This is a genomic window from Fictibacillus iocasae, from assembly GCF_042665465.1.
Lineage (GTDB): Bacteria > Bacillota > Bacilli > Bacillales > Fictibacillaceae > Fictibacillus > Fictibacillus iocasae.
Map to the genome: position 1 here is coordinate 57,672 of NZ_JBHTCP010000015.1, position 56,625 is coordinate 114,296.

The 56,625-nt window shown below is 47.0% G+C and carries 58 protein-coding genes (1 of these 58 cut by a window edge); 21 read left to right on the plus strand and 37 right to left on the minus strand.

Annotation, left to right across the window (positions count from 1 at the left end; translation table 11 throughout):
* Window positions 1-3 precede the first annotated feature (3 nt).
* The 6 genes from ACFQPF_RS09420 to ACFQPF_RS09445 form a co-directional block, all read right to left on the minus strand.
* The gene (locus ACFQPF_RS09420; RefSeq protein ID WP_379748936.1) at window positions 4-573 is read right to left on the minus strand and encodes a TetR/AcrR family transcriptional regulator; all 570 of its coding nucleotides are present in this window, start codon (window positions 571-573) and stop codon (window positions 4-6) included.
* An 18-nt stretch (window positions 574-591) separates the two neighbouring features.
* Window positions 592-1,305: an MBL fold metallo-hydrolase gene (locus ACFQPF_RS09425; protein ID WP_379748938.1), complete on the minus strand. Its 714-nt coding sequence runs from the start codon at window positions 1,303-1,305 to the stop codon at window positions 592-594.
* Between the two features lie 104 nt (window positions 1,306-1,409).
* Window positions 1,410-2,117, minus strand: a complete 708-nt coding sequence (locus ACFQPF_RS09430) for a pseudouridine synthase (protein WP_379748940.1) — start codon at window positions 2,115-2,117, stop codon at window positions 1,410-1,412.
* Window positions 2,118-2,123: 6 nt separating this feature from the next.
* Window positions 2,124-3,089 carry a quinone oxidoreductase family protein gene (locus ACFQPF_RS09435; RefSeq protein ID WP_379748942.1) on the minus strand — a complete coding sequence of 322 codons (966 nt, stop codon included), beginning with the start codon at window positions 3,087-3,089 and terminating at the stop codon, window positions 2,124-2,126.
* On the minus strand, window positions 3,037-3,297 hold the full coding sequence (locus tag ACFQPF_RS09440; protein WP_379748944.1) for a hypothetical protein: 261 nt from the start codon (window positions 3,295-3,297) through the stop codon (window positions 3,037-3,039). The genes ACFQPF_RS09435 and ACFQPF_RS09440 overlap by 53 nt, the downstream gene beginning before the upstream one ends.
* A gap of 311 nt (window positions 3,298-3,608) precedes the next feature.
* Window positions 3,609-5,162 carry an MFS transporter gene (locus tag ACFQPF_RS09445; RefSeq protein ID WP_379748946.1) on the minus strand — a complete coding sequence of 518 codons (1,554 nt, stop codon included), beginning with the start codon at window positions 5,160-5,162 and terminating at the stop codon, window positions 3,609-3,611.
* A gap of 271 nt (window positions 5,163-5,433) precedes the next feature.
* Between ACFQPF_RS09445 and ACFQPF_RS09450 the strand changes: the two genes are divergently transcribed.
* From ACFQPF_RS09450 to pepT, 3 genes are read left to right on the plus strand one after another with little or no spacing between them, the layout of a single operon-like run.
* Window positions 5,434-6,333, plus strand: coding sequence for a DMT family transporter (locus ACFQPF_RS09450; protein ID WP_379748948.1), 900 nt, complete (start codon window positions 5,434-5,436; stop codon window positions 6,331-6,333).
* A gap of 18 nt (window positions 6,334-6,351) precedes the next feature.
* Window positions 6,352-6,912 carry an AAA family ATPase gene (locus ACFQPF_RS09455; RefSeq protein ID WP_379748950.1) on the plus strand — a complete coding sequence of 187 codons (561 nt, stop codon included), beginning with the start codon at window positions 6,352-6,354 and terminating at the stop codon, window positions 6,910-6,912.
* 40 nt (window positions 6,913-6,952) lie between these two features.
* Window positions 6,953-8,185, plus strand: a complete 1,233-nt coding sequence (gene pepT, locus ACFQPF_RS09460; RefSeq protein ID WP_379748953.1) for a peptidase T — start codon at window positions 6,953-6,955, stop codon at window positions 8,183-8,185.
* Window positions 8,186-8,453: 268 nt separating this feature from the next.
* Here pepT and ACFQPF_RS09465 read toward each other — a convergent pair whose 3' ends face one another.
* The 5 genes from ACFQPF_RS09465 to ACFQPF_RS09485 all read right to left on the minus strand — a co-directional run bounded on the left by ACFQPF_RS09465 (window position 8,454) and on the right by ACFQPF_RS09485 (window position 13,461).
* The gene (locus ACFQPF_RS09465; protein ID WP_379748955.1) at window positions 8,454-8,606 is read right to left on the minus strand and encodes a hypothetical protein; all 153 of its coding nucleotides are present in this window, start codon (window positions 8,604-8,606) and stop codon (window positions 8,454-8,456) included.
* Window positions 8,607-8,994: 388 nt separating this feature from the next.
* On the minus strand, window positions 8,995-9,711 hold the full coding sequence (locus ACFQPF_RS09470; RefSeq protein WP_379748957.1) for a DsbA family oxidoreductase: 717 nt from the start codon (window positions 9,709-9,711) through the stop codon (window positions 8,995-8,997).
* Between the two features lie 87 nt (window positions 9,712-9,798).
* On the minus strand, window positions 9,799-10,200 hold the full coding sequence (locus tag ACFQPF_RS09475) for a DUF1761 domain-containing protein (protein ID WP_379748959.1): 402 nt from the start codon (window positions 10,198-10,200) through the stop codon (window positions 9,799-9,801).
* Window positions 10,201-10,219: 19 nt separating this feature from the next.
* Window positions 10,220-11,152, minus strand: coding sequence for an AraC family transcriptional regulator (locus ACFQPF_RS09480; RefSeq protein WP_379748961.1), 933 nt, complete (start codon window positions 11,150-11,152; stop codon window positions 10,220-10,222).
* A 254-nt stretch (window positions 11,153-11,406) separates the two neighbouring features.
* On the minus strand, window positions 11,407-13,461 hold the full coding sequence (locus tag ACFQPF_RS09485) for a catalase (protein ID WP_379748963.1): 2,055 nt from the start codon (window positions 13,459-13,461) through the stop codon (window positions 11,407-11,409).
* A gap of 182 nt (window positions 13,462-13,643) precedes the next feature.
* On the opposite strand from ACFQPF_RS09485, the gene ACFQPF_RS09490 reads away from it, so the two are divergent.
* Together ACFQPF_RS09490 and ACFQPF_RS09495 are read left to right on the plus strand one after the other, a co-directional pair.
* Complete coding sequence (locus ACFQPF_RS09490; RefSeq protein WP_379748965.1) at window positions 13,644-15,164, plus strand: UDP-N-acetylmuramoyl-L-alanyl-D-glutamate--2,6-diaminopimelate ligase; 1,521 nt, start codon at window positions 13,644-13,646, stop codon at window positions 15,162-15,164.
* Between the two features lie 78 nt (window positions 15,165-15,242).
* On the plus strand, window positions 15,243-16,832 hold the full coding sequence (locus ACFQPF_RS09495) for a glycoside hydrolase family 55 protein (RefSeq protein WP_379748967.1): 1,590 nt from the start codon (window positions 15,243-15,245) through the stop codon (window positions 16,830-16,832).
* A 34-nt stretch (window positions 16,833-16,866) separates the two neighbouring features.
* On the opposite strand, the gene ACFQPF_RS09500 is transcribed toward ACFQPF_RS09495, so the two are convergent.
* Together ACFQPF_RS09500 and ACFQPF_RS09505 are read right to left on the minus strand one after the other, a co-directional pair.
* A complete protein-coding gene (locus ACFQPF_RS09500; protein WP_379748969.1) occupies window positions 16,867-17,085 on the minus strand; it encodes a hypothetical protein in 219 nt (72 codons plus the stop codon).
* A gap of 362 nt (window positions 17,086-17,447) precedes the next feature.
* Complete coding sequence (locus ACFQPF_RS09505; protein WP_379748972.1) at window positions 17,448-17,690, minus strand: hypothetical protein; 243 nt, start codon at window positions 17,688-17,690, stop codon at window positions 17,448-17,450.
* A 131-nt stretch (window positions 17,691-17,821) separates the two neighbouring features.
* Between ACFQPF_RS09505 and ACFQPF_RS09510 the strand changes: the two genes are divergently transcribed.
* Together ACFQPF_RS09510 and ACFQPF_RS09515 are read left to right on the plus strand one after the other, a co-directional pair.
* Window positions 17,822-18,028, plus strand: a complete 207-nt coding sequence (locus ACFQPF_RS09510; protein ID WP_379748974.1) for a DUF5316 family protein — start codon at window positions 17,822-17,824, stop codon at window positions 18,026-18,028.
* Window positions 18,029-18,110: 82 nt separating this feature from the next.
* Entirely contained in the window at window positions 18,111-18,602 is a 492-nt protein-coding gene (locus ACFQPF_RS09515) for a cysteine hydrolase family protein (RefSeq protein WP_379748976.1), read from the plus strand.
* Window positions 18,603-18,705: 103 nt separating this feature from the next.
* Here ACFQPF_RS09515 and rlmN read toward each other — a convergent pair whose 3' ends face one another.
* Entirely contained in the window at window positions 18,706-19,773 is a 1,068-nt protein-coding gene (rlmN, locus tag ACFQPF_RS09520) for a dual-specificity RNA methyltransferase RlmN (protein WP_379748978.1), read from the minus strand.
* A 230-nt stretch (window positions 19,774-20,003) separates the two neighbouring features.
* On the opposite strand from rlmN, the gene ACFQPF_RS09525 reads away from it, so the two are divergent.
* Entirely contained in the window at window positions 20,004-21,497 is a 1,494-nt protein-coding gene (locus ACFQPF_RS09525) for a peptide MFS transporter (protein ID WP_379748980.1), read from the plus strand.
* 122 nt (window positions 21,498-21,619) lie between these two features.
* On the opposite strand, the gene ACFQPF_RS09530 is transcribed toward ACFQPF_RS09525, so the two are convergent.
* Window positions 21,620-23,047, minus strand: coding sequence for a tetratricopeptide repeat-containing diguanylate cyclase (locus ACFQPF_RS09530; protein WP_379748982.1), 1,428 nt, complete (start codon window positions 23,045-23,047; stop codon window positions 21,620-21,622).
* Between the two features lie 169 nt (window positions 23,048-23,216).
* Between ACFQPF_RS09530 and ACFQPF_RS09535 the strand changes: the two genes are divergently transcribed.
* Window positions 23,217-23,909 carry a DUF421 domain-containing protein gene (locus tag ACFQPF_RS09535; RefSeq protein WP_379748984.1) on the plus strand — a complete coding sequence of 231 codons (693 nt, stop codon included), beginning with the start codon at window positions 23,217-23,219 and terminating at the stop codon, window positions 23,907-23,909.
* Here the strand turns inward: ACFQPF_RS09535 and ypfJ are convergent.
* Complete coding sequence (gene ypfJ, locus ACFQPF_RS09540) at window positions 23,906-24,754, minus strand: KPN_02809 family neutral zinc metallopeptidase (protein WP_379748986.1); 849 nt, start codon at window positions 24,752-24,754, stop codon at window positions 23,906-23,908. The genes ACFQPF_RS09535 and ypfJ overlap by 4 nt on opposite strands.
* A gap of 104 nt (window positions 24,755-24,858) precedes the next feature.
* On the minus strand, window positions 24,859-25,404 hold the full coding sequence (locus ACFQPF_RS09545; protein WP_379748988.1) for a DUF2695 domain-containing protein: 546 nt from the start codon (window positions 25,402-25,404) through the stop codon (window positions 24,859-24,861).
* Between the two features lie 85 nt (window positions 25,405-25,489).
* On the opposite strand from ACFQPF_RS09545, the gene ACFQPF_RS09550 reads away from it, so the two are divergent.
* Window positions 25,490-26,020, plus strand: a complete 531-nt coding sequence (locus ACFQPF_RS09550) for a P-loop NTPase family protein (protein ID WP_379748990.1) — start codon at window positions 25,490-25,492, stop codon at window positions 26,018-26,020.
* Between the two features lie 111 nt (window positions 26,021-26,131).
* Here ACFQPF_RS09550 and ACFQPF_RS09555 read toward each other — a convergent pair whose 3' ends face one another.
* The 4 genes from ACFQPF_RS09555 to ACFQPF_RS09570 form a co-directional block, all read right to left on the minus strand.
* The gene (locus tag ACFQPF_RS09555) at window positions 26,132-26,998 is read right to left on the minus strand and encodes an RNA polymerase sigma-70 factor (protein ID WP_379748992.1); all 867 of its coding nucleotides are present in this window, start codon (window positions 26,996-26,998) and stop codon (window positions 26,132-26,134) included.
* Between the two features lie 19 nt (window positions 26,999-27,017).
* Window positions 27,018-28,190, minus strand: coding sequence for an NAD(P)/FAD-dependent oxidoreductase (locus tag ACFQPF_RS09560; protein WP_379748994.1), 1,173 nt, complete (start codon window positions 28,188-28,190; stop codon window positions 27,018-27,020).
* A gap of 250 nt (window positions 28,191-28,440) precedes the next feature.
* Window positions 28,441-28,776, minus strand: coding sequence for a hypothetical protein (locus ACFQPF_RS09565; RefSeq protein ID WP_379748996.1), 336 nt, complete (start codon window positions 28,774-28,776; stop codon window positions 28,441-28,443).
* A 167-nt stretch (window positions 28,777-28,943) separates the two neighbouring features.
* On the minus strand, window positions 28,944-30,065 hold the full coding sequence (locus tag ACFQPF_RS09570; protein WP_379748998.1) for an HAD family hydrolase: 1,122 nt from the start codon (window positions 30,063-30,065) through the stop codon (window positions 28,944-28,946).
* A 465-nt stretch (window positions 30,066-30,530) separates the two neighbouring features.
* Between ACFQPF_RS09570 and ACFQPF_RS09575 the strand changes: the two genes are divergently transcribed.
* From ACFQPF_RS09575 to ACFQPF_RS09585, 3 genes are all read left to right on the plus strand, one after another.
* Window positions 30,531-31,688: a pyridoxal-phosphate-dependent aminotransferase family protein gene (locus ACFQPF_RS09575; RefSeq protein ID WP_379749000.1), complete on the plus strand. Its 1,158-nt coding sequence runs from the start codon at window positions 30,531-30,533 to the stop codon at window positions 31,686-31,688.
* A complete protein-coding gene (gene serA, locus ACFQPF_RS09580; protein ID WP_379749002.1) occupies window positions 31,681-33,270 on the plus strand; it encodes a phosphoglycerate dehydrogenase in 1,590 nt (529 codons plus the stop codon). The genes ACFQPF_RS09575 and serA overlap by 8 nt, the downstream gene beginning before the upstream one ends.
* A 200-nt stretch (window positions 33,271-33,470) precedes the next feature.
* Window positions 33,471-33,632, plus strand: coding sequence for a hypothetical protein (locus tag ACFQPF_RS09585; RefSeq protein WP_379749004.1), 162 nt, complete (start codon window positions 33,471-33,473; stop codon window positions 33,630-33,632).
* Between the two features lie 152 nt (window positions 33,633-33,784).
* Here ACFQPF_RS09585 and ACFQPF_RS09590 read toward each other — a convergent pair whose 3' ends face one another.
* Window positions 33,785-34,279, minus strand: coding sequence for a GNAT family N-acetyltransferase (locus tag ACFQPF_RS09590; protein WP_379749006.1), 495 nt, complete (start codon window positions 34,277-34,279; stop codon window positions 33,785-33,787).
* 628 nt (window positions 34,280-34,907) lie between these two features.
* Between ACFQPF_RS09590 and ACFQPF_RS09595 the strand changes: the two genes are divergently transcribed.
* Entirely contained in the window at window positions 34,908-36,092 is a 1,185-nt protein-coding gene (locus tag ACFQPF_RS09595) for a GTP-binding protein (RefSeq protein ID WP_379749008.1), read from the plus strand.
* Between the two features lie 41 nt (window positions 36,093-36,133).
* On the opposite strand, the gene ACFQPF_RS09600 is transcribed toward ACFQPF_RS09595, so the two are convergent.
* The 6 genes from ACFQPF_RS09600 to ACFQPF_RS09625 form a co-directional block, all read right to left on the minus strand.
* On the minus strand, window positions 36,134-37,300 hold the full coding sequence (locus tag ACFQPF_RS09600; RefSeq protein WP_379749010.1) for an FAD/NAD(P)-binding protein: 1,167 nt from the start codon (window positions 37,298-37,300) through the stop codon (window positions 36,134-36,136).
* Window positions 37,301-37,316: 16 nt separating this feature from the next.
* Window positions 37,317-37,616 (minus strand): carboxymuconolactone decarboxylase family protein, encoded by a 300-nt coding sequence (locus tag ACFQPF_RS09605; RefSeq protein WP_379749012.1) that lies wholly within the window; start codon window positions 37,614-37,616, stop codon window positions 37,317-37,319.
* Window positions 37,617-37,856, minus strand: a complete 240-nt coding sequence (locus ACFQPF_RS09610) for a carboxymuconolactone decarboxylase family protein (protein WP_379749014.1) — start codon at window positions 37,854-37,856, stop codon at window positions 37,617-37,619.
* 532 nt (window positions 37,857-38,388) lie between these two features.
* Entirely contained in the window at window positions 38,389-38,676 is a 288-nt protein-coding gene (locus ACFQPF_RS09615; protein WP_379749016.1) for a putative quinol monooxygenase, read from the minus strand.
* Window positions 38,677-38,746: 70 nt separating this feature from the next.
* Window positions 38,747-39,412 (minus strand): type 1 glutamine amidotransferase domain-containing protein, encoded by a 666-nt coding sequence (locus tag ACFQPF_RS09620; protein WP_379749018.1) that lies wholly within the window; start codon window positions 39,410-39,412, stop codon window positions 38,747-38,749.
* A 27-nt stretch (window positions 39,413-39,439) separates the two neighbouring features.
* Window positions 39,440-40,870 carry an NAD-dependent succinate-semialdehyde dehydrogenase gene (locus tag ACFQPF_RS09625; RefSeq protein WP_379749020.1) on the minus strand — a complete coding sequence of 477 codons (1,431 nt, stop codon included), beginning with the start codon at window positions 40,868-40,870 and terminating at the stop codon, window positions 39,440-39,442.
* Between the two features lie 148 nt (window positions 40,871-41,018).
* Between ACFQPF_RS09625 and ACFQPF_RS09630 the strand changes: the two genes are divergently transcribed.
* Window positions 41,019-41,861, plus strand: a complete 843-nt coding sequence (locus ACFQPF_RS09630; protein WP_379749022.1) for a LysR family transcriptional regulator — start codon at window positions 41,019-41,021, stop codon at window positions 41,859-41,861.
* 84 nt (window positions 41,862-41,945) lie between these two features.
* Here ACFQPF_RS09630 and ACFQPF_RS09635 read toward each other — a convergent pair whose 3' ends face one another.
* On the minus strand, window positions 41,946-42,515 hold the full coding sequence (locus ACFQPF_RS09635; protein WP_379749024.1) for a cysteine dioxygenase: 570 nt from the start codon (window positions 42,513-42,515) through the stop codon (window positions 41,946-41,948).
* Window positions 42,516-42,657: 142 nt separating this feature from the next.
* Between ACFQPF_RS09635 and ACFQPF_RS09640 the strand changes: the two genes are divergently transcribed.
* Together ACFQPF_RS09640 and ACFQPF_RS09645 are read left to right on the plus strand one after the other, a co-directional pair.
* A complete protein-coding gene (locus ACFQPF_RS09640; RefSeq protein WP_379749026.1) occupies window positions 42,658-43,365 on the plus strand; it encodes a DUF421 domain-containing protein in 708 nt (235 codons plus the stop codon).
* Window positions 43,366-43,453: 88 nt separating this feature from the next.
* Window positions 43,454-44,701 (plus strand): MFS transporter, encoded by a 1,248-nt coding sequence (locus tag ACFQPF_RS09645; protein ID WP_379749028.1) that lies wholly within the window; start codon window positions 43,454-43,456, stop codon window positions 44,699-44,701.
* A gap of 334 nt (window positions 44,702-45,035) precedes the next feature.
* Here ACFQPF_RS09645 and ACFQPF_RS09650 read toward each other — a convergent pair whose 3' ends face one another.
* A complete protein-coding gene (locus tag ACFQPF_RS09650; RefSeq protein WP_379749030.1) occupies window positions 45,036-46,568 on the minus strand; it encodes a multicopper oxidase family protein in 1,533 nt (510 codons plus the stop codon).
* A 352-nt stretch (window positions 46,569-46,920) separates the two neighbouring features.
* Here ACFQPF_RS09650 and ACFQPF_RS09655 point away from each other — a divergent pair, with 352 nt between their 5' ends.
* Genes ACFQPF_RS09655 through ACFQPF_RS09665 form a run of 3 tightly spaced genes read left to right on the plus strand, consistent with a single transcriptional unit; the run spans window position 46,921 to window position 50,551 of the window.
* Window positions 46,921-47,649, plus strand: coding sequence for a GntR family transcriptional regulator (locus ACFQPF_RS09655; protein ID WP_379749032.1), 729 nt, complete (start codon window positions 46,921-46,923; stop codon window positions 47,647-47,649).
* Entirely contained in the window at window positions 47,642-49,186 is a 1,545-nt protein-coding gene (gene gntK / locus ACFQPF_RS09660; protein WP_379749034.1) for a gluconokinase, read from the plus strand. Before ACFQPF_RS09655 ends, gntK begins: the two co-directional genes overlap by 8 nt.
* Before the next feature lie 18 nt (window positions 49,187-49,204).
* Window positions 49,205-50,551, plus strand: coding sequence for a GntP family permease (locus tag ACFQPF_RS09665; RefSeq protein WP_379749036.1), 1,347 nt, complete (start codon window positions 49,205-49,207; stop codon window positions 50,549-50,551).
* A 54-nt stretch (window positions 50,552-50,605) separates the two neighbouring features.
* Here the strand turns inward: ACFQPF_RS09665 and ACFQPF_RS09670 are convergent, their stop codons facing one another.
* The 6 genes from ACFQPF_RS09670 to ACFQPF_RS09695 all read right to left on the minus strand — a co-directional run bounded on the left by ACFQPF_RS09670 (window position 50,606) and on the right by ACFQPF_RS09695 (window position 55,638).
* Window positions 50,606-51,577 (minus strand): putative periplasmic lipoprotein, encoded by a 972-nt coding sequence (locus ACFQPF_RS09670; protein ID WP_379749038.1) that lies wholly within the window; start codon window positions 51,575-51,577, stop codon window positions 50,606-50,608.
* Between the two features lie 124 nt (window positions 51,578-51,701).
* Entirely contained in the window at window positions 51,702-52,148 is a 447-nt protein-coding gene (locus ACFQPF_RS09675) for a hypothetical protein (RefSeq protein ID WP_379749040.1), read from the minus strand.
* 29 nt (window positions 52,149-52,177) lie between these two features.
* On the minus strand, window positions 52,178-52,837 hold the full coding sequence (locus ACFQPF_RS09680) for a Dph6-related ATP pyrophosphatase (RefSeq protein ID WP_379749043.1): 660 nt from the start codon (window positions 52,835-52,837) through the stop codon (window positions 52,178-52,180).
* 132 nt (window positions 52,838-52,969) lie between these two features.
* The gene (locus ACFQPF_RS09685; RefSeq protein ID WP_379749045.1) at window positions 52,970-53,983 is read right to left on the minus strand and encodes a S66 family peptidase; all 1,014 of its coding nucleotides are present in this window, start codon (window positions 53,981-53,983) and stop codon (window positions 52,970-52,972) included.
* Window positions 53,984-54,045: 62 nt separating this feature from the next.
* Window positions 54,046-54,882: a phosphotransferase family protein gene (locus tag ACFQPF_RS09690; RefSeq protein WP_379749047.1), complete on the minus strand. Its 837-nt coding sequence runs from the start codon at window positions 54,880-54,882 to the stop codon at window positions 54,046-54,048.
* Between the two features lie 291 nt (window positions 54,883-55,173).
* Entirely contained in the window at window positions 55,174-55,638 is a 465-nt protein-coding gene (locus tag ACFQPF_RS09695; RefSeq protein WP_379749049.1) for a DinB family protein, read from the minus strand.
* Window positions 55,639-55,813: 175 nt separating this feature from the next.
* Between ACFQPF_RS09695 and ACFQPF_RS09700 the strand changes: the two genes are divergently transcribed.
* The gene (locus ACFQPF_RS09700) at window positions 55,814-56,236 is read left to right on the plus strand and encodes a GNAT family N-acetyltransferase (protein ID WP_379749051.1); all 423 of its coding nucleotides are present in this window, start codon (window positions 55,814-55,816) and stop codon (window positions 56,234-56,236) included.
* A 172-nt stretch (window positions 56,237-56,408) separates the two neighbouring features.
* Here the strand turns inward: ACFQPF_RS09700 and ACFQPF_RS09705 are convergent, their stop codons facing one another.
* Window positions 56,409-56,625, minus strand: the final stretch of a protein-coding gene (locus ACFQPF_RS09705) for an endonuclease (RefSeq protein ID WP_379749146.1). It continues 965 nt past the right edge of the window; only the last 217 of its 1,182 coding nucleotides appear in the window; the start codon falls outside the window, past its right edge — the gene reads right to left on this strand; its stop codon occupies window positions 56,409-56,411.

The following is a 56,625-nucleotide window of genomic DNA, read 5'->3' on the forward strand; positions in this document are numbered from 1 at the left end:
AATTTAATTTGAACTTCTTTGTAACCCCGCCAAATACCGATCCAATATGAACTGCAAGCTTTGATCCAGATCAAGATCCAGCCCGAATCCTCCGCTCTGTTCAATCGAGACAAAACCGTGCAACAAGCTGCGCAATCCTCGGACGGCATGAAGTGCGTCTTGCTCACTCAATCCATACGGCTGCAGCAGTTTCAGCGACAGCTCCACAATTTTTCTTCCCGCTGCTACCTGTTCTTTGTCGTTATGGTCTACTGCCTTACATCCTGCCTCATATAACCCCTGATGAGATCGAACAAAATTCACATAAGACGCGCCGACACGACGGATCGCAGCATCACCAATTTCACCTTTTGACGCTTCTTCCATAACTGCAAACAATCTCTCTAGACCAAAAACCGCAAGCTTCTGCTTTAACGCGGGAAGCCCTGCCACATGGTTGTACAGCGATGGCGGACGGATGTTAAGCTTTTTCGCCAAAACCGCTAATGTTAACGAGCCAAATCCTTCGCTGTCCACGATTTCCGCCGCTTCGTTCAGTACCTTATCAAAATCCAAGCCAATTCTAGGTGACATCACTTTCTCTCCTTTGCATCAAACCTTTGCTGCTGCCGCTTCCTCAGCCGCAATCGCAGTACGGATGTATGCTACAGGCTTTTTTAACATCTCGCCATGCCCGATTGCCAGAACGGACGGCTGAAAAGAAAGCAGCTTTTCCGCACTCACTAGGGCCGTTTTTTTATCCCATGTGCCGAATGCGGGAAACGGAAACCCAACACGCACCTGCCCGGCAATCGCGAACCCTGCTCTCGTCTGGAACGCATCTCCTGCGATGAGGATGTGGTTTCGGCTATCTAGAAAAGACATCGAACCCGGTGTGTGCCCAGGTGATGAGATCGCTAGCATTGAGCCGACACGGTCTCCGTCCTCAAGCAGCACATCTGGCCTTGTGACCATTTTTTTCGGCACACCGCCTTTGATCGGCGTCTGCGCCTCATGACTGTCGAGCGACCGGTCGCCTTCCAATATGCGCGCATCTCTCCTTGAAATGAAAACCACCGCCTCCGGAAAATCTGCTTTCACACGGTCAAGCGCACCCACATGATCTACGTGTGCATGTGTCAAAACGATGCGAGTGATCGGCTTCCCGATTGCTTGCGCTGCTTTCAATATCCCCTTAGCGCTGAACGACATCGCTGCGTCCACTAGTGTGAGCTCGTTCTCTTCTTCAACTAAATAACAGTTCACAGGAAATATGCGGGGCAAAGACGTGAGCTGATAAACGGTCTGCTCCTTCACAATCCTCATATAAACAAACCCCTTCCTCAAAAACTAATGATGTTAGTTTTATTTTATACTAATACCATTAGTTTTGTGCAAAGAATCGTTCGACAAAAAAAGAGAAAGCCCTATCAGCTCTCTCCCTGCAGCATTCTTTTCAGTTCATCCAGTTCTAGCATTCTCAACTCCCGCCAATCTCCCGTCTCCAAGCCATCAAGGTTCAAATTAATGAGCCTCACTCGCTTCAATCTCGTCACCTCATAACCCAATGTTTTGCACATCCGCCGGATCTGGCGGTTCAAACCTTGTGTGAGGACGATGCGGAACACGAACGGGCTCACCTGCCACGCGCGGCACGGCAGCGTCCGAACTCCGCCTAGAATCTCAACACCACTAGCCATCTTCTCTAAAAACAGCTGTGTCACCGGCTGATCCACCGTGACCTCGTACTCTTTTTCATGGCCGAACTCTGACTTCATGATACTGTTCACGATGCTGCCGTCATTCGTCAGCAGCATCAGTCCTTCCGAATCTTTATCGAGTCGCCCGACAGGAAAAATGCGCTCTGGGTAGCCTAAAAAATCGATGATATTTCCTTCAACCGCCGGCTGGGCAGTCGTCGTGATGCCGCGCGGTTTGTTCAGCACAATATAAACACGGCGAACTTCCTGCTGCCGCTCTACAATCTCACCGTCCACACTCACCGCGTCACGCTCACCAACCACCGTATCCTTATGGCACACCTCGCCGTTCACCGTAACGCGACCAGCCGCGATCAGCCGGTCTGTTTCACGGCGCGAGTACTGCCCCGTTTCGCTCATGTATTTTTGAATACGCATAATAACTTAGGGACGCAGCAAAATCTTGCCCGTGCTTTTTCGGCTTTCTAAAAGCTCGTGCGCCTTGCTTCCTTCGCTTAACGCAAACACCGTCGGCTCTGCTACCTTCAGCTGTCCTTCTGCAATCCAGCCGAACAGCTCAGCAGAACGCTTCACCCGCTCTTCGCGGTTTGTCAGCACGTTCCACAAATCCCCGCCAGTCAGCGTTTTGGACGTGTCCATCAACATGCGCGGATCGACCGGCACCGGATCTCCGCCCGCCATGCCATAAAACACGACCGTTCCGCCGATTCTTGTTGCTTCAAAGCTCTGCATCAGCGTCGATCCGACCGATTCGTACACCACATCAACGCCTCTGCCCTCTGTCGCATCCAGCACCTTTTGTTTCCAGTCACCGTTGTACAAATACACGACATCCGCTCCGGCTTCCCTCGCCGCCGCAGCTTTTTCGTCAGACGACGTAAGACCGATCACACGTCCGCCTAAAAGCTTTGCCATCTGAACGAGCAGCTGGCCGACTCCGCCTGCCGCCGCGTGCACGAGCACCGTCGTGCCCAGTTTAACCGGATAGCTGTCGCGCGTTAAATAATGCGCCGTCAACCCTTGCAAAAAGATAGAAGAAGCCGTCTCAAACGAAATATCATCCGGCAGCGGAATCACTTTTTCAAACGGTACTGCCACAAGCTCGGCGTTCGCGAACGGCACGTCGGCAAACCCGATGCGGTCTCCCGGCCGAATGCCTTTCACATTTTCGCCTACCTGCTCGACAACACCTGCACCCTCATAACCCGGAATATACGGCGGTTTCCCAGCCAGATGATAATTGCCTTTACGGCGGTACACATCGGCAAAGTTCAAGCCGATCGCCTTCATGCGCACAAGAACCTCGTCACTTTTGATCACCGGTTCAGGCAAATCCTCATATTTCAAAACCTCTGGCCCGCCAAATGTATGAAAAACCAATGCTTTCATGATTATCCCTGCTTTCGTATGTACCTACATTAATAGTATGAACCCTAACTTCACCCTTCATTTTAGAAACTGAGGCGATTGCCGTCAATTTTGAGCTTTCTTTACAAATGAGTAAAACAATAATTTCTGAGAAATACAATGCGCGCGGTTTGAAACGAGTTTTGAGCTGTTGCGCGCCAGTACAAGCATGATTCAAGCTGGTTTTCAAATCTTTCACTCCCCATGAACTTTGAGCTTGAACATAATCAAGTCACATCTCTACCCCAAACCTCTTTCGCGCCAATTTTTTTATTTGCACGCCATATATTAAAATTTCGCGCGGCCCCACCTACTATGCGCGCCGGTTGACTCGCCATTCGCGCCGTTCGGCTGTTACGCGCCATTTCCATTAATTTGCTAGCGGGTTTCTTTACGCTTCCTAAACTTGCAAGCCACTTTATACAGTTTTCGCGCCAGCCTTCAAGCACAGTTAGCTTGCCGTAAAAAATAAGCCTGAGGACAAATGCCTCAGGCTTACAATTATGTTGTCACCAGTTCACGCTCTTTCTTTTCTTCGTGCACGCCTTCTGGTCCCGTTTTCTTGGCGAACACATACTTCGCGCCACCGACACTTAAAGCAACGACCAAACCAATCGAGCAGGCAACCAGGCCGACGTAAAATCCGTTATGTAGCGCAGATTCCACCGCATCCCGCAAGAACGACGCCACTTCTGGCGGCAGTTTGATCTCATCCTGCATCAAAATTTCCGGTTTCGCCATCTTTTCCACCTGTCCGGCAGGCATGCCGGATGTGGCCATGAACTCGTTCATCTTGTCTTTTAAATGGCTGTTCACGATCGTGGCCGTGATCGCCGCGCCCATAACTCCGCCGATGCTGCGCCAAAATCCGACGACCGATGAAGCGATTCCGATATAACGAGCGTCGACCGACTGTGCGACCGCGTTTTGCGATACGCTCATGAGCGGACCGAGCACGATAAGTCCGAGTGCAACCATAATCATCGTGACCGCCCATTGATCGGTTTTATGTGTAATCGTACCGAGCAAATACGCCACGACGATCCCTGTCCCCATCGACACCGCCATGATCGTGCGGAACCTGATTTTCGTGCAAAGAAAACCACCTAGAATGGCCCCGACCATGATCGGGAACATCATCGGTGTCAGCACGCTGTTGGAGTTCTCGTTTCCGATGACCGCAACAGACAATATCGGCAAGTACGTGATTGCCGAGAACATGATCGCCCCTTGGCAGAAGACGACAACACTCGTGCCGAGCACCATTCTGTCTTTAAAGATGGACAGTGGCAGAACAGGCTCTTCCGCACGAAGCTCCACCCACACGAACAGAGCGATTGAAATGGCCGCGCCAGCGAACAATCCGATAATTGGAACCGAATTCCAATCATAATCCTTGCCACCCCACTCTAGTCCGAGCAGCAGCATAACTGTTGATGAGATCAACAGCAGTGTCCCCATATAATCCACTTTCGGCTTTTTGTCCGATTTGGATTCCTTCAGCGCGAAGAAGAGCGTAATCATCGACAATATCCCGAACGGCAAATTCACATAGAAACACCAGCGCCAGCCGAGCCACGACGCTTCACTGATCCACGTGCCAATTTGCGGTCCGAGGACAGATGAGATGCCAAATATGCCTGCGAACACGCCAGACATTTTCGCTGCCTGCTTCGGACTGGTCGATACGGAATAAATAATCGTGAACGAAATCGGGAAAATGGCACCCGAACCGATGCCTTGAATGACGCGGTAAAAAATCAGCTGATCGATCGTTTCCGCCATGCCGCATAGCGCTGATCCGAGAAGAAACAGCCCGATGCCAATCATGTAGAACTTTTTCCGTCCGAAAAGGTCGCTCATCTTGCCGAATACGAGCATCGTGCTCGTCGCCGCCAGCATATACGCCGTAAAGATCCAGCTCATCTTTTCAAACCCGCCGATATCCTTGATGACTTCATTAATGCTCGCCGACACGATTGTGTTATCGAGCGATGACATGAACAGCCCAAGAGCCATCGCGAGCACCACATACTTCATCCGTTTATCCTGCATATGCGTCCCTTCTTTCCTAGTAAGCTACAACCAGAATACACCCCGTGCAAACATAAATAAACGAACTATGAAATAATTTTCGGTTTCACTTTATACCCTAAGCACACATAGCTTTCCCTCTTTTCATTCAAGTGCCAAACGCTGTACTCTTCTCAACTCTCCAGCCTCCATTTCCTTTTCAACGTATAAAGCGCACTATTGCACCACTTCTCCTTGTCTGTTAATATTGGTTGAAAATTAAGACAAATCCTCCTATGGAGACTAAAATTTCATGAAAAAATATTATGCGTATCTCGTTCTCGCCAACTTGTTTTGGGCCGGGAACTATGTGTTTGCCAAAAGCGTGGTGATCGAGCTGTCCCCCGTTCAGCTGACGTTTCTGCGCTGGCTGATCGCGGTCTTCCTGCTGTTTCCCGCCGCTCATTTTGTTGAAAAGCCGAACTGGCGGCTCGTCTGGCGTGAATGGAAAACACTGCTCGTTATGTCGCTTCTCGGCATTATCGGCTACAACACGATTCTTTACGAGGCGCTGCAGCACACCTCCTCCATGAACGCCGCACTCGTCAATTCGCTAAATCCGGCACTACTTGTTCTTTTTTCTTTTTTGTTGTTAAAAGAAAGAATCTCCAAAGCAAATATAGTGGGTCTGCTGATCTCCCTCGCTGGCGTTTTATTCGTGCTGACTGACGGCCATTTGCTGCGTGTTTTTAGCATTGATTACAACAAAGGCGACTTGTTCATGCTGCTCGCCATTTTAGTGTGGACGATGTATTCCATTATCGGACGGCGGTTAAGAGGCACTCCACCGATCGCTGCAACAGCAGTCTCCGTCGCGCTCGGGCTATGTACCCTGCTCCCCTTCTTCTTGGTGGACGGAGTGCCTCAAGAACTGAGCGGACAAGCGGCGGCTGGCTTGATGTATATCGCACTTTTCCCTTCTGTCGGTTCCTACCTTTTATGGAATACGGCGATTCGCCGGACAGGTCCTGGCCGGGCCGGCATCTACCTGAACCTGATCACGGTCTTTACGGCGGTCTTGAGCATCATGCTCGGTAAAAGCATCACAGCTGTCCAAGTACTCGGCGGCGTTCTCGTGTTTGCCGGTGTTTATTTAGCGAGCCGGAAAAACAAATCCAGCCCTGCCACATCGAAAAAAGTGTTTACTAGTTAAGTTGAAAGGAAGAGAAACATGAAGTTTATTCTTTTATTCGGACCACAGGCGTCAGGCAAAATGACGGTCGGACATGAGCTCGAAAAAATCACACCGCTCAAGCTTTTTCACAACCATATGACGATTGACCTCATCACTCCATTTTTTGATCACGGGACGCCATCATTTAACCGTCTCGTCAAATTGTTTCGGCAGGAAATGTTTGAAGAAGCGGCGAAAAGCGAGATGTACGGCCTCATTTTCACCTATGTGTGGGCATTTAATGAGCCTAGCGACTGGGATTTCGTGAACCGTACTGTCGCTCAGTTCGAAAAACATGGTGCAGAGGTTTATTTTGTAGAGCTAGAGACCGAGCTGAACACTAGGCTTGTACGCAACAGGACAGAGCACCGATTGCAGCATAAGCCGACTAAGCGGGACGTGGCGTGGTCCGATAAAGAATTGAAAACATCGGCTGATATGTACCGTTTAAATTCAAACGAAGGCGAAATTACACGACACAACTATATGAAAATCAACAATACAAAGCTTGCAGCCGAAGAAACCGCACAGCTCATCAAAACCAAATTCCAGTTATAATGGTAAAGGACAGAATACATATTCAATAGGAGATGAAAACATGAAGAACGAACTGATTGAACGCCTAACTTCTTATGTGAAAATCGATACGCAGTCAAACTATGAAAACGAATCGTGCCCGTCCACACCAGGACAGCTGGAGCTGGCGAACGAGCTGGTCGGCGAGCTGAAGTTTATCGGGATGGAAGAAGTCTCGATTGATGAATTCGGCTATGTGATGGCGACGCTGCCTTCGAATACAGACAAAGACGTGCCCGTGATCGGCTTTCTGGCGCATGTGGATACGGCGACCGATTTTACCGGAACAAACGTGAACCCTCAGCTGCATGAAAATTATGACGGCGGTGAAATTGTTCTGAACGAAGAGCAAGACATCGTGCTCTCACCAAGCATGTTCCCGAATCTCAAAAACTATGTCGGCCACACGCTGATCACGACAGACGGCACGACACTTTTAGGCGCTGACAACAAAGCGGGGATCGCTGAGATCATGACAGCAATGGCTTATCTGATCGCAAACCCTGACATCAAGCATGGCGAGATCCGTGTCGCGTTCACGCCCGATGAAGAGATCGGCCGCGGACCACACAAGTTCGATGTCGAAGCGTTCCGCGCAAAATACGCGTACACGATGGACGGCGGACCGCTCGGTGAGCTGCAGTACGAAAGCTTTAACGCTGCTTACGCGAAAATTTCGTTTAAAGGGAGCAACGTGCACCCGGGTTCGGCAAAGGACAAGATGGTGAACTCCGCTAAAATCGCGATGGCGTTCAACAGCCAGCTTCCAGCCGACGAAGCACCTGAGCATACGGAGAATTATGAAGGATTTTTCCACCTGACAGAAATCAACGGCGATGTCGAGAACACCACGCTGCAATACATCATCCGTGACCATGACCGCGACCAGTTCGAAGCCCGCAAGGCACTCGTTCAGGAAATCGTTGCGGAATTTCAGGAAAAGTACGGCAAAAAGAGCGTAACGCTTCAAATGGAAGATCAGTACTACAACATGAGAGAGAAGATTGAACCGGTAAAGGAGATTGTGGAAATCGCATCCGATGCGATGAAAAAGTTTAATATCGAGCCAATCATCGAGCCGATTCGCGGCGGCACTGACGGATCGCAGCTATCGTACATGGGTCTTCCAACGCCAAATATCTTCACAGGCGGCGAGAACTACCACGGCAAATACGAGTTCGTTTCCGTCGACAACATGGAAAAAGCCGTCAACGTGATGATTGAGATCATTAAGCTTTACGAAGAGAGAGCCTAACACTAGTCGGGGTCCGGTACCAGCAGCCAAAACACCGCGCTGTCGCGGGGATTTGACTGATGTGGTACCGGACCCCAATTGTTTTTTTGATAGGCTGGAAAATGCGCGCCGTTCAAACGTTTTTTCAAGAGGTTTCACGCCATTTTCGTGAGGATGCGAGCGGATTTAATGAACATTCAAGCCGTTCCCTATCCTAGCACCTTCCCGGAGTAATGCCATTAATCTTTATTTTGTTTTGCGCACCAATTTTTATGAAATGCGCGCCATATTAAATGAAATTCACTCCGGTTCCAATACTTTGCGCGCCGTTCAACCGGTTTTTCGCGCCGTAAAGAGATTGCACGCCGTTTTCTTCAGAATGCGCGCGGCTTGAACAGCGTTCTGGAGGCTTGTGCTCCGTTTTCCACTCCTTGCGCGCCATTCATAGTGCCCGCTCAACATCTAAAACAAATAACCCTTAACAGCCAGCTTCTTATAGCTAGACTATCAAGAGCTACCTCCATTTATTTTAACCGCAATAGTATTCAGTTTTAGTATTCAGTTTTAGAAATCAAGAAGAGCTCTAGAGCGGCTAATCTCCATTAGATGCATAAACATAATCTTGCACATTAAAGTCCGCTTAATGCAATCGGCACCAAAACTAGTAGAATAATAATAGCTATGATTATAAGCAGTATCTTGTCCAGTTTGCTCAAGTGTTTCCTCCAGATAATCTTTATTCGTTAATTATATCTTCTATATAAGGAAGTTCTCCTCGCTATACAAAAGCCCCCAAACCGCATCATTATGCCATTCAGGGGACTCTTTGCCTATTCTTCCTCGCCGCAGTTATCTCCGCTGCAATACTCTGTCTTGGACTGGTTGTTCATCATTTTGAAAGCCGGCTTCCCTTTTTCTTCCTCATACACTTGGTTCAGCACGTCCAGAAAATGGTCCGGATTTTGCGCGCCAGACACCGCATACTTGCGGTTGAACACGAAAAACGGAACACCTGTGATGTTCAATTCGCGTGCTTCCGCTTCATCGCGCTCGACTTCTGCTCGGTAAGAGCCATCCGACAGCATGAGTGCCGCTTCTTCCCCGTCCAATCCGGTTTCCTCCGCCAGACGGACAAGCACGTCATGATCGCCGACATCCACTCCGTCTGTGAAATACGCTTTTAACAGACGCTCCTTCATTTCCTTGCTCTTATCTTTAGCATCAGCAAAATGAATCAAGCGGTGAGCATCCCTTGTATTCGTCAGCACGGTTTTATCAAAATGAAACTCGAGACCGACTGCACTTGCCTGCAACGCAACGTTTTCGCTCGTCGCCTTCGCCTGCTCCAGACTCATGCCATATTTTTTCGCAAGCATTTCATACGTTTTCATGCTCGATCCTTTTGGCGCGTTCGGATCCAGCTCGAAGCTTTTAAACTCCACTTCCACTTCTTCACTTTGTCCAAACTGCTGCAGTGCTGTCTCGAATTTACGCTTTCCTATATAACAGAATGGACACGCAATATCTGACCATACTTCTACTTTCATCCCACAACAACTCCCCATATACAAAACTTTTATTACGGTTCAGTATATCGCCTTGGGATATTTATGGAAAGAAATTCGCTTGCGATCCTACTTCCAAACCGCATGAAGCACGGACAAAAGAATAAACATCACCACATGGTCACCTACTGCGATACTGTACGCTTTTTTCGGCATTAAGCCGAACAGCATGTTCTTCAGATAAGCAAGAGAAAGAAGCACACTAAGCATCACACCTATAGTTAGTCCTTCTGTCACTGTATCCGCTCCAGATGCTGCCATGATCACCGCGACGAGAAATGAAGTAGCAAAAGCCGTCACGGCCGACATGCCATATTTCAAAGCATCGCTGTACTCACTCATTCTAGCGCCGTTCAACACCGTCCACGTTTTGCCGAACACGACCGGTGAATAATAAAGGGCGCCAAACAGCATATATAATATGCCGCCAGCGATGACCGCAAAAACATTTAACTCTTGAAAATCAATCATGTTAACTCCTGCCTCTCATTTATTTCGGTTCGATCGGAAGCGCGATGGTTTGGACGCGGCACTCCAGATCGAGTAAACCGGGTATTTCCTGCAGCTGCACAAACTCCACCGGGTTTCCCAAGTACCGGTAGCCGCTCCTTGGCAGCCAGACACTGTACAGCTCCGCATAGCACTCAATCAAGTATGGTCTTTCGCTAAAATCCACCGGCTGTTCCAATTCATAAAACACGTATTTCCCACCCGGGATGATGACCATTTCCAGCTCCGTACGTGTATTCACGCTTGACGGAACCTCTACACAGCAGTCGTACCGGCATTTATCTGGAGGCGTAATATACGGATTATTCTGAGGCAAACCAACAGCCGTTACCCCTTCATTCAGAAGATCACGCGCTTTCGCCCAGTGGTAAACACCTTCCCACGTCTGTCTAACTTCCTCTGAATACGCACCAAACCGACTCTTGTACACAAACTTCCGCTCGGGAAGCTCTATCACCTTGACGCTTTCCAAATTGATCCTTTGAAACTGATTATAATGTTGTGATTCCGCATTTTCTTCCTCATACTTGCTAATTTGTTTAGATTTCTTGCTATGAAAGTACGGTTTGGAGAATTTTTCGAGATAGCCGCCCTCTCGCCAAGCTTTAGGACTGCTTTTAAAATACTCTTTAAACGAGGTTGTAAAATAAGATAAAGAGGTAAATCCGCACTCAAAAGCGATCTCTGTCACTGGCATATTCGGCATATAAATCAGCATGTGCGCCGCCTTTTCCATCCTCACCCTTTTGACATAATCAGCTGGCGTTTCATTCATCACCTCAACAAAAAGCCGATGAAAATGGAAAGAAGAGTAGGTAGATTGCTCTGCCAAAATGTCGAGTGACAAGTTTTCATTCAAATGGTTCTGTATGTAATCAAGCACTTTATAAATACGGCTTTGCTGATCGCTCATCTCATTAACTCCTGACGTGTGACTCGTGTTTCTTTTATTATAGTGCAGAAAATGCGGCGTGGGGTACGGTACCTTTTTTTGTGAAGTCTTGTGCTCGCCCGCAAATGTTCATTTTTCGCCCGAAAACGCTGAATTCTCGCCCGGTAATTTCAATTTCTGCCCGCAAACTCCCAAAACCCGCCCGCAAGCATCTCCTCCCCTCATCCACAAAAAAAGAAGACAACCAGATCTGGCTGTCTTCCCCTAACTATCATCTATACCGGCTGCACACGCGACCAATGCCGGTCGACGGCAATGGCTTCTACCAGCTTTTTGCCGAACGCCTCCGGATCGGAGCCACCGTCGAGCAGCACACCGGCTTCAGGCGTCAGGTTGCCTTTGCCTTCACAAAGCTTCCTCACCACTCCCGCGGCACTCTCTGTCGCGGCAAGTGTTTTAAAATGCTTAAATGTATCCGCAATAAAGTCTTCAGCTTCCGGCAGACCCTTCATGCTTTCTTCAAAGCCTTTGCCGCCGGCGATGAACACGCCGTCATACAGCACGGAATCGGTCGTTAAATACGTCTTTTGCACCTCAAGCGGCTCTCCGTCACTGCTCATAACCGGCCCGAGATAACGTCCGACCACCTCTGGCGTGATGCCCGCTCCCGTCAGCGCGTCCATCACTGCGGTCACTTCCTTCCCTTCAAATCCAGTATTCACAAGCACGGCCACTTTTCTTGTCTGAGGCAGCTTGACGGTGTTTTCCTGGCTGAGGGCAGGGGATGCTGCGGTCACATCAACCGGCTTCACGTTTTCAGGCACTTTCGCTCCAACACTTAACGCGATTTCTTCTGCGAGCGCCGTATCGACGTTGCTGAACATTTCAACAACCTGCTGCTGCACGTCCTTGGATTTTACTTTTCCGACCTCAAAACAAAACGCTTTGACGATATGCTGCTTTTCCACCGCCGACATGCTGTTCCAGAACAGCCTTGCCTGTGAATAATGATCGGCGAAGCTTTCACTGCGCTGCCTTACTTTTTTGCCGTCGATTTTTTCCTGATAATGCTCGTAGCCGCCTTCACTCGCAGAAGACGTTTCCGGATAGCCCCCCTGCAGCGAGTTTTTATGGTACGAAACCGGACCGCGGTCGATCGTCATACGGTGCATGCCGTCGCGCTGGTTATTATGGAACGGACACACCGGACGGTTGATCGGAAGCTCATGGAAGTTCGGCCCGCCAAGGCGCGTCAGCTGCGTATCTGTATACGAGAACAGCCGCCCTTGCAGCAGCGGATCGTTCGAGAAGTCGATGCCCGGCACGACATGACCCGGATGGAACGCCACCTGCTCCGCCTCAGCGAACACGTTATCCACGTTTTTGTTTAACGTCATCTTCCCGATGATTTTTACCGGCACCTCTTCCTCCGGCCACACTTTTGTCGGGTCCAGTATATCGAAATTGAAGCTGAACTCATCGGCTTCATCAATCATCTGTACGCCAAGCTCATATTCCGGGAAGCTGCCCAGTTCGATCGCCTCGTACAGATCGCGGCGGTGGAAATCCGGGTCTTTACCTGCAATTTTCTGCGCTTCGTCCCAAACAAGCGAGTGCACGCCGAGCTTCGGCTTCCAATGGAATTTCACGAAACGCGCCTTGCCTTCTTCGTTCACAAAACGAAACGTGTGCACGCCAAATCCTTCCATCATTCGGTAGCTTCGCGGAATCGCACGGTCGCTCATCGCCCACATCACCATATGTGCGGACTCCGTATTGTTGGAAACAAAGTCCCAAAACGTATCATGAGCGGTCGACGCCTGTGGCATTTCATTGTGCGGCTCCGGCTTGAACGCATGCACAAGATCCGGAAACTTTATCGCATCTTGGATGAAGAACACGGGAATATTATTACCAACTAAATCGTAATTGCCTTCTTCGGTATAAAATTTCGTCGAGAACCCGCGCACATCACGGACCGTGTCCCCTGAGCCGCGCGATCCGGCTACCGTTGAAAAACGGACAAATACAGGCGTCTGCACGCCAGGGTCTTGAAGGAATTTTGCTTTTGTGTACTCCTTCATCGATTCATACACTTCAAACATGCCGTGTGCCGCATAGCCACGGGCATGAACGACACGCTCTGGAATGCGCTCATGGTCAAAATGGGTCATCTTTTCACGAAAATGGAAATCCTCCAGTAGCGTCGGTCCGCGCTGTCCTGCTTTTAAGGAATGCTCATCATCACTAATGCGCACACCCTGGTTCGTCGTCAGTTTCTCACCGTCATTGTTCGAACGATAATGCTCAAGCTGTTCGTCTTTTTTCAATCGTTATCCCTCCCGGTCATGTGTAAAAAGCTATGTATCTATACCTGCTTATTTCCCTGTTAGCACTCGTTAAAACTAGAACTATTGATGCAAAAAAGTTAAACAAGGCATATAAATGGCGTTTAAGGGTATAGAAATATAGAACGTACTGCGAATCAGTTTAGAGTCGAAAGGGAGAAATTATGAACATTTGCCTTAGCAATCATCCTTCATTAACAATCATTCAACTAATCGGAAACCCCAATGTCCATCTTTCTTCAGTTGTTTACGATTCAAGGAAAGCATGTGCCGGATCGGCGTTTGTCTGTGTGAGCGGAGAAAACCATGACGGCCATCATTATATCGAGCAGGCTGCCGAAAACGGGGCGGTTCTTATTGCAGGGGAAAACGAACTTATGATAAGAAAATTCGCCGAATCCTACCCAGCGTTAACGTTTGTACTCGTAAAAGACGCCAGGCTGTTTCTTGCGCATCTTTCCATCGTTTTTCATGACCGCATTCATGAGAAAATGACAACGGTAGGCGTAACGGGAACGAACGGTAAAACGACCGTGACAGCGTACGTGCGCTCGCTAATGAACGTTCTTAACACGCCATCAGCATTGATTGGAACAAACGGCATTCTTGCTTCCAAAGGTAAGCTGGCGTTCGAACAGACAACCCCCACTACGCCAGAGGCGCCCGATTTGCATCACTTATTTGAGCTGCTCAAACGAGAAGGCGACCAGCTTGTCGCGATGGAGGTATCCTCAGTCGCCATTGAACAGAAACGTACCGCCGGCATCGAGTTTGATGTAGCGATTCATACGAATATTTCTCCAGAGCATCTGGAGTTTCACCATACATTTGAGAACTATAAAAAAGCGAAATTGAAGCTGTTTCAGCAAGCGAAAGCGGCAGTAGTGAACCGTGATGACGAAGGGATGGGCGCTGACATCATTCAGCACTTCTCCGGCCCGCTCATCACGTACAGTCTGGACAAGCAGTCCAACGCAGACATTATCGCTTCCAACATCAAAACACACAGCGACGGCACCTCATTTGAATTGCGGATACAGCATAAATCGTATATCGTGCGCGCACCCATTTTCGGTGATTACAATGTCGCGAACCTGCTTTCTGCGATTGGAACGGCTGTGCTGCTCGGCCATTCTCTGCCGAACATCCTTTTGGCGCTTCCTTTCATAGAAGGACCAGAAGGACGATTTGAAGTGCTGCAGCAATACGGACGCCGCAGTATTATCCTGGATTATGCGCATACACCTGTTGCGCTTTCCAATCTCATCGAGCAAGTGAAAAAGCTGCCACACAACCGGCTGATCGTCATGATCACTGGAATCGGTATTAGAGACCGTGATAAAATGCCGAAAATGGCTGAAGCGATTGAAGGGAAGGCTGATGAAGTGGTCGTATCCGTCGATCATCCTGGCTATAATGAACCGGAGGATATCGTGAACCATGTGATCTCAGGCTTTAAAAACAAGCTTTCACCGCATATTCATCCAGCACCGTCACGTCGGGAAGGTGTACTGGCCGCACTGGCTCTGAGCCGAGAAGGCGACCTTATCGTCCTGACAAGCGGCTGCATTAACGGCGCACAGATCATAAAAGGGAAAAAGGTGCCGCATTCGGACAAAGACATCATCCACGAGTATTTTGACAAGCTGCAAAGCGGGATGGAAAGGGATTATGCAGAGGCGTGACGAATACCAATTTAAATACCTTAAAAGCGCTAAGAGTCATTTTAGTGCTTTTTTTCATAGCGAAAGAGGTGCATTCAGATGATTCACTTGCCGCGTGACCATGATCCTATGAACAATGCGCAGCTGATCGGGCGTTATGGCGCCAGAAAAATGGAGCTGCCGAGCGCTGTTGAGGAAACCGAGCTGCTTTTTCAAGATATTTATAACCGCGATTATACGCCGTCTTTTCAAAACTCTCCCACTCTTTCTTTATTTAAAACGTTCAAGAAGCTCATAAAAGGAATGTTTGTGGAGGATGTTTCCAACCGTACACTTCCTCCTACTCGGACGGTGATGGACGAGAATGGGATGCCTTGTCCTGAATGGCTGCCGACATTAAACAGAGAGTACGACCGGCTTTTTTGTGAAATCACGAAGACCGTAAACGTGAAAGATTTCGGAGCGAAGGGAGACGGGGTCACGGATGATACCGCGGCTTTTGAAAAAGCGATCGGAACAGGATCGGTGCATGTCGTGGTGCCAGCAGGTGTGTATATGACCAAAGGCATCAAGCTGCCGTCTTGGACATCGTTTTCGGGTGAAGGAAAAGGCATCACTGTGATTAAACTGCATAACGAGGCACCGATTGGCAGGCGCCTTATTACGAACAGCCGCTATATAAAAGGAAACCACCATATCGCCGTCCGCTACATGACGCTTGACTGGAACGTGGAACGGCTAGGCGATATACCGAAAACGGCTGCCGGCAACAACCAGTCCAGCTGCCTCACGTTCGCTCATGTCACCTACGGCTGGGTGCAGAACGTGGAAGCCATCAATCCCGGCCTTCACTGCTTCGACGTGTCTTCCGCTTATTACACGTACTTAGGTGACGGCACTCGTGCGCGATACGGCAGCCGCTACATATGGCTGGATAACCTGAACGGCTATGGGTTCGGCGATGACGGGATCACGACTCATCACAGTGAGGATCTTTTTATCTCAAACTCTCACATGTGCGATCCGAGCGGCCGCTCGCATAAGCTTGGCTTTTCCAACTCCAACGGCATCGAGGTGGATGACGGCTCACGCAACGTTTGGCTGCTCAACAACTCAACAGCACGGTGCTTTGGCGGAATAGAGATTAAGGCCCATCACAACTCAGCGGCCGCCGCAAATGTCCACATCATCGGTCACCTCTCCGTTAACGACAACCGTGCCTATAATTTCCGACATATCGGCCACCACCAGGCAGCTGATACAGAATCGCTGACTGCTTTTAATATCAAAGCAACGAATCTTATCGCGGCGGCTCCTATTAGAACCTCATTATACGAAGGGTCACAGCAGCGCGCCCTCGTCGTCTCTGGCTATAAAAATGTGGTCATCAACCATTTTACGGCTATTGGGGACAGTGATTACGATTATAACCGGGGTCCGGTACTCGCCGTTCAATACCGCGCACGCAACGTTGTGCTGAACAATGTGCACGTGACCGGCTTTAAAACAGCAGGAGTCGATATGAAGGTGTTTGGCGGTGATAACGCAGCAGACATCGTCCGTATCGGCCAATTCACCGCCGACGCCTCGGCTGAAAAGACCTTGGTTGTCGGCAGCGGTGTAACGGATATTGAACTGCAGAACGTGTATGCAGTAAGAGGATTGACGCGGGAAAAAGTAACATTATAAGAAGGACAAAGCCCGGATGATGTCATCCGGGCTTTTATATGCCGGTAAACGATACGAGCATAAAAATGGTGATACAAACGAAATTCCAAACCACACTGACTTCCCTGTTCTTATCCTTTAAAAGATGAGCGAACAAATAATCAAGCAATGTAATCACGAAGGTCACCGCCAAAACCATCACCACGTACGCAAGCCATCCTTCCAACGGGATGAACGTGTGTAGGAGAAATAATAACAGCAGAATAACACACATACTCAATAACCTGCTCAAGCGATTTGTTCCATCATATACGAACATACTCCTCATCTGAACGTGCCCCTTTCAACCAGCTGTTATTCCTTTCATTTTATAGATTGAAGAAAGCAATCAAAAGAACGACGAATGTTAGACCTAAAATGCTCAATGTCAACGTAAGAGAACTAACTTCTCTATCTTTTTCTCCTAGGAGCTTAATACAGACTTTTTCAACCAAGGTTGCGAGGATGATGGAAGAAACTATCAAGATAAGGGAGGCCTCCCACCCTGTATTTGGAGAATAAATGTTGAAAAGTTGAAGAAGAAATACGACGATACACACACTGATCAATCCGCTCAATCGAAAGGTTTCGCGCCGTTTAAACCACTTTTTCAGCATCCGACTTATCCCCCTTATACCTTATCTTATAATCAATGGTTAAGAAATTTAGGTCGAAGCCGATATTCGTTTCGTATGTAAAAGACGATTTCTTAGGCAAATAGGTAATAGAAGAAAAACGCAAATCCCATTGCTCATGCAGCTCGGGCTGCTGCGCTGTTTTCCACACTTCTTCCACTCTCGCGCTTATGGGTATTTCTACATATATTGGTTTATTCTTCATAAAATGACCTCCCCCCATAACATATCATATTTATAGAAACAGCTTGGAGGATAAATAAGGAAAACGATTCATAGCATGTTACAAACAATGTGTTAAAATTAACCATATATAACAAAAGGAGGGCATGCGTTTTGCTTAATATATTGCTTATAATTGGTGCGGTTTCCATCGCTGTCTCTGGAATCTTTCTTGGTGCTTGGACGAACGGACAGCAGCAGCGTGCGAACTTTCACTCTGAAACGAGCGACCATCGCAACTTTCGCACAAAAATTGCACTATACAGCGGGCTTGTGGGTGTCCTCTCGTTTGGAGCGGCCGGGCTGGTCTGGTACCTATAAAATAAGCTAAGTTAAAGGATTATGTACAAGGAAGGCAATAGAATACAGCAAGACATTGGGGTGTCGTTCAGGAGGAAATATTATGCAAAACAAAGCTTTAGTAGTCATCGATATTCAAAATGACATCACAAAGAATTACAAAGAGATAATCGGTAATATCAACCAATCCATTGATTGGGCTGCCGAAAATGATATTCATGTTGTGTATATAAGACACGAGAATTTGTCACCTGGTACCAGAACGTTTAAAACCGATACACGAGGGGCCGAATTAGCTCCAGATTTGAAAATCGTATCAGACCACGTTTTTACAAAATATAAGGGAAACGCATTAACAAGCGAAGAATTCACAGCCTTTATTCAAAGAAATGAAATAGACGACTTCTACATCACTGGAGCAGATGCTATCGCTTGTGTTAAGTCAACTTGCTATAACTTACGTAAATCAAACTATGGGGTCAGCGTCCTATCAGATTGCATTACCAGTTACGATAAAAAGAAAATAGATGCTATGTTAGACTATTATGAAAGTAAAGGATGCGACATTATTTGTTTGAATGACTTATTGAATTAAGGATTTTTACGTCCAGATTAAAAAGGCTCACGACAGCATCATGCTGTCGTGAGCCTTTTTTGGTTTTGCNGAAAAAGTCCGATCTTCGCCCGGAAACTCCCGTTTACTCCCCTTGCGCCTTCTTGATCTGCTTGCTTCGCAGCTGTCCGCACGCCGCGTCGATGTCTGTGCCGTGTTCTTGGCGTATTTTACAGTTAATGCCGCGCTTTTTCAGCGTGTCGTAGAAAGCGAGTACGTCGCTTTGCTCACTGCGCTGATATTGGCTGTGCTCATCGACCGGGTTGTATGGAATCAGGTTCACGTACACGCTTTTGCCTTTATCGGCAAACAGGTCGGCAAGCTGCTCTGCCTCCTCAATATGATCGTTCACGTCGCGCAGCAAAATGTATTCGAGCGTGATCCGTTTGTTCGTCTTCTCAATATAATAGTTCACCGCATCCATCAGCTTCTCGATCGGAATGGCACGGTTAATTTTCATGATGCGAGTGCGCAGGTCGTTGTTCGGCGCGTGCAGCGATAGCGCCAGGTTCACCTGCAGACCAGTATCAGCAAACTCCTTCATCTTGTTCGCCAGCCCGCTCGTCGACACGGTGATCTTGCGTGCCCCGATGGCGAGGCCCTTATAATCCGTCACCACATGTATAAAATCGACCATATTGTCAAAGTTATCAAAAGGCTCTCCGATTCCCATGACGACGATGTGGCTCACCCGCTCGTCTTCGCCCTTCGCGTCAAGATGGTGCTGAACGTTCATAATCTGCTCCACAATCTCACCGCTCGAGAGGTCACGCGTTTTAGCGAGCAGTCCGCTCGCACAGAAGCTGCAGCCGATGTTGCAGCCGACCTGAGTCGTGACGCAAACGGACAGACCGTACTTATGGCGCATCAGTACCGTTTCGATTAAGTTGCCGTCCTGCAGCCTGAACAGAAATTTTACCGTTCCGTCAGCAGACTCCTGCTTCACGTGCACCTCCAGCGTTTGAATGCTGAAGTTCTCGACTAACAATTCACGAGCTTCCGCCTTCAGTTCCGTCATGTCCTCAAACGCTGTTACGCGCTTTCTATATAAATAATCCCAAACCTGGGACGCTCTGTATTTTGTGTGTCCTCGGTCAATCAGCCATGATTCGAGCTGGCTTGACGTTAGTCCATAAATGGATGGCTTATTCATTGTGCAACCCTCATTTCACGGTGGAAATTCGCTCACATTATCCTTGCAAAACCTTTTTAAATCAACACTTGCAAGCTTCTACCACTATACCTTTTTTAAAGAAAAAAATCTATTTTTGACACAGAAAAATACAAGAAAATTCGACAAATCCCAACAATTAACACACGAAAAGTTTTGACAATATAAAATATTTGCGGTTATTATATTTTGTGGATAAAGGAGGTTACATTATGTCAACTTTGAATAAACAGAAAATTGTGGACAGTGTCCCGCAAAAAGGCTTTTTCGGTCACCCTAAGGGCTTGTTCACTCTCTTCTTTACAGAGTTTTGGGAGCGTTTCTCCTACTATGGAATGAGAGCGATCCTTGTTTACTATATGTACTACAGCGTTTCAGAAGGTGGATTAGGTTTAAGCGAGCAAACCGCTCTTGCCATCATGTCCATCTACGGTTCACTCGTATACATGTCCGGTGTTATCGGCGGATGGCTGGCTGACCGCGTGTTCGGTACGTCGAAGGCCCTGTTCTACGGCGGTATTTTAATCATGATCGGTCACATCCTCCTGTCGCTTCCTGGCAGTGTGACGATGCTATTCGTCTCCATGGTGTTCATCGTAATCGGTACAGGTATGCTTAAGCCGAACGTTTCAAGTGTAGTCGGTGATATGTACAGCCCTGAAGACACGCGCCGCGATGCAGGTTTCAGTATTTTCTACATGGGGATTAACCTTGGTGCGTTCCTGTCTCCGCTTATTATCGGTAAAGTGCAGGCAGACGTTGGTTTCCACGCTGGATTCGCGATTGCAGCGGTAGGTATGCTTCTCGGTTTGATTGTATTTGTCGTAACAAAGAAAAAGACTCTCGGCCTTGCCGGGACGTATGTTCCAAACCCGCTATCAGCGGCTGAAAAGAAAAAAGTAATCGGTATCGTTGCCGCTGTGGCCATTGTGCTTGGTGTTGTTCTTGGCATCACGATTCCAAACGGCATGTTCACGCTTAACGTGTTCATCAACCTTGTTGGAATTTTCGGTGTTACGATTCCTACGATTTATTTCGTCGTCATGTACAGAAGCAAAAAGACAACAGACGTGGAGCGTTCGCGCCTTATTGCTTACATCCCGCTGTTCATCGCATCCGTTATGTTCTGGGCAATTCAGGAGCAAGGCTCTACAATCCTTGCCAGCTATGCGGACAAGCGTACTGACTTAAATTTTGCAGGATTTGATATTGCTCCTGCGATGTTCCAGTCATTGAACCCGCTATTCATCATCGTCCTTGCGCCAGTTTTCGCTTGGATGTGGGTGAAGATGGGCAACCGTCAGCCATCTGTGCCGCAGAAGTTCTCACTGTCCCTTCTGTTCGCAGGTCTTTCATTCCTTGTGATCCTGCTTCCTGCTTACTTTGGCGGAACAGACACATTGGTTAACCCATTATGGCTGGTACTCAGCTACTTTATCGTTGTACTAGGCGAGCTTCTATTATCGCCAGTTGGACTTTCTGCTACAACGAAACTCGCGCCTGCCGCGTTCTCTGCACAGACCATGAGCCTTTGGTTCCTGTCCAGTGCAGCCGCACAGGCTCTAAACGCACAGCTCGTGCGCTTTTACACACCAGAAAACGAAATGATGTACTTCGGCTCCATCGGTGTCGCAGCCATCGTTCTAAGCTTGCTTCTATTCATGATCTCACCTAAGATTCAAGTGTTCATGAAGGGCATCAGATAATATAAAGAAAACGACAGCTGACGCCAAGCCTTTCCGTCAGCCGCAGTTGACCCTATCCTTTCATAACGTACAAAAAAGCTTCCAGCGAAAACATTCGCTTGGAAGCTTTTTTTGATGTTAGTTTAGTGCACACACAATACAGATTCGCTCCTTACACAAATCTGGTTTCTTCCATTTTTCTTCGCTTCATATAACCCTAAATCAGCCAGATGGAAATGCTCTTCAAAGGTCTTCACGGTGCCCGAATCATTGTCTGCCACACCTATACTCACTGTAACCGGAAATGGACTGTCTTCTTTTTGTAAATCTGCATTCGTTAACGCTTCTTTCAGCTGATTTGCCATTTCCTTGCCGCGTTGAATAGGTTCTTTTACTAAAATGACAAATTCATCGCCGCCATATCTTCCTATGAATCCCATCTCGCCCATCGTTTCATGACAAAGGGCTCCGACTTTCTTAATCACCTCATCACCGAACAAATGGCCATGGTTATCATTTATGTCTTTAAAATAATCAATATCAAGGACCATGCACGTAACATCCGTATAATTCATCGCAGCTGTCCCTAGCCATTCGTTTGCTGTCGTCTCCAGATGGCTGCGGTTATGTAACCCAGTTAAGTAGTCTGTCGTGGCTTTCTTCTTTAACATCGATAAGCTGTGCTTGACCTCTAATTTAATGGCAGCTTGCGCTAATTGGCTTTCATTGATTTCATTCAATAGCTGGATGTATTCCTTTTGCACACGATAGCCTAGTTGATAATCCCCCATAAGGTCACATAGCTTACATCGTTCCTCTTGAATCGTTTTTAACAGATACGCATCCTTATAGCCTTCTACTATGGCTTTAGCTTGCGAAAGCGATTCAAACGCTTCACGGTAACGCTCACTATTCTCGTACCAGCTGCCTTGAAGCATCAAGCAATGCGCTTTTTCTCTCATGAAATTGTCTAAGACAGGATTCGTAATCATTTCCTGCAAATACGCATAAGCACGATCCAAATCCATTAGGCCAATATACGACTGTGCAAGATTCAGCATCACTCTCAAATTCAAAATCGGTCTTTCAGGGAGAGATCGTTCTGCCATTTTCAGCCCTAATATGGCGCTATCCAGTGCTTCTTGAAAGTTCTTCTCTTCTAAAAAGACGTGACTGAGATTGCTGTACGCGTTGCTGACGATATTAAATTTCTCTACTTTCAGCCCTAGCTCAATGGTTTGCTTAAGTGTCTCTTTCGCTTTATCGTATTCCTTTGTATATTCATATAACAAAAACAAGATGTTATACAGCTTCATCCGATCCACATCATCGCCATGCTCCAAACACACTTCCTCATATTCAGATATGAGCGCAAAGGCCTCTTCCATTGCACCAATGGAATAATAGGACGCGACACTGGCAACATGAGCCGTCAGAATCGCCTTATAATCCTTCCACTCCGTCCCCCATTTTAAAAGATGGAAGCTTTCTTGAATGCACTCCTTGTATTTCCCTTCTTCTCTTAAGAGTAAGACCTTTTGCTGCAAAGCTACTGATTCGTCTTTATTCATGCTTCGACTCCTGTCACGTTTGATGTATACCCTTAACAAAAAAGTATGATAATGGAAATATCGTCTAGTATGACATTATTTTCAGAATTATTTTTTAAATAGAGAAACTCCAAGCCCTGTTAGCGAACTTGGAGTTTAAACGAATGGATAAAAGGAAGGAGACACTCTCATGGAAGACATGATTCACACCGCTGCACGCACCACGGCATCTTATCTGCTTCTGCTCATCCTTACCTACTTTATCGGCAAACAGATCAACGCACACAAAAATTACTTTAGCTTCGCGCTTTCAATAACCATCGGGGCACTCGTCGCGAACATGGGCTTCAATGTGAAGATTCCGTTCACGGACGTGCTTCTTTCATTCATGGTGCTGTCGAGCATCTATTTTCTTGTATCTTATCTGTCGCTTCACTTTCGTCCGCTGCGAAAATGGCTGTCCGGCTCCCCTACCACGGTGATCGAAAACGGCCAAATCCTCGAGCACCATATGAAAAAAATTCACCTCACCATGGATGACTTGAATCAGCTCCTTCGTGAGGCGAGCATTTTTGACATAGAGGAAGTCGATTACGCTGTGCTTGAAATTAGCGGAAACCTATCCGTACTGAAAAAAGATCTCTATAAAAATGTAACGAAACGTGATCTTAAGCTTCCAGAAAGCGCGCCAAAGCCGCTTCCGCTCGAGCTCATCATGGACGGCAGTGTACTCGAACAAAACCTGAACGACATCCATAACCGCACCTGGCTGAACCAGCAGCTCACTTCCCGAGGCCTGACGCTATCTGATGTGTTCTACGCAGTTGTCAGTTCAAACGGCACGCTCATACTCGATCTTTATCAAGACAATCCGTCCACTTAGTTCAGGGTAGTCCCTTTAAACGTATTGCCGCCTTCGATCGTGCCAAGATCGAATCCTTTTTTGAACCATGTCATCCGCTGTTCTGACGTTCCGTGCGTGAAGCTTTCCGGCACCACATAGCCGCGCGCTCTTTTTTGAATCGTATCGTCACCGACCGCACTCGCCGCGTTCAAGGCTTCTTCTAGATCCCCTTTTTCAAGCAGATCCATTCCTTGCGCATGATGCGCCCATACGCCCGCATAATAGTCAGCCTGAAGCTCGAAACGAACCTGGTATTTGTTGTATTCCTTTTCATCCAGCTTCTGGCGCAGCGGCCCTAATTTTTCCGTAGTGCCGAGCAATGTCTGTACATGATGGCCGACCTCGTGCGCGATCACATACGCCATCGCGAAATCGCCCGGCGCTTTAAACTCGCGCTGCAGCTCGTTATAAAAGCTTAAATCAATGTACAGCTTCTGGTCGCCCGGACAATAAAATGGCCCGACAGATGAACCCGCTGCACCGCAAGCAGACTGCACGCTGTCTGTATAAAGCACGAGTGTCGGTTCTTTGTACGTCAGGCCCTTCTTCTTGAACTGCTCAGCCCACACTTCCTCTGTATCGGCCAGCACAACGGACACAAACTGCGCCAGCTCTTTTTCCTCCGCACTCTCCTCATATGGCGCACCGCCATTATTCGTTGCCGGACCCGTCTCGTTTATTAGGTCAGCTGGATTACCGCCTAGCAGCGTAAAAATCAGCACGATAATAATCCCGCCGAGTCCGCCTCCAGCAACCAGCTTGCCTCCGCCCATCCCGCGGCGGTCCTCCACATTCGAACTGCCCTGCCTGCCTCTCCATTTCATACGATATCCTCCTGCAATCACGTAGTTTAGTAGAGGTATACCCCAGAAAGAGAGAATTTAATTCTGTATCGTGCTTTTTTAGTATGTAATAGTCCTGCTCCCCTTCAATCCACCACATTCGCGAGCACTTCACAATCACAGAAACCGCCTTGATTTGTAATCGCCTTGATCACCTTTGCCTTTTTCCCTGCTGGTATATGATCATCGACCCACTTTTTTGTATAGACGAGCGTGTGATCACAGTCCTCGACTCTCAATTGCTGCTCCAAACTTGCACCGAGTGACTCCCGTTCTTCTGGCTGCAGATCAAGCTCCTTCCACTGTCCGCCATATTCCTTTAACATAGCGAACCGCTTCAAATCCTTCTTGTCTTTTTTGCCAAGCTCCAGCACTCGCTGCATGCACTCAATCGCCGCACGGTAATTCAAAAGGCATTCCTCTGCCTGAGAAAGGAGACACCACGCCAGCTGGTTATCCAGATGTTCTGCCGTGTATTCCTTGAGCCCCTCTCTTGCATGCAAAAGATACGGAACGGCCTCCTTATCCGGTCTTCTTCTCCTATAGGAGCCTTGCATGGAAAGCATCTGGCCTTTTTTTAGCGTTTCCTGCCATTCACTAAGTTCCTTCACTTCTCTGTTCCTCTCTTCCATTCCTGTCTCTTTTTCAAACTAAATCTCTCCCTTTCTCAAGCCGTTGTGTGTATGCTTAAGTAAAAAAAGAGAGGGGAAATTTGGTATGAACGTGTCTAGAATCCATATCATCGGCTCGGTCGGAAGCGGGAAAACGACACTTGCCAAGCAATTATCTCAGCTTCTTCACATTCCCTATTACGAACTCGACAACGTCTCTTGGATTCGCAGAAAAGAAGGCGACCTCATGCGATCTCCGGAGAAACGCGACGAATGTCTGCAGTCTATCATCCAATCACCTTCGTGGATTGTAGAAGGCGTGCACTATACATGGACGCGTGACAGCTTTCATCATGCCGAACTGATTCTTCTGCTCGATACACCATACCGAACAAGAATTTTCCGTATCATCAAACGGTTTCTCCGCCAAAAAACGGGATTCGAACACGCTCATTATAAACCTACCTTCCGCATTTTTCTGAGAATGTTCAAATGGAACCATCATTTTGAGAAGGTCGCCAAGCCCATCATTCAAGAGATGTACCACCCATACGAGGATAAAGTGATCATCTTGAAAAACAAGGAAGACCTCACAAAGATAAAGGCGAGACTGTTCCCCACCCAACAGACAGGTTAAAGGTCGAATTCCAAGTTCGGGGTCCGGTACCATCAGAAGAAAAAGCAGCAATCAAGCTGCTTTTCCTTCTGCAGTACCGGACCCCGATAACCTCGATAACCGATAAAGTTTTCACAAAACGGCTTTCATCTTAGCCAGCTTATCTGGGTTACGGATGAAATAGAGGTTCTGAATGCAGTCGTTTTCCACATGCAACAGGATGGCCGTGACCATCTCTCCGTCTGAAAGAATGACGATGCCGGCCTGACCGTTTATGTTCTTCACATCAAATGAAATGCTCTCGCCATATTGCGGCATTTGCTTGAGAAGGCCAAACAGGAATTTCGCCACTCGCTCTCTCGAAATAATCGGATGAAGCGCAGCCACCGCTTTTCCGCCGCCATCCGAAATTAGGACAACCTCTTCGGATAAGATCTCTAATACAGACTCGACGTTGCCGGTCCCAAACGCTTGGAGAAACCGGCTGACCCATGCTTCACTTTCTTTTTCTAACAAAACAGCGTGCTCTTCTGTTATGCCCATCTTTTCGTTTGCCCGGCTGAACAGCTTGCGGCAATTCGCCTCGCTTTTTTCGGTTAATTCCGCAATCTCCTTATAGCCGAAGTCAAATGCATTCCGCAGCACGAACACCGCTCGCTCTGACGGTGAAAGCTTCTCCATCAGAACGAGCATCGCATAGGATAGCTGCTGACCTTGATAAACACGATCAAAGAATTCGCTGTCTGAAGAGATGATTGGTTCGGGCAGCCATTCTCCCACATACTGCTCCCGCCGTTTGCGCGCTGACTTTAACAAGTCCAAACAGCGGTTGGTCACCATCTTGCACAAGTATGCTTTAGGCTGATCCACGTCCTTTTCCATCTTGTACATCTTAAGAAATACATCCTGAACGGCATCTTCTGCATCGTTAATCGAACCTGTCATTTGATAAGCAATCTTGAACAACAACGGTTTATACGTCTCGTAAAGGTCTTGCATTTTCTCCCCCTACCCCCACTCAGTTTCTTAAAAGACTCGCGATGTCCCACGTGAACTTCCTCATTTTCAAGCCCCATTTCCCTGCCACGACAAAGCTCAAGCCCCATTTCGAAGCCCAGGCCATTCCGTTATCAGGACCAATGCTCCAGCAATACGTGTCCATATAACTCTTATGAACCGGTGCTCTTGTTCCATTTGTGTCTGCCAAAATCACTTGCCCGAGCCTGGCTGATTGGGCGCCCGCTTCTTTACAGGTCATTCTGTCAGGCTTCCCGCTGACCGCGTCCACGATATGTGCGCAGTCACCCACACTGTATACGCCAGGCAGGCCCTTCACCCTGTAGCTGTGATCGACGGCCACTTTCCCGTCCTCCGTCAGCGGAACGTTCATCTGCTTGAGCATCGGATTGGGCTGCAAGCCGAGTGTCCATAAACACAAACCAGAAGGCAGCTCTTTTCCATCGGCCAGGTGCACCTTTCCATCGGTCGCCTGCATAACCCTGCTCTGATGACATACCGTCACACCGGCTTCTCTTAACGAGCGCTCCAGTTTATCCGACACACTTGAAGGTCCTTCCATAAACAGCCTTTCATGTGCGTTCATTAAGAGAATCTTCACCGCGCGTTCCTCTAGACCAAGCTCTTTTGCGTAAGCGCGGACACTGTGGACAAGCTCTGCTGCTGTTTCGATTCCGCTCAATCCCGCACCCGCTATAGTAATGGTCATGAGGCTCTGCTTTTTATGTGTATCGGTTTCTGTCACGGCCGCTTTCAGGTTAGCGCGCCACAATTTATTGATTTTCTGAGCCGCCTCAATCCCGTTCAGCGCGATACCTCCTTTATCCGTTTCTGTCTCACGGACAACGCTGCCTGCAGCCAGCACTACATAATCATAGTGGACATCAAAAGTTTCTCCTGCCGGATTCAAGCACCGCAGCATGTTTCTTTCATGCTCAAGCGACTGAACACACGCTTGAAGAAAATCCACACCGCTCGGAAAGATGTCTCGAAATGGAATCTTAATGTCCTCATCATTCACAGCTGGTTTAAAAAGAAGCACCTTCCGGGTATGGTACGGATTTTTATCAATTAAAACGAGATTAAGTTCCTCCCCTCTGAATGCCTTTTGCAAGGATTGAACCGCATGAATCCCCGCATACCCGCCGCCTACAATCACACATGTTTTCGCCATTTCTTCACTCACTCCTCCACCTGTTTGAAAATAAAACGAGGCAGAGCGATGTTTTGTGACAGCGCGAACACAAAAATGGGTCTGTGAATCATCACCATAATCCAACAAATTTCAGCAAATGTTTCCTCATTTCCTGGGAAATTCATAAAAAATCTTGTCGAAAGAGATCATGATGGCGAAAAAAAAAGGACTTCATATGCCCTTTGACATACAAAATCCTTTCTAATCAAACCTGTTCATTACAACATAGTTAAAACTTCACTAAACGAGGATCAAATTTAATAAATCCGTCTCTCATCTTCGTGTAAACCTTCTTTTGGATAAATTTCAAAGCAATAATAAACAATAAGCTGCTTAATACTCCCACAATAGCGATCCATTTATAAAAGATAGCAAGAAGGGTCGACACCATCACATTTGTTAGTGAAAACGTATAAATGATAATAAGCAGAAGATTAAAATATTGTAATAGAAAGATCCTTATCTTCTCCATAGTAGAAGTGGTATCTTTTCTTCTCCTATTTAAGAGTTTGATTTCGCTTACGGCAATTTTATAGGTTTCTAAAAACCAAGTTACGATTGTCACCACGTACCTCCCGAAAAATAGAGTTAACCAACATGACTATAATAGTACTAAACCTAAACAGCTATCCTTGTATTTAATAACACAATTTCCATAAACTCAAACCATAAAATGTAAATAATTGCTCAAGAAAAAACAGGGCAGCTAGTCTCTCTCGCCCTGTTTTTTCTCTATAACAGCCTCTCCAGCTCCATCACATCATCCAATATATAATCGGCCTCGTGCTTTTCAAAATCGGCCCGTGCCTTTTCGCCTGATAGCCCTGTGAGGACGGCGGCGAACTGGCAGCCGATTTCGCGGGCGGCGATCAAATCGGCTAGTGAATCTCCCACTACAAGTACTTCATCCGCGCCTGCCATCGGCAACCTGGCTTCTACACTAGAACGTTCACCTCTATCCCGTCCGAGAAGCGCCATCACATACGTAAACGGATGAGGCTTCGATAACGAGCCTTTGTCCGTAAACGCTTTTTGTGCACGCAGCACATCATCGGCTGTGATAACGGTATTTTCATCAAAATAGGAAAGCCAGTTCAGATGCTGAAACGGCTGGATGGTCTCGAGCTGTGGCCGGCCCGTTCCTATTCCAATGGTTACCTCTTTTTCCTTTAATCGGCTAAAAAGTCTCGCGATCTCTTCAGCAGGTGCGAGCGTCTGTTCATCCGCTAAAAATCCTTTTTTACCAAGCTGGACGGACGGCCTTCCCGTTGACTGCTGCACGTGGCTGTCGCCAACATACCATTCCTGCGACACGTGCTCGCAAACCAACCAAAGCGCGCCTTTTTCTGCGAAAATGGAAGTTTCCACACCGAGCTTTTCACGTGCAAGAACATCCAGATGGTTCATCAATCCTTGCTTTGTTTCAGCCGTAGTATGGAAATTTTCAAGAAACGCTTGATAACGGATAGTCGGGTTCACCTCTCGAAGGGCTTGTCCCATCTCCTGCAGCACACTGCGGTCGATCGGACTCGACAGCCACTCCGCAGTACGGTCTCTGTCATCTAACTGGGCAAGCAGTTCGATTAGCTGGCAGCTGAACGTTAGATAGATCATATCCCAGTTTGCGTTTAACCCTCTCGATTTTAGATAAGACAGCACCTGATCGTCTTGGAAAACGTCGGATCGTATGAGTTTAATCTCCCCTCGATGCACATCGGTTCGGAATTTTAACGGTGCCAGCCCTAGATAATGATCACTTATGAGAAGCTCCCAAACAGTTAGGGCTGATGCATCGAAATAGTGGTCTTCGCTTAGCAGTACGCCATCAACATCAAATAGTACAGTCTTAATCATTATCTGCTTCCCCCGCTCGGTATGGTATCTTTTTTTACAATTTTACACTTTACATCGATAAAGAAACAAGGTAAAATGTTCAACATATTCAGAAAATACAGAAAAAGTAATGACGAATGAGGCGCTTAAAAGGAGCTTCAGAGAGTCGGTGCAAGCTGAGAGCCGATGCCCTTTTGGCAAAACCTGAGCCATTCTGAACTGACAGGCTGAAACAGAAGTAGGCCCGTCCGGCATGAAGCCGTTATCTCACTCGAGGCTGTTGCGCTATGCGTACAGTGAACGAGGGTGGCACCGCGTATATCCACGCCCCTCCTAACACGACAAATCTGTCTGTTAGGAGGGGCGTTTTTATTATGATTTGGGGTCCGGTACCGTTTGCGGCAAGCCCGCAATATCAGCGAAAAATTCGCAAATCGTACCGGACCCCCAAACACCCAAACAACCCAAACAAGGAAGGATGATACCATGCTTTTTCAGCAGCAATTTTTGTATGCACCGGGTCCGACTCCGGTACCCGAACGCGTTCAGTACGCGATGAACAAGCCGATGATCGGCCATCGCAGCCAGGAATTCCCGCTTTTGCTCGAAGCCGCTGCAACGCGCCTGAAACCGATTTTCGGTTCTGACCATCCTGTCACGATTATTGCGGCAAGCGGAACCGCGGCGCTAGAAACAGCCGCCGCAAACGTCCTTGATGAAAACGATGATGTGACGGTTATCGTCACAGGCGCGTTCGGTGACCGGTTCGCGAGCATTTGCGAAACGTTTGGTGCGAACGTACACCGGTTGGAGATCGAGTGGGGAAAAACGTGTTCACCCGACGAGCTGCGCACGTTTCTCCAGCAAACCAATAAAAACATGAAAGCGGTTATCGCCACCTATTGTGAAACATCTACCGGCGTCGTGAACCCAGTGCACGAGCTCGGTAAAATCGTCAAAGAAATGACTGACGCGCTCTTCATCGTTGACGGGGTGAGCTGCATTGGCGCTGTGGAAGTGGATATGCCGCGCTGGCACATCGATATTTTAGCGTCCGGCTCGCAAAAAGCACTCATGCTTCCGCCTGGGCTTGCCTTTATTGCGTGCAGCGAGCAGGCGCGAAAGGTCATCGCCGAAACGAAGACAAAGCGCTTTTATCTGGATTTAAACCGTTATTTCTCCTCGTATGACAACGAACGGTCTACACCGTTCACACCGGCCATCTCACTCATCAACGGCGCTCTCGAAGTATGCGTGATGATAGAGGAAGAAGGGCTCGACAATGTGATCCGCCGCCATCAGCTGCTGAGAAGCATGCTCCGCGAAGGATTGAAAACACTCGAACTGCCGCTTTTAACAAATGACCAGGATGCATCTCCCACCATCACCGCTGTCATGACAACCACAGACGAAACAAAGAAACTAAAGAAGCTTTTACACGAAAAATACGGATTGAGCATCGCCGGCGGCCAAAAGAAGCTGAAGGGCGAGATCGTGCGAATCGGCCACATGGGCTACAGCACGCCTTATCATATGCTGAAAATGCTGAACGGAATGGAAATGGCGCTGACCGAGCTGACAGGCAGCAGCGTGCTCGGCAAAGGAACAGCTAAAGCACAGGAGGTATGGATGCAACATGTTTAATGTACTCGTAACCGACAGCATCAGCGATAACGGGCTGATGGATTTATATGATCATGACCAGTTCACACTCGATAAAAGGGTCGGCTTGCCGCCAGAAGAGCTAAAGGAAGTGATCGGAAACTATGACGCGCTCATCGTCCGCAGCCAGACGCAGGTGACAAAAGAAATTCTTGAGCATGCGCACCAATTGCAGGTAATCGCACGCGCTGGAGTCGGCGTGGATAACATCGATGTGCAAGCGGCGACACGAAAAGGAATCATCGTCATCAACGCGCCTGGCGCCAACACGATCGCGGCGGCTGAGCATACGATGGCGATGATGCTCGCACTGTCGAGAAACGTCCCGCAGGCGCATCAGCTCACATCCAGCGGCGAATGGAATCGCACCGCTTTTCAAGGCGTAGAGCTTTACAAGAAAACGATTGGCATCGTCGGCATGGGCAAAATCGGAACTGAGGTGGCAAAGCGGTGCAAAAGCTTTGAGATGAACATTCTCGGGTTCGATCCGTATTTGACGGATGAACGGGCGAAAAGCCTTGGCATCCAAAAGGCTACGCTCGACGAGATTGCGGCTGAATCTGACTACATCACGCTGCATACGCCGCTAACGAACGCGACCCGCAATTTGGTGGACGCGGAATACATCAGCAAAACGAAAAAAGGAGTGCGGTTCATCAACTGCGCGCGTGGCGGAATCATTGATGAGGATGCGCTCGTTGCCGCCATTGATTCCGGCCATGTGGCTGGCGCGGCGCTCGATGTGTATCAGGTCGAGCCGCCTGTGAACACGAAGCTTTTCCAGCACCCTGCCATCATCATGACTCCCCATCTTGCCGCCTCTACCGTTGAGGCACAGGAAAAAGTCGCGCAGGAGGTCAGCGCCGAGATCATTGAGATTTTAGAAGCGAAAAACATTCGCCACGCTGTGAACATGCCAGCGATTTCCAAACAAAACCAGGAAAAGATGGCGCCGTATCTAAAGCTTGGCGAACAGATGGGACAGCTCGTCATCCAGCTGCTCAAGCACGCACCCGATAAAATCGACATGACGTATCAAGGCGATCTGGCTGGTGACGATACCGACCTGCTCACACGCACGATGATGAAAGGACTGCTCTCGCACCATTTAACCGACTCGGTCAACCTAATCAATGCACTGCACCTGCTGAAAGAGCAGGATATTCCGTATAATGTGGAGAAAAAGGCGCGCGGTAAAGGTTTCGCCAACTACATGGAACTGCGCGTTCATAATAAAGGGGAAACAGCAGTGATTGGCGCGACCGTGCTGAATGGCTATGGCGCGAGAATCGTGAAGCTAAACCATTATCACATCGACATTAAGCCAGAAGCTCACCTGCTCTTTATTAAGCATAACGACGTACCGGGCATGATCGGCAAGGTTGGATCACTCCTCGGCGGCCACGACATTAACATCGGGACGATGCAGGTCGGCAGGACAGACATCGGCGGCGAGGCGATCATGGTCCTCTCGCTCGATAAAAAGCTAGACAACAAACTGATTCAAGAACTCGAGCAAATCAGCGGCTTGAACGAAGCACAGGTGCTGGAGCTTGAAGAATAGAACCCCTACACAAAAAGCGAAGCCCTTTCCGCACAGGAAGGGAGCTTCTCTTTTTTTGGGGGCGATGAAGTTCCCGCTATCCTGCGGGTATTGACGAGAGCCTTCAGCACTTGCCTTATTCCTCTTTATTCCCACACTTCTCTGTTCTCTTATTCATACTATAGTTTACGTGCTTTTTAGGGGGAGGTGAAAGAGATTGAGTGATTGCCCGAAATGCGGTTCCGATTCAAGCGAATGCGGCTGCTATGAAATGGAACAAGCCCATGAATGCAGCATCGCATCCCCGCATCATTCCTTTTTTGACTGCGACTGTGAAATATGCCGGCCTTCTAAAAAAAGAAAAACCAAATCCGATCCATTGACAGACTGATACATCGTTAGTGCGTTTATGGGGTCCGGTACACAGCCTGCGCCAATCCCGCTATTGCGGAATTTGCTGCAGCGGTGTACCGGACCCACAAATGCCCCCAAATGGAAAAGGCATCTCGGCAGAAGTGCCGATGATGCCTTTTTGTTATTTTCTTCTTAAGTTCGGTGCAAGCTGCGGCATAGGTGCGTTGGTATTTTTCAGCACGCTGCTGCTTTCCTCTGCTTGAGGACTGTAGAACTTTTCAATGATATAGCTCGAACCGAGCTTTCCTGCAACATTGAACCCAAACCGCTTAAACAGCCGCAGGGCATCCTCATTTTCACCATCAACGGTAGCATAAATGCCTTTAATTCCTTGTCTTCTAATGTGCTGTTCAAATTCAGGCAGCAGTGTTGTCGCAATGCCCTTGCCACGGTATTTTTCATCAAACACCACATAATCCACATATATAATGTCCATTATTCTAAATCGATAAGAAACGAAGCCAACCGGCACGTCTTGTTCATTGCACACTACGAGTGAATCAATAGCATTCTTTAAAATGGACGTAATGACACCCCTAGAAACTCTAAAACTATCCAACACCATCTCTATTAAAATGGCATCATCTTTTGCAGGAATTCTTTTCCGAATATACAAAGTTACTCCCCCTTATACGGTTCAAAGGGAGACAATTACTATGAAACCCTTTCTTTACTATATGAGGCTTGTCCGAAATGGCTTGGATAAATACCTTATTTTAATGAAACTTGGCTTTTGTCCCCGCATTATAGTTAGACATAATTAAAGACCGGGACTGTTTCTCTCCCGATCTTGTATAACCACTTAATAAGATTAAGCTAAAGGCGGCTTCTTCTTCTTTGGTTCTGCAGCTGCACTTTCTTTTTTACCTTTTTTGAAGCCAAGCAATTGATCAAGCCAGTTGTTCATGCTAGTCTCAACCCCCTCGAAAGAAAATAGAAAAGGAATACGCTCCATATTCTCTTCTCATGCTTCTATACTATGCAAGCTTGTCCGGATGGTTTGGACAGATGTTCTATTTTTCTATTTTATTAGTCGGTATTTTTCGGGTTCGAGGGGAGTTCGGGGTCCGGTACGTCAAAAGGAGGAGTCGCGCTGCGAGCGTGTACATCACCTTTTGGTACCGGACCCCGGTTTTACCGGTTTGGGAGAACTGCTTGCTTTTTAAAATAAAAGACGTTACACTCAATTCTATAAATCGTAATTGTTACGATTTAAGACTTTTAAAAAGTGAGTGATATACAAAATGACGAAGAAAATTCCTGTTACCGTGCTAAGCGGTTATTTAGGTGCCGGCAAAACGACGTTGCTGAAGCACATCTTAGAAAATACAGAAAACATGCGCGTAGCCGTAATCGTCAACGATATGAGCGAGATCAACGTTGACGCGTCCCTTATCAAGAAGGGCGTGTTCTCACAAACCGAAGAAACGCTCGTTGAAATGCAGAACGGCTGCATCTGCTGTACGTTACGAGACGATCTCATGAAAGAAGTCGAAAAGCTGGCGACCGCCGGAAATATCGATTATATCGTGATTGAATCGACGGGAATCAGTGAACCCATTCCTGTCGCTCAGACGTTCACGTATGTGGACGAAGAACTCGGGATCGACCTATCACAGGTGGCAAGATTAGACACAATGGTTACGGTTGTGGACGGAAACCGTTTCTGGGATGACTTCTCTTCTGGAGAGTCTCTGCTTGACCGAAAGCAAACGACAGAAGAAGAGGATAAGCGGGAAGTGGTTGACCTTATCATTGACCAAATCGAGTTTGCCGATGTGATTTTGCTGAATAAGACCGACCTTCTTGAAGAAGAAGACGTACAAGAACTTGAAGATGTCCTGAAAAAACTGAACGCCAACGCGCGCGTTATCAAAACGAGCTTTTCACGCGTACCGCTCAAGGATGTTCTGAACACGGGACGCTTTGACTTTGAACAAGCCAGTCAAGGCGCTGGCTGGATCAAGGAACTGAACACTGAGCACGTTCCGGAAACAGAGGAATATGGCATCTCCTCATTTGTCTACCGATCAAGAAAACCGCTGCACCCTGAGCGTTTTATGGCATGGCTTGAAAACTGGCCGATCGATGTGGTACGTGCCAAAGGCTTCTTCTGGGTCGCGACGCGCAATGATATGTCTGGACTCCTCTCTCAAGCGGGTACTTCCATCACGATCCAAGGTGCCGGTGAATGGGTGGCCGCTTACCCTGAACACGAACAACAGCAAGTGTTAAAAGAAGAGCCAGAGCTGCTGGAGAAATGGGATCCAACTTATGGCGACCGTATGAACGAAATCGTTATGATCGGGATTGACATGAACCATAAGGAAATTGAAGACTCTCTTCATTCGTGTTTATTGACGGACGAAGAAATGACCGGCGACTGGTCGAACCTGAACGACCCGCTTCCTGCTTTTGAAATCGTATAATATGAATAAGAAAAACCGACCATCTCTGGTCGGTTTTTCGTTTATATCGCCGAAACAATCCGTTCTGTTGCTCTTCTCGCGCCTGCTATGTTTCTCGAGACAGGTCCGATCTCTAGTTCAGCAAGCGGACCCATCACAAACAAATTCTCGCCCCATTCTAACGTCTCAGGCGTCACAATTGGGTAACCGCACGAACTGCAATGCAATTTTTCTTTCTCAATCGTCTTTTGAAGCCAGCTGATGCCTGGAGGCGCAGCATGAAATCCTGTCGTAAGAACAACGGTACTAGCCTGACGCTGCTCTCCTGACTTGAACACTAGCTGCTGGCCGCTCACATCAAACCGTTCCACTTCATCTTGTAGAAGTTGAATGCTTCCTTCCTCATTCGCTTTTTTCAGCTGATAATACAGCTCTTTCGTGATCGACCCTTTATGCCTGGCCTCCACAATCGTTTTCCTTCTCCAGCTGTAATCCTTGTTTTCTTGGAACGCTCTCATATACATCGGACCCTGCCAGCCTGGATCGGAGTCAAACGTATGAACCTCCAGCGGCTTTTTAAAGATAAACGAAACCTTGCCTGGATAGTGTTCTTTTAATTTTAACGTAAGATGCGCACCGGAAATTCCGCCTCCGATCACCGCAATAGAAGGCGATAGGTTCTCGATAAATGGCATTGTTTTATCAAAAACATGATGAATTGAAGCACCGCTCTTCTTCGCTTCCAAAGCCCACTCACTCCAGCATGGCTGACCGCTTAACCCCATCGCCAGAACGACCTTATCTGAATGAAAAGCTAATCCGTCCTCCGTCATCACCGTCCAACAGCTTCCTTCTCGGTCTATGGATGCTACTGAGCCTTGAAAATAACAGTCTTGTATCCGAAGATCTTCTATAATCGCATCGCAGTGATCGTTAAACATTTCTAATGAAGGCCGGTCATAATACCCGTAAAAGTGGCTGACTTTATGATAGCCTTGTTTCTTTGAAAAGGCTTCAAGCGAGAACGGATTCAGATCAAGGTGATGAACGGAAGGCGAACGCAAGTAAGGCATAGAAATGGTTTCTGTGCATCGTTTCCAGTTGGAAAGCGGCCGGTCATGTTGATCAATGATCAGCAGATCTTCCGTATTCAACCGCCCGCTCTTTAACAAGTTAATGGCTAACGTACAGCCTTGTATGCCTCCGCCCACAATAATTAGCTTCTTCATTCTAAAACGACTCCTTTTACACTCCGCTTTCTGTTTCTAATTCCACACCCAGTCCGTCCGCCATTCGGTTAACAAAGTTAAAATAAGAAACAATCTGACAAGCGTCCAGGATCTCTCTGTCCGAACAGCCGCCTCTCCTTAAATCGAGTATGTCTTGTTCGGTGATCCGGTTCGGATACTTCGTCAGCTTCACCGCGTATTTCAAAATAATGGTTGTTTTCTCATCTACCGGTGCCTCTAAATGATTTTCCTTTAAAATAGAAACCAATTCTTCATCTTGTACAAGTGAATGGAGCGCCGCCCCATGATGGCTCATTCAGTAAAAGCATTCATTTGTAGAGGACACAACCGTTGCGATCATCTCTCTCGTTTTTCTCGACAGCGGTGATGACTTAAACATCAAGACTTTGTAAAAATCCAGATGAGCCCTTAATGACTGCGGATTCAGCGAATGAACCTTAAGAATGTTCGCCATCTCCCCGCCATGTTCTTCATACATCTGTTTCAAAAGCCCTGTCGCTTTATCGTTTTCAATAATGTTGATATACGAACTCATAAGTGTCTCCTTTCATATTGTTTTCACAAAACGTAATGATTACTATTATCAATAACGCTAATCTACCATCTTTTCTTTTCAAAAACAAGACGTTACTAGGTATTTTCATATAAGCGGATACTTTACTAGTCGGGGTCCGGTACTCATAGCGACGTTTATTCTTTGAGTTATCTTAAGTTTAGATTGCGCGCCGTTATACTGGCTTTTCACCTATTTCCACGCCAATTCCGACTTGATGCGAGCAGGTTCCATCAACTTTCCCGCCGCTAGCACTGATACATAGCATTTAAATTAGTCTCAACACCTCTACCCTTCTATTCGCGCCGTTCAGCTGTTGTGCGCCAATTCTATCCACTTGCAAGCGACTTTCCTGACCATACCTCAATTTGCGCGCCACTTATAACAGCTTGCGCGCCAACGCCACAAAGAGCACCACCACCAACCAAACCCATAACCCTCCTCCCCGTCCCCAAAGCATAAACCAAGCAAAAAAAGAAGACGCACCACTTGGCGCGCCTTCTCCTATTTTTGTCTATACCACTTTCAAGCGGTGCACTTCGCGACTCTCGGCATACGCTTCCGCTTCCAGGCGGTATGCCTTGTAATGATCCGATGCGATATGCTGCTGAAGAGACTCCTCGTCCTGCCATATTTCATAAATGACAAAGACTCCATCTTCGTCTCTGGACTGGTGAAGCTGATACGTGATACAGCCGGACTCCTTTTGCGAAGGTGAAACCACTTGCTTCATCGCCTTCAACAAATCATTTTCATGCCCTTTTTTCGCACGTAAAATGGCGGTTATAACGATATTATCCATCAAACATCACTCCTTATTTCCATGTAAAGACCAGCAAGCCTGTGCAGGCTTGCTGGCGAACATATGACGATTAGTTGTTTAGTTGAGAAACCACGGTTTCTGCTACAGCCACAGTAGACTGCGGGTTCTGCCCTGTGATCAGGTTTCCGTCCACTTGTATATGGCTGCTCCAGTTTTCTTTTACTACAACGTTCGCTCCAAGCTCTCGAAGGCGCGTTTCAAGCAAGAACGGCATGAATTGGTCAAGCGTTGTTTCACGTTCTTCTGCATCTGTAAATGTAGCGACTGTTTTTCCGGCTACTAATGGTGTACCGTCTGATAGTGTAACACCAACAAGACCGGCTGGACCGTGGCATACGGCTGCTACGATTTTCTCCGCTTCGTACATGTCACGAATTAGCTTCTGCAGCTTTCCATTTTCCGGAAGATCGAACATCGTTCCGTGTCCGCCCGGCATAAAGATCGCATCAAATTTTGAGGTGTCCTGAATGTCGTCCAGCTTCAATGTGTTTTCCAAATGCTTAGCCGTATCCTGAATTTCTTGTGGCACCTCGCCTTCCAAGCTGCGGTCATCGACTGGCGCTTTGCCTCCTTTAGGGCTTGCAACGGTAATGTTGTAGCCTTGTTTGGCAAATTCCACATACGCCTCTCCAAATTCAGAAAGCCAAAGTCCTGTTGCGTGATCCTCGTTCATCTTATCTGCTGTTGTTACAACCATTAGAATGTGTTTTGTCATTGTTTGTTCCTCCTAATTTTTTACCATTTATTGAATACTTCCCATTGATATATACTTCACTTCAAGATAGTCTTCTATCCCTTGTCTGCCGCCTTCCCGTCCGTTTCCACTTTCTTTGAAACCGCCGAACGGCGCCTGCGCAGCGGAAGGCATGCCATCATTTAAACCCACTACACCGTATTCCAATTTCTCAACAAGAGAAAGAGCTTCATTGATATCTGACGAGTACACATAAGCGGCCAGGCCATATGGCGTATCATTCGCCAATTTTACCGCTTCTTCCACCGTTTGGAACGTCATGACAGGTGCCACCGGACCAAACGTTTCTTCTGTCATACAAAGCATGTTGTGGTTCGCATTTTTCAATACGGTCGGCTGAAAATAGAAGCCGACCTCCTCAACCATGCGGCTGCCGCCAGTCAGAACGACAGCCCCTTTGCTGACGGCATCGTGTACGTGCTCCTCGACTTTCATGACCGCTTTTTCGTTAATAAGCGGACCGATTACAGTACCTGATTCTAACCCATTGCCAACTGTAAGTTTCGCGGTCAGTTCTGCAAAACGCGATATAAACTCATCGGCGACATCTTCTTGAACATAAAAGCGGTTCGCTGCCACACATGCTTGACCGCCGTTACGAAATTTGGAGGCAATCGCTCCTTTTACAGCCTCATTCAGATCTGCTTTATTTGTCACGATAAATGGTGCTTGTCCCCCAAGCTCGAGCGACATTTTTTTCATGGTATCTGCACCTTGTTTCATTAATAGCTTGCCTACAGGAGTTGATCCTGTGAACGTGATTTTACGGACGCGGTGATCGCGCTGCCAAACACCAACGATTTCCTTCGCGTCGCCTGTTAGGATATTGATAACGCCACTAGGAATTCCCGCCTGCTCAGCCAGTTGGACCAGTTTCAATGCCGTGAACGGTGTTTCTTCCGACGGCTTTAACACAACCGTACATCCGGCTGCCAATGCAGGCGCCAGTTTTCTCGTGATCATCGCCGCCGGAAAATTCCATGGCGTGATCGCTGCAACCACGCCAACCGGCACCTTCTTCACGAACAATCGTTTATCATTTGCTGACGCTGGTATAAGCTCTCCATACATTCTTTTTGCTTCTTCTGCGTACCATATCACATAAGAATTCGCATACGAAATCTCGGCGAGCGCCTCATTCAGTGGTTTGCCTTGCTCAAGCGTCATAATCCTGGCTAATGTATCTTTATTTTCTTCAATAAGATCATGCCATTTCCTTAAAAATGAGCTTCTTTTATAGGCCGTAGCAAAGGCCCATTCTGGCAATGCCTCTGCCGCTGCGTCGACTGCTTGAAGTGCTTCTTTTTGTCCGGAAGCTGGTACTGTGCCAAGTATTTCTTTTGTGGCCGGGTTCATGACCGTAACTGTTTCACGTGAATCAAACCAAACCCCGTTGATTAAATTTTTATGAATAAACATCGGATTACCTCCTTTCTATGTTTCTTTATTTATCACACAAAGTTGTTGTGTTTGTTGCTTGGTACATATGTAGGTTATCATCGGTACGTATGGATTTGTACTTCCACTACGTTAGATGGATATAACGAAACGTTATGAGGGATAAAAGATGAGAATGGAATGGCTTGAGGCTTTTCAGGTAACGGCTGAAACAAAGAGCCTGACAAAAGCGAGCGAGCTGCTGCACATGAGCCAGCCAGCATTAAGCAAACAAATAAAAAATTTAGAGACAGAACTAGGCGCAGCACTGCTCACTCGGACAACGGTCGGTGTAACGCTCACTGAGGCTGGCGACCAGTTGCTTGCTGCAACAAGTAACATCATGAACGAATGGAACGGTGTGAAGCGGTCGATCGCTGTGGCACAAGGATTACAAGGCATCACAATTGGCGCTTGGCCGAGCATTGGTGCATCGTTCCTGCCAAAAAAATTAGCATGCACTGACCGGTCACAATATAAGTTGAAAATTTCGCACAGCTATATGGAACTTTTAGAAGGACTGCATGACGGCAAGCTCGATGTTGCATTGTTCGATGACCGTGACATCACACATCCGTATTACTCCACACCCGTATATACTGAAAGCTTTCGCTTGTATGTCAACCGAGATCATCCTGTTTATGGGTCGAAGCAACATGTGACCTTTCAGGAAATAAAAGACGAAGCGTTTGTCATGCTGCTTGAAACGTGCGATGCACGAACCTTGATTCACCGTGCGTTTGAAGAGCACGGCGCAACGCTGAATGTGTCAACAGAAATGGAGTTTGGACACAGTATATTAGGTTTTATTGAAGCGAACATTGGCATCTCCATACTCCCTGACATATTCTCAAACGGCCTGTCCCCTTCGATCAAGGCCATTCCAATTGAAGACTTCAACATTAAACGCCGCTTGTCGCTTATCGCACGCGACCCGCAAGTTGGCAAAAAAGTTCTGGCCATGCTAAGGTAGGGGGTCCGGTACGACAAAAGAAGAAGCCGCGCCGATAGCGCAGCTTCCCCTTTTGGTACCGGACCCCGGCTAGTTGGACCCCGGCTAGGACCCCGATCGCTTTCTCTCAAGCTTTATCTCCCGCACCTTCTGCCTCGTCTCCTCCGGCCACCAAGCACCGCAGTCGTCAGACACGACACACACGGCACACGCTTCTAGGTCATACACCTTCATGCCGCTGATCGGCGGCGCGTACAAATGCAGCGTCACAAGCCGCCCCCCGCCAGCAGCCTGCATCTTATGCACTCCTTTTCTCGGCGCATACAACACTTGCCCGCTTTTTTGCACCTTAACAAACAGCTCAGACGGCAGTCCTCCCTCATCCACCTCATATACCGTATTAACCGATTCCCCCTCTAACACATGAATGTACCCATGAGAATCGCCATGATCATGCGGCGCGCATGCCACGTCTGACCAGTTCATCACAAGCATTTCTACATCCTCACTTTTGTACAGCAGCTTCCGGAAGTATGGCTTCTCCCCAGCAAGACCAAGTGCCGCTTCCACATCATCCACCGAAAAATTCAGCTTCATCAATGCATCCAGCAGCTCTGCTCTTGTTGGATTCCTTAATGTATCAAGGACGAACGTTGCCTCAGTAGTAATCGCCATAATTGCCTCCTCATAAATGCACTGCTTATATGTATGATTGGGACAACATGTGTTATGAAAAGTTTAGTGATAGAAGGTTAAGACAGGAAGGAGAGAGTTAAACTGTGTACTAGCTTATGTCAAACGAATGGAGGTGGCTGGAGTGGATTTTTTTCATGCACAAGAAACACTCTCGAGCGCAGAGTGGATTCTCCGCGCGATCATCGCGTTTTTCTTTATGGTCATGGTTGCCAAAGCACTCGGCCAGCGGGCGATCTCTCAGCTGCGATTGCTCGATTTCGTCATCGCTCTTGTAATCGGGAACATTATTGCCCATCCGCTCTCAGACGAACACCTCGGCATGAAAGGGTCGCTCCTAACCACCTCAGTACTCGTCATCCTCTACCTTTGCGGCATTTACAGCATCTTAAAATGGCCGGCTGTCAGAAGACTCGTCACGCCAAGCCCTGTCACACTAGTGAAAAACGGACAAATCCTTCACCAAGGCTTGAAAAAAGCCCGTATTTCAATTGATATCTTATTAGAAGAACTGCGCGAAAACAAAGCGCCTGACGTGAAAAAAGTGGCCCTCGCACTATGGGAAGCAGACGGAAAAGTCTCAGTCTTTCTTGACCCGCAATACGAACCGTTAACACCATTACATATGCAGCTGAAAACTGAACACTTTGAATTGCCGCAAACCGTGATAAAGGAAGGCAAACTAAACGAACACATCCTACAACAAGCCGCCAAAGACGTGCAGTGGCTCGAACTTCAGCTGCAGCAGCAATACAAAACAGGCATCAAGCACGTGCTGCTCGCAACGATTGATTCTCAGCACAAGCTTACCGTTTTTCTTTATCAAAAATAATTCTTGGAGTATCTCCTCGTCCTGCTGTATGGTTAAGAAAGAGCTGGCTTCTCGTGCCGGCATATTCTGATCGTGACGAGGTGTATAGATGAGGCGCATTCACTATAGCTGGGTTATTTTAGCGATCACGTTTTTTTCCATCATTGCAGCAGGCATCGTCCGCTCATCATCGGGCGTTTTTATCGAACCGTTCGAGAACGAGTTTGGCTGGGATCGCTCTGTCATCTCGCTCGCTTTTGCGATTGGCTTATTCCTTTACGGCATTTCCGGTCCGTTCATGGCCGCATTAATTGAAGTGCTCGGCTTAAAAAAAATGATGCTAACATCTATGGCGACACTCATCACCGGCGCCCTGCTCACTCTCGTCATGAACGAATCGTGGCAGCTTATCATCATTTGGGGCATCATCATCGGACTCGGTTCCGGCCTATTTCTAACCGTGCTCAGTCCATACGTGGCCAATCGCTGGTTCGTGAAACGAAGAGGGCTCGCGGTCGGCATCCTGACCGCAAGCACCGCAACCGGCCAGCTCATTCTCCTTCCCGTGCTCGCCATTGTCATTGAAAATTACTCATGGCGCTATGCCATACTCTTGATCATGAGCTTAAGCGTGCTCATGCTTTTCATCATCTTTTTGTTTATGAAAAACTCGCCACAGGACATCGGAATAGAGCCTTATGGTAGCGAGGAAACAGCACTCAACGCGTCTGTTCAAAAACAAAATCCAATCGCCATGGCCTTTAAAGGACTGTTCCTCGCCGTCAAGGTAAAAGAGTTCTGGCTTCTAGCCGGCAGCTTCTTTATTTGCGGCCTGTCAACGAGCGGGCTAATCGGCACTCATTTTGTTTCGTATTGCATCAGCCACGGCATCCCACTGGTAGCCGCAGCCTCCCTTCTTTCCTTCATGGGCGTCTTTGACCTTGTCGGCACGACACTTTCCGGCTGGCTATCTGACCGATATGATAACCGCTGGCTGCTGTTCTGGTATTACGCACTTCGCGGCGGCTCGCTCGTCCTGCTTCCGTTCGCGTTAGCACAAGGCTCACATTCGCTGCTCATCTTATTCGCCGTATTTTACGGATTAGACTGGATCGCGACCGTACCGCCGACCATCAACATATCGCGCTCCATATTCGGCATTGAAAAAAGCGGAATCATCTACGGCTGGATTTTCGCCGCTCACCAGGCAGGTGCCGCAGCCGCTGCATTTGGCGGAGGCGTCATTCATAATCTATTTAACTCTTACACATATGCCTTCATGCTAGCCGGCATGTTCTGCGTGCTCGCAAGTTTGTTCGTGATCGTGATTAAGAAACAGCCTGGATCAATAGTATAAAAAGAGTGAAAAATCAAAATACATATCTGATTTTGTGGCTCTTGCTGCTTGCAACGTGAGTTTTTAGAAGTAATATAGTAATATCCAAAAGTTTAGACCCGCTTACGATTTATTTGCAGATTTAGGACATTTATTTGGAGTTCTTAGATCTTTGTTTGCAGATTTACTCCTCTTATTTGCAGGTTAGAAAATTTGTTTGCATCAAGAAATTTTATTTATTTTTCGACACGTTTACTTGCCACACAAATCTTTTTCCATGCATAATCCATACATTATTTAGACGCAACTTATGCCGACTATTGTTTTTTTGACTATAAGACTATCTTTGGATTGCCTATATGATTACCACAAAAGGCCGCATCATCTCGTAATCTTCGTGCTCTAAAATATGGCAATGCCAGACAAACAAGCCCGAATACGGTCCGAACGTCATGATAATGCGCGTTACCTGGCCGGGGTTCGCGATCACCGTGTCCTTCCACCCGCGCTCTTGCGGTGCCGGCGGCTCACTTTCACCTGTATATGTCACTATCCCTGTTTTTTGAAACGACGCGACATCAAAATTCCGCCGGTCCAGTATTTGAAAATTAACCAAATGAAGATGAATCGGATGGGCATCAGGCGTTGTGTTGATTACCGTCCAAATTTCGGTCGCCCCTAATCTCGGGTTCTCTGTAATCGCCGCGTCCCAATGCTTGTTATCAAGCAGCATCACTTCCCGGCCGTAATGATCCAAATGATGATCCAGCGTTAAAAACCGCTCCATCATAGCATTTTGCGGCAAAAGTTTAGGAACCTCCGAGAGTGTTGCCGGAATCACGCTCGTATCAATATGCTGCAGCGGCCGATTCACCCGGAACTGCATGACCACAGCGGTCCCGCCGTCTGGCATATCGCCTGTCGGGAACGGAGCCGGCGCGCTGTTCGTCATCACCACATCGCGCCCTTCCATATTCGTAAAATCAATGATTACCTCTGCCCGCTCTGCAGGCGATAACGTGATGCTGCGCACACCAACAGGCTGCTCCATCAGCCCTCCGTCTGTGGCGATCTGGTACATAAGCTGTCCCGAATTAAGCTGCAGCCGGAAAAACCGCGCGTTTGCCGCGTTCAGCAGACGGAACCGGTACTTGCGAGGCTCTACTTTTAGAAATGGGTGCACTTTCCCGTTTACCGTGATCGTCTCGCCAAAAAACTCCGGAACAATCGAGGTCTTCAGCCCAGGCACAGGCTTATCCGGCTGATCCGGATAATATAGCGAGCCGTCAGATTTTAGTGTCTTATCCTGAATCATGAGTGGGATATCGTATTCTCCGCTCGGCAAATTCAACTGCCGCTCCTGTTCACTTCGTATTAAATAAAAACCAGCAAGCCCAGCATAAACGTTCAGCCTCGTAATTCCGAGCGCATGGTCGTGATACCAAAGCGTACACGCCCGGTCGAAGTTGTCGTAATGATACACCTGCTTGCGAAAATACGGCCCGACCTGCTGAAATCCACGTGTAAACCATGCTTCCGGATAGCCGTCACTTTCCCATTCCACACTCGCCCCGTGGACATGAACCACTGTCCGGACGTCCGGCACATCGTGATGGGCGCCATGCACGGTATGGTCAATCGGCAGCAAATGCTTCTCCGGCAGATCATTGATCCAGTGAATATACGCACTCTCCCCGCTTTCCACCTCAATCGTTGGACCCGGCGTGCTGCCGTTATAGCCCCACACGACCGTTTCCGGCAAATCACGGTGCAGCGATTGCCGAAACTGTGTCATCCTCACCTCATAATACGACTGCCCGCCGCGCCTCCACACCGGACGCAGCATAGGCGGAATCGGCAGCTCATCCACAAACTTTGACAGGACCATATAACAGCTCCTTCATGGCTACAATGTTTTCTTTATGTGTATTCAAATAGAGGGAGCTCTAATGCTTTTTTGCTGAAATGGTTAAGTTATAAACTCACAACAATCTAATTTCCTTTTTTTACATAAAAAAAAGACCCACATTGGTCCGCATTGTTAAGAGGCGTTGTGGGTTCTATTAAAATTTATAATAACATTCACTTTTTTGAAAACCAATAAATGAAAGCAGTTGCCTAAGGTAATTAAAATCTCTTTTTTATTTCATACCTCTAAAATAAAGCGCTTGCAAAACAAATTACTCGTTATATAATACTTGTATACAAGTATACTTACGGAAAACAAATGAGGTGAAAACATGACTCAACACAATGAACACCTTTATCCACATAAATGGCTATCAAAAGCATCGGCCGGTGACCGTGTAGCGAGTGAGCTTCGGATGCGCATTATCGCAGGCATAATTGAAAGCGGTACCATCCTCTCAGAGAACAAACTAGCCGCGGACTTTTCAGTAAGCCGTTCTCCTGTTCGTGAAGCGCTGAAAATTCTCGCATCTGAACATATCATTCGGCTTGAACGTATGGGTGCGGTCGTACTCGGTTTAACCGAAAAGGACATTCAAGAAATTTACGACGTCCGCCTGCTGATCGAGACGTTCGTGTTTGAACGGCTAGCCAAGCTCGACACCGACTCATTGGTCCTTGAACTGAACAAAATCGTAGAAATGATGAATATCGCGATTAAATATAAAGACGCTGATGAGTTTTCGTTTCAAGATGTTCTGTTTCACGAAACGATCATCCGGTCCATCAATCACTCGTACATTTCGATGATTTGGAACAATGCTAAACCCGTGATGGAGGCACTTATTCTTTTATCAATGAGAGCGCGGCTGCAGGAACGGTACGACGACTTTCAACGCGTCATCGACAACCACCAGCTCTATATTGAAGCGATCCAAACAAAAAATCGCGACCTTATGATTCAAGCATTGCACCAAAATTTTGATGATGTGCAAGAAAAAGTCGATGATCTCTGGATGTCGCAGCAGATTCTAACAAAAGGAGTTCAAAATCATGACTAGCTATATGCTTGGCGTTGATATTGGCACGACGAGTACGAAAGCGGTCTTGTTCGACGATCGAGGCACCGTTATTTCAACAGAAAATATCGGATACCCGCTTCACACGCCGGATATCTCGACGGCTGAACAAGATCCGGAGCAAATTTTCCAAGCGGTCATTCAAGTTATCTCGCAGATCATGAGCAAGCACAAAGATAAGACGCTCGCGTTAATTTCCTTCTCAAGTGCCATGCACAGCGTAATTGCGATCGAGGAAAACGGCGACCCGCTCACACCTTGCATCACATGGGCTGATAACCGCAGTGAGGTTTGGGCTCATAAAATTAAGACAAAGCACAACGGGCACAACCTATACAAGCGCACCGGAACACCGATTCATCCGATGTCACCATTCAGCAAGATCATGTGGATCGCCAATGACCATCCGGAGATCGCGGCAAAAGCCCACAAATATATCGGCATCAAAGAATTTGTTTTCAAAAAGCTGTTCGACCAATATGTAATTGATCATTCGATCGCGTCTGCCACAGGCATGATGAACCTGGAAAAACTCGACTGGGACAAAGAAGCATTAAAGGTGGCAGGGATCACAAAAGACCAGCTTTCAACACTCGTACCGACTACTAAAACCTTCACCGGCTGTAACCAACAGCTAGCTCAACAGATGAACATCCAACACGAAACACCGTTCGTTATCGGTGCAAGTGATGGTGTGCTTTCTAACCTAGGGGTGAACGCCATCCACAAAGGTGAAATCGCGGTGACAATCGGGACGAGCGGGGCGATTAGGACAATCATCGACAGACCGAAGACGGACGACCAAGAACGGATCTTCTGTTATGCGCTAACTGAAAATCATTGGGTGATCGGCGGACCGGTGAACAATGGCGGGATGGTGCTGCGCTGGATTCGTGACGAGTTCGCCTCATCTGAAATCGAAACAGCCAAACGGCTTGGCATCGATCCATATGACGTGTTAACGAAAATTGCCGAACGTGTAAGACCCGGTTCTGAAGGTCTTCTGTTTCATCCGTATCTTGCAGGCGAACGTGCACCTTTATGGAATCCCGACGTGCGCGGCTCCTTTTTCGGCTTAACGATGGCTCATAAAAAAGAGCACATGATCCGCGCTGCGCTAGAAGGTGTCATCTATAACCTGTACGCCGTCTACCTTGCGCTGACCGACTGTATGGACAGTCCTGTCACCCGCATTCAAGCAACTGGCGGCTTCGCTCGGTCGGCCGTCTGGCGCCAAATGATGTCAGATATTTTTGAGTCTGAGGTCGTCGTGCCGGAAAGCTATGAAAGCTCGTGTCTCGGCGCGTGCATCCTCGGGCTTTATGCGACAGGAAAGATTGATTCGTTCAATGAGGTCTCGCACATGATCGGCAGCACGTTCACTCATACACCTGCAGAGGCCGCGGCGAAAGAATACCGCCAGCTGATGCCGATCTTCCTTTCACTGTCAAAAGCACTGAAGAACGACTACACACAAATCGCGAACTACCAAAGAAATCTCGTCAACAGAGAGAACTAACAAAAGGGGGGCATCATCATGCCATTAGTTATCGTTGCACTTGGAATCGTTGCATTGCTGCTGTTAATCATGGGCTTAAAGTTAAACACATTCATTTCTTTGATCATCGTTTCATTCGGAGTGGCACTCGCACTCGGCATGCCGTTAGAAGAAATCGTCAAAACAATTGAAATGGGGCTTGGCGGAACACTCGGACATCTGGCGCTCATTTTTGGCCTTGGCGCCATGCTTGGCAAGCTAATCGCTGATTCTGGCGGCGCGCAGCGCATCGCCATGACACTCGTTAATAAATTCGGAGAGAAAAACATTCAATGGGCGGTCGTTGCCGCTTCCTTCATTATCGGTGTTGCGTTATTTTTTGAAGTCGGTCTCGTCCTTCTTATCCCGATCGTATTCGCTATCTCTAGAGAGCTGCGCGTATCGATTCTTTATCTTGGAATTCCAATGGCTGCAGCATTATCCGTCACACACGGATTTTTGCCGCCGCATCCAGGTCCGACCGTCATCTCGGGCGAATATGGCGCGGATATTGGTGAGGTTCTTCTTTACGGCTTTATCATTGCCATCCCGACCGTTATTTTAGCAGGACCAGTATTTACGAAACTAGCGAAAAAACTAGTACCCGATTCATTCACGAAAACAGGAAACATCGCGTCATTAGGCGAGCAGAAAACGTTTAAGCTAGAAGACACGCCTGGCTTTGGCATCAGTGTTTTCACCGCGTTGCTTCCAGTCATTTTAATGTCCATCGCAACTATCATCACACTTGTCCAAAAAACGATGGGTGTGGACGACAACAGTACGCTTGCGGTCATTCGTTTTATCGGTGACGCGTCAACGTCTATGCTTCTATCTTTGCTCGTCGCGATCTATACGATGGGGATCGCGCGTAAGATTCCGATTCAAAAAGTGATGGACTCTTGTGTAACCGCTATCACGCATATCGGCATGATGCTGCTCATCATCGGTGGCGGCGGAGCGTTCAAGCAAGTCTTGATCAACGGCGGAGTCGGCGATTATGTGGCGGAGCTATTTAAAGATACATCGCTGTCACCGATTCTGCTTGCATGGATCATCGCAGCGATCTTAAGAATCTCACTCGGATCGGCGACCGTTGCTGCTCTTACAACAGCTGGCCTTGTCATTCCATTGCTCGGCACAACCGACGTGAACTTGGCGCTTGTCGTGCTCGCAACCGGTGCCGGAAGCTTGATCGCGTCACACGTGAACGACGCCGGCTTCTGGATGTTCAAAGAATACTTCGGACTCACCATGAAAGAAACATTCGCCACATGGACCTTGCTCGAAACGATCATCTCCGTATCAGGATTAGGGTTTGTTTTGCTGCTCAGTTTGTTTGTGTAAACCTATCAAAAACAGCGCTGCCGCAACTAGCTGGCAAGCGCTGTTTTTTCTCGTTTAATAGCATTTCTCTAGATCAGCCAGCTTCTGAATGTCACTGGCTTTGCATACTATTTCTCCTGTTTTGTCTAATGACAAACTGACCGTTGTGTCTTCCATTCCGGCTTTGTTGAGCAATTCGAATGCTTTTAACAAGCTATCTGCATTATACGGCTGCTGCACATACATTCGGACATGATGTTCATATAAATCCACCGTTAAATCCTCATGTTCGACCTTTTTCAAATCAGAAGAAGCCGTCACTTCATATTTTTCGAATTCCGCCAAAAATTCTTGCGTCATCGTTTTTTGAGCGTGCAATGCACCGAACTGCTGTGCCAGCTTCTGCTTAAACTCATCCAGGCTGTCGACAGCGTATGTTGGTGTATAGATATGGGCATTTTCGGACCCATCATAATCACTGCTTGTCATCGTTTTAACAGTTGTAGATAAAGAAAGGGAGATTTCATAGTGCTTCTTTCCGACAATCTTTCGGGCGCCCGTATTGAAATCATTGACCATCCGCTCCACATCAACAGTACGGCCATCATAGGATGCCTTAATGTGTACATGTGCTGCCGCACCGTCCGTTGTGCCAGAATCATACTCTATGCTGTCTAATCCATTATTTTTTAAGGATTGTATCGTTTGCTTGTATGCTCCATCGTGTTTTAATAAGTATTCATGTTTTTTCTCAATAAAATTATCATCAATAGGCTGATTTTCATCGTTGTTGCCGTATGCCGTAAACTTAATCACATGTTCGTCCTCTGTCACCATTTCCGCTTCAAAGTCATCCGTAACCATCCAGGCTACCAAAATAACAAAGATACTCCCTGCTCCAGCTTCTTTTATAGAAGAGACTTTTGATTCTACTCCATACCGTTCCTTCATCATGCTCTCAGCATTTCGGGAAAACCGCTCTTCGTCGTCAGATGAGCAGCCCGAGAGCAGCATGATGCCAATGAATACACTCAGTAACTTTTTCATGTTTGCACTCCCATTTGCTCAATAAGCGCCAATTTAACTAATTTCTGTTATGAAATGGAAACCGTATCTACTTACCAATTAACCAATAAAATTAATAGTAAACTTATCTAAGAACATCGCCCTATTATGTAATATTTTCTTTTTTATTTCTATTTCTACGGAATGTCCTATTAATAAATCCCAAAGCAGATAATAACACGATGGAAGAGAACCATAAATAAAAGCCAAGGTTCCGTTCCGTAACAACAGATGTATCACCATTTTCATTTAGTGGCATCACAATTCTCATAAATGCAGTTACAGTCAATAACAGCATAAATATATGACTAATATGAGTTGATTTCCCTCTCATCGTTTGAACCGAAATGTAAAAGAAAAACAAGTTTGCATACCAACCAGCAGCATATACCTTCCCTGCCAATAAGCCCATCCAACCTATTAGCAATATACTAAGTCCACCGAATTCATCTCCGTTAGCTGTTGCTAGAGAAGGTAACATTAAAGAAACGCAGTACATAGCCCAAATCACTAATAGAGCAATCGTATTCAACTTATTACTATTCTTGCTCAATGCTTCATCCTCCTTAGCATGTATTTATTTTATAACAACTCACAAAAATGAAACCGTCCCCGATCCACATTCTCTCCTCTATTAAACTCTACTTTCTTCTTAAAAATCGGCCCCTCAAATGCAAACGTATGAAACTCGCCGTTCTCTCCGCAAGGGTCAATTGCGCCTGGCAGTTCCCGAATGAACGCCTCGTCCATCACTCGTCCTAAGAACACATCGGATAAGACTTCCGTATCCACACAGGTCGTTATCGTCTTGAACCCTAACGAGAAAAAGGTGTGGACCAGTTCATCCGTCTTACGCCCCCATAAAGGGAAAACTGCGTTCATCCCCACTTGCTCCAGTGACTCCTCACGATACTTTCTTACATCTTCCAGAAAAATGTCGCCGAACATGAACGTCTCCACACCTTCTTCTTTCAATTGTATTAGCTGATGGCGCATCCGTTCCTGATACACCTCATTCGTACACGTCTGCGGAATATACACCTTTCGCAGCGGAAATCCTGCACTCGCCGCCTGCTTTTCCAGCAACGACTCTGGCACACCGTGCATGCTGATGCGGTTGTAACCTTCGGTGAAAGTCGTAAACAGTGAGACAATCTCGTACTGATTTTCCTTCATCAAGCAATATAAGGCGAGCGCGCTATCTTTGCCGCCGCTCCACGATATCGCAATTCTTGGTTTCATAACCATATGCACCTCAATCGCTCATTCTATCTACTAAAATAGTAACATCTTTTAGGCTTGCAATATTGAGAATAACTAACCAAATAGTAAACAAAAAAGCTCGGAGCTTTAGCTCAAAGCTTTTTATATTTTTTATCTAAAATGCTGCAAAACAGTGCCTTTTCCATCACTTGTTTCAATTTCTGCATATGCTCCATTGATAAAAGTGATTTGAGGCGGCAAATGTCCGCAATCTATGTCATAGATGATGGGAATTCGAAGTTCTTCCGCTAGTTCATCGTATACCTCTTCAACGGTATAGCCATTAACAGACGTACTAGCTGGATTTCTGCCAAACACAATTCCCGAACACTGATCAAACCAGCCGGCTAATTTCATCTGAACAAGCGTCCGGCGTAATTCGGTAGTCAGCATCTCACAATTCTCCAGAAACCAAATCACAGGTTCATTATAAAGATGATTTTTCCGAAAGGCCGCTACATCTCCATACGGTGTGCCAATGATATGTCGGATACTATCCATACATCCTCCAAGTAAACGTCCCTGAATTTTAACCGATTGGTTTGAAACCGTGTTCCAGTGAGTGGGTTCGTTTAAATGAAATACATAAGGGGACGGTTTATCATACTGCCACTCTTTTTGATAGTTTTTAGAAGAATGCTGAAGGATTGACCCACCTTTTTTAGTAGAAAGTACAGACCTCCACATCAGAGTCGTCTCATCGGAATAGTCTCCCCTCAAATCAACAAAATTTGTTCCGTGAGCCGTAGCCATACCTGTTTTCAGTGTAATAGCCAATAATAGTAGACTAATATCGGAATAGCCAACGATCCACTTATTTTGTATGTTGTCGAAGTCAATATACTCCAGCATCTCAATGAGCAGTTCTCCGCCCCACGGGGGGAAAATGAGATGAATAGTTTCATCCTGCATCATTGTATTAAACTCATCTGCCCGAAATCTTGCTGACGAAGACCTCACTTTATTTTGAGTCCAAACCGTATTACCGCACAACACATGATAGCCCATTGATTTCACGCGGTGACAGGCATCTTCCACAAGCTTGTGCAAATCTTCTGGCACACCTGATGATGGGGCAGTAACACCTATGGTTGCCCCCTCCTTTAAAAACGGATATCGTATCATAAACAAGCCCCTCTCTATACCTTTTTTCTTGATCATATTTTACAGTTAATAAAAGTTCATCCCTAAATACCTTTCCAATATTCCCATGCACCTAAATAATCTTCAAAATCATCAGGATGATGCTTCAGGCACGTACTTAATCTCAAGTACAAGACAATCAAAATATTTTCATATAAATTTGTTACAGAATATTCTTCAATATTTAGTTGATGCACCGCTGTTTCAACGGTCTGCCTCGTCAATTGGTCCGGCGAAGAAAAGATCGCATACAGCAAATCATATAGAGGATCGCCGAATACAGGGGTAGGATCAATTAGCCCCGTTAATTTCCCTTCGTAAAAAATAAAATTATGCACGCCAAAATCGCCGTGAAGCAAATAAGGCGTGTGCACTTCCAGCTGTTGGATAGCGTCCAGCACCCGGTTGAAATCATCTTCACCAAGGTGTGATTTCAGCATTTCACCGGCTTCCATTACCCTTTGCAAAAGGAAAGCCTTCCAAGTATTCACCGGTTCGTCAGCCCAGCCCCACCAAGCTTCGTCTGGTGCCGGCCTGTATTGATTGATCACATCTCTTACTAATATCGTCAGCCATTCCTGTTTATCTGTACCATCGTAACCGACAGAGCCTTCAACAAACGAATACACAATATACTGGTCGTTCGGATCGACATAAAGCAGACGCGGCAGACGCTGAATATCACGATAAAAGCGAAGAAAATCACCTTCTGCTTTATTGATCTGCGGATCATTGGATTTCACAACCACCCTGCTTCCATCCGTTAGCCACAGCAAATACAATTCACTAACAGTCCCGCCGCTTAATGGCTTGATCTCCACAGGTTCTGAATCAATGATTTGATTGGCAGCCAGTATCGCTATTACGTTTCTTATCTCCATAATCTTTCCTTCTCTTCCTCTCAATCTGCTGTTTTCCCATGATTAGTCTTTCTCTGCCACACTCTCGTACAGTTTATTAGAATCTTTCTTTCTAAGATCCACATGACGGTCGCGGTCGGTAGATACGTGCACGTTCTAATTAGTTTGTTAAATTTTAACACATGTCGTTTGAAAGTGCTGAAAAATGAAGCCCCTTCAACGTTTGGACTTCTACAAAACGGTATGTTTTCTTTTAGAACCTAAGAAAAATGCTTTTAGAGAAACCCATCCTCTACAAGCTTACCTTTATTATTACCGCTCATAAAAAGCCGGGGGTTCAATTCCTAACAGTCTTAAGTACGTATACCCTTGTCCTCTGTGGTGAATTTCATTTTCTAATCCGTACTGAAGTCTAGCAAAGTGGCTTTGGGCTTCACCAAAGAACGGATCTTTCATGACAACCTCGAGCCTTTCTTCAGGCATCTCGTTCCACATCTTGCTCGTATGAGCACGTACTTCATCACACGTTCTGATCAGCTCTTCCTTAGTGGAAATCCCCTCAAAAACATCTTTATATTCCCACACATCTAATGCAACGCCACTCATATAGCCATGTTCCATGTTTACGATCTCTTTAACCATCTCTGCAAACGGTCTAAGCTGCGGATGAGGTGAATAACCAAACAATGAATCTTCTGGAAAGGCTTCTACAATGCGTATCGTTAATCGTCTATTTCCTTCTAAAACCTCAAAAAAAGCGTCTTTTGTTAGAATCATTTTTTAACCCCCTTTTTTAGCTACTACTTCCTATTCCCTGTTCAATCCCCATATCCTATCTTGTGTGTTCTTTTTCTCCCGACCCTTTTCTCCGTTGATAACAGAGTTTTTTTACTTTTTAGGGTATTATTTTCACGATAACTTATTTCAACAAACAGTAAAAAGGGGCTACAACATGAAAACCGTTATTATTGCTACCATGGCAGACTCAGAAAAAATAGTAACCATAGACAGTGAAATTATAGGAAACACCAGTAGACGTAAGACCATTGAAAATGCTATTGAAGAAGGACGTTGTTTAATCGCAAAGGAAGGGAATGATAGTGTAGGTTTTTTACTATATGAGACCAACTTTTTCGAGTGTTCATTTATATCACTAATTGTTGTATCACCTTTAAAAAGACGTAAAGGATATGCAAGTCTTCTGTTGGATTTTATGTTAAGAACCTCAACTACTGAAAAAGTGTTTTCTTCTACGAATCGCTCTAACATCCATATGCATAAAGTATTTGATTCAAATGGATTTATTCAAAGCGGTATAGTTGAAAATTTAGACGATGGTGATCCTGAAATTATCTATTTTAAATTAAAAAGCTAACAAGTCTAGACGTTCTTTAAAGGCCTCACACTAAAATGCAACGTGAGACAATTTGAATTCTAGCAGGCACTAAGGCATACATAGTGTTCCCCTATAAAATCTAACGTGCGGAGTACGCAAAAACGCTGCATGAAAGCCCAGACTGGCTTCCATGCAGCGTTTTACATTATATCTACCAAATCTGCTCTACCCACTCTGGATGGTCAATGAATGGGTTGCGGTTGTGCTGGAACTGGTCGTAGATGATGTTGTTGCGGTTGCGCTCCCAGTTATCGACGGGATCCTGTGCGTGCCATTGCAGCAGCACGGATAATTTACCGTGATAAGGCGCTGTTCCGTTGTTGACAAGATTGTTCAGCTCAAGCTGCGGCTCGCCGCTCATGTCCCCT

What these genes read in the sequence shown, in the direction of transcription:
- ACFQPF_RS09450 (WP_379748948.1), top strand. Translation starts at nt 5,434, where the DNA reads ATGAAAAAATATTATGCGTATCTCGTTCTCGCCAACTTGTTTTGGGCC.
- ACFQPF_RS09490 (WP_379748965.1), top strand. Translation starts at nt 13,644, where the DNA reads ATGAACATTTGCCTTAGCAATCATCCTTCATTAACAATCATTCAACTA.
- ACFQPF_RS09655 (WP_379749032.1), top strand. Translation starts at nt 46,921, where the DNA reads ATGACTCAACACAATGAACACCTTTATCCACATAAATGGCTATCAAAA.
- ACFQPF_RS09475 (WP_379748959.1), bottom strand. Translation starts at nt 10,200, where the DNA reads ATGATTGATTTTCAAGAGTTAAATGTTTTTGCGGTCATCGCTGGCGGC.
- ACFQPF_RS09420 (WP_379748936.1), bottom strand. Translation starts at nt 573, where the DNA reads ATGTCACCTAGAATTGGCTTGGATTTTGATAAGGTACTGAACGAAGCG.
- ACFQPF_RS09665 (WP_379749036.1), top strand. Translation starts at nt 49,205, where the DNA reads ATGCCATTAGTTATCGTTGCACTTGGAATCGTTGCATTGCTGCTGTTA.
- ACFQPF_RS09685 (WP_379749045.1), bottom strand. Translation starts at nt 53,983, where the DNA reads ATGATACGATATCCGTTTTTAAAGGAGGGGGCAACCATAGGTGTTACT.
- ACFQPF_RS09545 (WP_379748988.1), bottom strand. Translation starts at nt 25,404, where the DNA reads ATGGAAGAGAGGAACAGAGAAGTGAAGGAACTTAGTGAATGGCAGGAA.
- ACFQPF_RS09625 (WP_379749020.1), bottom strand. Translation starts at nt 40,870, where the DNA reads ATGTTTATTCATAAAAATTTAATCAACGGGGTTTGGTTTGATTCACGT.
- ACFQPF_RS09470 (WP_379748957.1), bottom strand. Translation starts at nt 9,711, where the DNA reads ATGAAAGTAGAAGTATGGTCAGATATTGCGTGTCCATTCTGTTATATA.
- ACFQPF_RS09690 (WP_379749047.1), bottom strand. Translation starts at nt 54,882, where the DNA reads ATGGAGATAAGAAACGTAATAGCGATACTGGCTGCCAATCAAATCATT.
- ACFQPF_RS09425 (WP_379748938.1), bottom strand. Translation starts at nt 1,305, where the DNA reads ATGAGGATTGTGAAGGAGCAGACCGTTTATCAGCTCACGTCTTTGCCC.
- ACFQPF_RS09700 (WP_379749051.1), top strand. Translation starts at nt 55,814, where the DNA reads ATGAAAACCGTTATTATTGCTACCATGGCAGACTCAGAAAAAATAGTA.
- ACFQPF_RS09445 (WP_379748946.1), bottom strand. Translation starts at nt 5,162, where the DNA reads ATGCAGGATAAACGGATGAAGTATGTGGTGCTCGCGATGGCTCTTGGG.
- ACFQPF_RS09605 (WP_379749012.1), bottom strand. Translation starts at nt 37,616, where the DNA reads ATGAGCCATCATGGGGCGGCGCTCCATTCACTTGTACAAGATGAAGAA.
- ACFQPF_RS09495 (WP_379748967.1), top strand. Translation starts at nt 15,243, where the DNA reads ATGATTCACTTGCCGCGTGACCATGATCCTATGAACAATGCGCAGCTG.
- ACFQPF_RS09635 (WP_379749024.1), bottom strand. Translation starts at nt 42,515, where the DNA reads ATGGCGATTACTACTGAGGCAACGTTCGTCCTTGATACATTAAGGAAT.
- ACFQPF_RS09570 (WP_379748998.1), bottom strand. Translation starts at nt 30,065, where the DNA reads ATGATTAAGACTGTACTATTTGATGTTGATGGCGTACTGCTAAGCGAA.
- ACFQPF_RS09430 (WP_379748940.1), bottom strand. Translation starts at nt 2,117, where the DNA reads ATGCGTATTCAAAAATACATGAGCGAAACGGGGCAGTACTCGCGCCGT.
- ACFQPF_RS09525 (WP_379748980.1), top strand. Translation starts at nt 20,004, where the DNA reads ATGTCAACTTTGAATAAACAGAAAATTGTGGACAGTGTCCCGCAAAAA.
- ACFQPF_RS09560 (WP_379748994.1), bottom strand. Translation starts at nt 28,190, where the DNA reads ATGGCGAAAACATGTGTGATTGTAGGCGGCGGGTATGCGGGGATTCAT.
- gntK (WP_379749034.1), top strand. Translation starts at nt 47,642, where the DNA reads ATGACTAGCTATATGCTTGGCGTTGATATTGGCACGACGAGTACGAAA.
- ACFQPF_RS09500 (WP_379748969.1), bottom strand. Translation starts at nt 17,085, where the DNA reads ATGTGTGTTATTCTGCTGTTATTATTTCTCCTACACACGTTCATCCCG.
- ACFQPF_RS09515 (WP_379748976.1), top strand. Translation starts at nt 18,111, where the DNA reads ATGCAAAACAAAGCTTTAGTAGTCATCGATATTCAAAATGACATCACA.
- ACFQPF_RS09550 (WP_379748990.1), top strand. Translation starts at nt 25,490, where the DNA reads ATGAACGTGTCTAGAATCCATATCATCGGCTCGGTCGGAAGCGGGAAA.
- ACFQPF_RS09645 (WP_379749028.1), top strand. Translation starts at nt 43,454, where the DNA reads ATGAGGCGCATTCACTATAGCTGGGTTATTTTAGCGATCACGTTTTTT.
- ACFQPF_RS09595 (WP_379749008.1), top strand. Translation starts at nt 34,908, where the DNA reads ATGACGAAGAAAATTCCTGTTACCGTGCTAAGCGGTTATTTAGGTGCC.
- rlmN (WP_379748978.1), bottom strand. Translation starts at nt 19,773, where the DNA reads ATGAATAAGCCATCCATTTATGGACTAACGTCAAGCCAGCTCGAATCA.
- ACFQPF_RS09615 (WP_379749016.1), bottom strand. Translation starts at nt 38,676, where the DNA reads ATGGATAATATCGTTATAACCGCCATTTTACGTGCGAAAAAAGGGCAT.
- ACFQPF_RS09480 (WP_379748961.1), bottom strand. Translation starts at nt 11,152, where the DNA reads ATGAGCGATCAGCAAAGCCGTATTTATAAAGTGCTTGATTACATACAG.
- ACFQPF_RS09600 (WP_379749010.1), bottom strand. Translation starts at nt 37,300, where the DNA reads ATGAAGAAGCTAATTATTGTGGGCGGAGGCATACAAGGCTGTACGTTA.
- ACFQPF_RS09670 (WP_379749038.1), bottom strand. Translation starts at nt 51,577, where the DNA reads ATGAAAAAGTTACTGAGTGTATTCATTGGCATCATGCTGCTCTCGGGC.
- ACFQPF_RS09505 (WP_379748972.1), bottom strand. Translation starts at nt 17,690, where the DNA reads ATGAAGAATAAACCAATATATGTAGAAATACCCATAAGCGCGAGAGTG.
- ACFQPF_RS09555 (WP_379748992.1), bottom strand. Translation starts at nt 26,998, where the DNA reads ATGCAAGACCTTTACGAGACGTATAAACCGTTGTTGTTCAAGATTGCT.
- ACFQPF_RS09575 (WP_379749000.1), top strand. Translation starts at nt 30,531, where the DNA reads ATGCTTTTTCAGCAGCAATTTTTGTATGCACCGGGTCCGACTCCGGTA.
- ACFQPF_RS09535 (WP_379748984.1), top strand. Translation starts at nt 23,217, where the DNA reads ATGGAAGACATGATTCACACCGCTGCACGCACCACGGCATCTTATCTG.
- ACFQPF_RS09630 (WP_379749022.1), top strand. Translation starts at nt 41,019, where the DNA reads ATGAGAATGGAATGGCTTGAGGCTTTTCAGGTAACGGCTGAAACAAAG.
- serA (WP_379749002.1), top strand. Translation starts at nt 31,681, where the DNA reads ATGTTTAATGTACTCGTAACCGACAGCATCAGCGATAACGGGCTGATG.
- ACFQPF_RS09465 (WP_379748955.1), bottom strand. Translation starts at nt 8,606, where the DNA reads ATGGCGCGCAAGGAGTGGAAAACGGAGCACAAGCCTCCAGAACGCTGT.
- pepT (WP_379748953.1), top strand. Translation starts at nt 6,953, where the DNA reads ATGAAGAACGAACTGATTGAACGCCTAACTTCTTATGTGAAAATCGAT.
- ACFQPF_RS09455 (WP_379748950.1), top strand. Translation starts at nt 6,352, where the DNA reads ATGAAGTTTATTCTTTTATTCGGACCACAGGCGTCAGGCAAAATGACG.
- ypfJ (WP_379748986.1), bottom strand. Translation starts at nt 24,754, where the DNA reads ATGAAATGGAGAGGCAGGCAGGGCAGTTCGAATGTGGAGGACCGCCGC.
- ACFQPF_RS09680 (WP_379749043.1), bottom strand. Translation starts at nt 52,837, where the DNA reads ATGAAACCAAGAATTGCGATATCGTGGAGCGGCGGCAAAGATAGCGCG.
- ACFQPF_RS09650 (WP_379749030.1), bottom strand. Translation starts at nt 46,568, where the DNA reads ATGGTCCTGTCAAAGTTTGTGGATGAGCTGCCGATTCCGCCTATGCTG.
- ACFQPF_RS09620 (WP_379749018.1), bottom strand. Translation starts at nt 39,412, where the DNA reads ATGACAAAACACATTCTAATGGTTGTAACAACAGCAGATAAGATGAAC.
- ACFQPF_RS09530 (WP_379748982.1), bottom strand. Translation starts at nt 23,047, where the DNA reads ATGAATAAAGACGAATCAGTAGCTTTGCAGCAAAAGGTCTTACTCTTA.
- ACFQPF_RS09435 (WP_379748942.1), bottom strand. Translation starts at nt 3,089, where the DNA reads ATGAAAGCATTGGTTTTTCATACATTTGGCGGGCCAGAGGTTTTGAAA.
- ACFQPF_RS09610 (WP_379749014.1), bottom strand. Translation starts at nt 37,856, where the DNA reads ATGAGTTCGTATATCAACATTATTGAAAACGATAAAGCGACAGGGCTT.
- ACFQPF_RS09695 (WP_379749049.1), bottom strand. Translation starts at nt 55,638, where the DNA reads ATGATTCTAACAAAAGACGCTTTTTTTGAGGTTTTAGAAGGAAATAGA.